Source organism: Helicobacter pylori (assembly GCF_009689985.1).
GTDB lineage: Bacteria > Campylobacterota > Campylobacteria > Campylobacterales > Helicobacteraceae > Helicobacter > Helicobacter pylori_CG.
In genome coordinates, this window is record NZ_QBAW01000001.1 from 1 (window position 1) to 57,671 (window position 57,671).

Here is a 57,671-nt window from a genome sequence, read left to right on the forward strand (position 1 = left end):
TCAAGCGGCTCTTTAAAAGCCCTTGCTGAAACAAGGAAATGAAAGTATAGTCATAGAAAGCTTAAGGTTTGCTTAAATCTAGGGAATGTTTGGGAAAATATTTTGATTTTTTAGAGCGCTTAAAAATTGCACGATCTTTTCTTTAGGGATAATCACCAGACTTTCTTGGTTTTCTAAAGTGCTGCTAGCCATTCCCATAAACTCCCCCACTTCGCTAAAATAGGGCCTCCCTCCCCACAACACGCTCCCCTTTTTAAAAGAACTATCAAGCGAAAGAAGCTTTTTAGATTTCAAAAGTTCAGCCACAGAAATATCCGTTATCTGTATAGAAAAAGAATTTCCCTCATTTAACGCTGGGTAGTAGAGATCAGAATTGGGTGTTTTTTGATTGGTATAAGGATTTGAATGAAAAGTTTGAGCGTATTTGGCATAAATCCTTGCATGATAATAACTCTCTTCTCTTTTATGGCAATAATCGTCTCTAAAATCGGCGGTTTTTAAAAGCGAAAGCCCTTGATCCCTATCCATCGCTTCAAGACGCAAGCTGGCTATACAAATCAGTTCTTTAGCGCTGCTGTCTTGCATTTTGGCTAAAATCATTTTAGGGTATAAGCCATTAGAATAAAGCGTTTCAGAAGAAGCGATATAACGCCCGTTTTTGAGCAAAGTCGCATAGCCTTCTTTATAAGTCCCATCGCTAAAATACACTTTCAATAACGCAACAGAATAAACCCATGCAGGGAGCGTTGGATCAAGGGGCGGATCGTCTCTAACGATTTGGATATTATTAGCGTTATTAGCGTTCATCATGCATGAAAATAAAACGATACAACAACTAACTGCTAATCTTTTATGCCAACGCACCATTATCCAACTTATCGCTTGAATTTCAAAAGCATCCTACGACACTATCGGCTAAAATACCAATTGTTTTAATTTATTGCTATAATAGAGCATTTGAATGACAAAAGCTTATCGCAAAGGTTGATGATGAAACCAATTAAAACTTATGATATCAAAGAAGAAGAGCTTGCAAAAACCGCTTACGCCACGATCAAAACCAATAAAGGCCATATCACCCTAGAGCTTTTTTACAAAGATGCGCCCCAAGCGGTCAGTAATTTTGTAACTTTGGCTAAAGAGGGTTTTTATAACGGGCTTAACTTCCATCGTGTGATCGCCGGCTTTGTGGCTCAAGGAGGTTGCCCTTATGGCACAGGCACAGGCGGGCCAGAGCATCGCATTAAATGCGAAGTGGCCCACAACCCTAACAAGCACAAAAGAGGCTCTATCTCTATGGCGCACGCCGGAAGAGACACAGGAGGGAGTCAATTTTTCTTGTGTTTTGTAGATTTGCCCCATTTAGATGGCGAACACACCGTGTTTGGCAAGATCGCTAGTGCAGAAAGCCTTAGCGTTTTGGATAAAATCAAGCAAGGCGATATAATAGAAAGCGTTGTGTTTAGCTCTTCTCTATAAAGGAACAAAAGATTAGACATGCTCATACTCAGCCGCAAAGTTAATGAAGGGATTGTCATTGATGATAACATCCACATTAAAGTCATTTCCATAGATAGAGGGAGCGTGCGTTTAGGGTTTGAAGCACCTGAAAGCACCCTTATTTTGCGCGCTGAACTCAAAGAGGCCATTGTGAGCGAAAACCAAAAAGCTTCTGCGTCCGTAGATGAAAGCTTGTTAGAGAACATCAAAAAGGTCATTAAGCCTTGACGCATGTTTTTGAAGTTTATCCTAAAGTCAATATTTTTTTAAAAATCCTTCACAAAGAAGGGGCTTACCATAAGCTCATTTCTCGCATGTGTTTAGTCAAAGACAAATTAAAGGATATTATCAGCGTCAAAAGCGCGCTTTCCTTTTCACTAAAAGGGGATTTTGACTGCCCTTTGGAAGAAAACTCGCTCTTTAAAGCCCTCCAAATTTTAAAAAATTTTTTAAAATCAAAAAATTTCTCTCATTCTGCCATCAAATCCCTAGACACCCTAGCGATTGAAGTGGAAAAAAACATCCCCACTCAAGCCGGATTAGGCGGTGGGAGCGCTGATGCTGGGGGGCTATTGTATCATTTAAATCAGATTTTTGACTGGCGTTTGAGTTTAGAAGAACTTTATCGCATGGGATCTTTAGTGGGCACAGACACCAACTTTTTCATCTCGCAACACAAAAGCGCTAACGCTACTTCTTATGGCGAAGTTGTTGAAAATTTTGAAGAAGAGCCTTTAGAAAATCGCCTAGAAATTTATGCGCCAAATCATGTTTTTTGCAGCACCAAAGCCATTTATCAAGCCTATAAGCCTGAAACTTGTTTTTCTCAAGCTAAAGAGTGGCTTAAAAAACCGAGTTTAGAATGCCTAAAGACTTATGATAGAAACGAATTAAACGATCTTTTAAAACCGGCTTTACTCACTAACCAAGCCTTAAGAGATATAGAAAGCGAATTAGGCAAGGAGTGGTTTTTTAGCGGGAGCGGGAGCGCGTTTTTTAGACTAAAGCCTGCGTTAAAAGGGGGCGAATGAAACTCATTGCCAGCAATAAAAAAGCCTATTTTGACTATGAAATTTTGGAAACTTTGGAAGCGGGATTAGTGCTTTTAGGCTCTGAAGTGAAGGCTTTGAGGCAAACTAGGGTGAATTTAAAAGATAATTTTGTTAAAATAATCAAAGGAGAAGCTTTTTTATTTGGTGTTCATATATCATATTTAGATACAATCCACGCGTATTACAAGCCCAATGAAAGGCGAGAGCGTAAGTTGCTTTTACACAAAAAGCAATTATTGAAATGGCAAATTGAAGCGTCTAAAGAACGCTTGAGTATCGTAGGATTGAAATTGTATTTTAACCAAAGGAATAAAGCTAAAATCCAAATTGCTTTAGTGAAAGGAAAAAGATTGCACGACAAAAGACAAAGTCTCAAAGAAAAAGCACTCAATAAAGAAATTCTTGCTGATTTAAAACACCACTTTAAAGGATAATAATGAAAGAAATGGTAGATTATGGGATTATAGGGTTTTTGATCTTTCTCTCTGTTATCGTTATAGCGATCGCAATAGAAAGGTTGTGGTTTTTTGCCACTCTTCGTGTAGATGACTACACAGACAGGCGTAAATTAGAGCTAGCCCTACACAAACGACTGACTTTAGTGGCCACGATTGGCTCAAACGCTCCTTATATCGGTCTTTTAGGAACGGTTATGGGGATCATGCTCACTTTTATGGATTTAGGATCCGCTTCTGGCATTGACACTAAAGCGATCATGACTAATTTAGCCCTTGCTTTAAAAGCGACCGGTATGGGGCTATTGGTAGCGATCCCTGCGATTGTGATTTATAATTTGCTCGTGAGAAAAAGCGAGATTTTAGTCACTAAATGGGATATTTTCCACCACCCGGTTGACACGCAATCCCATGAGATTTATAACAAAGCCTAAGGATTGAGCGGTGAAAAAAGTAGAATCCATGAATGTGGTGCCTTTCATTGACATCATGCTTGTGTTGTTGGTGATCGTGCTTACAACGGCGTCTTTTGTGCAAACTTCAAAGCTCCCTATCAGCATTCCTCAAGTGGATAAAGACAGCACTGATTCTAAAGATGTGTTGGACAAAAAACAAGTTACGATCGCCATTTCTAATAAGGGTTCTTTTTATTTTGACGATAAAGAAATCAGCTTTGAAAATTTAAAGCACAAGGTTTCCACTTTGGCTAAAGACACCCCTATTGTCTTGCAAGGCGATAAGAAAAGCAATTTGGATAACTTTATCAAAGTCGTGGATTTATTGCAAACGAACAATCTGAAACAACTTTACATTCTTGTTGAAGATAAAAAGAATCAAAAAAATTAGTTTTAGTCAATTTTTAGCATTCTTTAGCTAAAATCTGTGTTTATGTTTAATTTTTATCAAGGGAGTTTTAAATGAAACGCACTTACCAACCACACAACACACCAAGAAAGCGAACCCATGGCTTTCTTGTGAGAATGAAAACCAAAAACGGGCGCAAGGTGATTAATGCCAGACGAGCTAAGGGCAGAAAAAAGCTTTCCGTCTAAACCCTATGACTCTTTAAAAAACAAGAGTGAGTTTGATAGGGTTTATCAAAAGGGGTTTAAAAAACATAACCCTTTTTTTTCGCTCTTTGTTTTGGATTTGTCAAAAGAGCCGCCAAAAGGAAAAGAGGGCTTTAAAGATCCGCTCTCTTATAGGCTTAAAGACAAAAAAACGCTTTATTTATTAGGCTTGAGCGTGTCCAAAAAAGTCGGCAACGCCGTGAAACGAAACCTTATCAAACGCCGTTTGCGTTCGCTTACATTAAAGCATGCCGCTCTTTGTCAAGGGCTTGCTTTGGTGTTTGTGCCTAGAAGCGATTGTTACCATTTGGATTTTTGGGCTTTAGAAAAACATTTTTTAGAAATGCTAACTTCCATTAAAAACTATATGAACAAAGCCTTAAAAGACTTGAAAAAAGGAATAACTCATACCTATGCGAAACAATAAAACGCCTTTTTTGAGCGCGATTTTTACGGCATCAATTAGGGGTTACCAACGCTTTTTTTCGGCTTTCACCCCTTCAAGCTGTCGGTTTTACCCCACTTGCTCCAACTACGCTCTATGGTTGCTCTGTTTTGAAAACCCTTTGAGCGCTATGGGTAAGATCGCTATAAGGATACTCTCATGCAACCCTTTTTGCTCTGGAGGCATTGCTTACCCTACTACTCGCTTGAAACGCCCAAGCCTGATCCAATCTCATAAAGATTCTAATCGCAATTTTAAAACCATTACTTTTTGGCTCGTTCCCACCAAAAGCCACGCAACTTACTACATCATTAAGGTTTAATCACAATGGATAAAAACAACAATAATAATCTCCGCTTGATTTTAGCGATCGCTCTGTCTTTCTTGTTTATCGCTCTTTATAGCTATTTTTTCCAAAAACCAAACAAAACAACAACCGAAACCACAAAGCAAGAAACAACCAACAACCACGCAACAACAAGTCCTAACGCGCCCAACGCCCAACATTTTAGCGTTACTCAAACAACCCCACAAGAGAGTTTGTTAAGCACGATTTCTTTTGAGCATGCCAGGATTGAAATTGATTTTTTAGGGCGCATCAAACAGGTTTATCTCAAGGATAAAAAGTATCTAACCCCTAAACAAAAGGGCTTTTTAGAGCATGTGGGCCATCTTTTTAGCTCCAAAGAAAACGCGCAACCCCCCCTAAAAGAGCTCCCCCTTTTAGCAGCCGATAAACTCAAGCCTTTAGAAGTGCGTTTTTTAGACCCCACGCTCAATAATAAAGCGTTCAACACCCCTTATAGCGCTTCAAAAACCACCCTTGGGCCTAACGAACAACTCGTTTTAACCCAAGATTTAGGCGCTCTTACTATCATTAAAACCCTGACTTTCTATGATGATTTGCATTATGATTTACAAATCGCATTCAAATCGCCCAATAACCTTATCCCTAGCTATGTCATCACCAATGGTTACAGGCCGGTGGCTGATTTGGACAGCTACACCTTTTCAGGCGTGCTTTTAGAAAATAACGACAAAAAAATTGAAAAAATTGAAGATAAAGACGCTAAAGAAATCAAACGCTTTTCTAACACCCTCTTTTTATCCAGCGTGGATAGGTATTTCACCACCTTGCTTTTCACTAAAGATTCTCAAGGTTTTGAAGCCTTAATTGATTCAGAAATCGGCACTAAAAACCCCTTAGGCTTCATTTCCCTTAAAAATGAAGCAAATTTGCATGGCTATATTGGCCCTAAAGATTACCGCTCTTTGAAAGCGATTTCACCGATGCTCACTGATGTGATAGAGTATGGCTTAATCACTTTCTTTGCCAAAGGCGTGTTTGTTTTACTGGATTATTTGTATCAATTCGTGGGTAATTGGGGTTGGGCTATCATTTTTTTAACGATTATCGTGCGCATTATCCTCTACCCCTTAAGCTATAAAGGCATGGTGAGCATGCAAAAGCTCAAGGAATTAGCCCCTAAAATGAAAGAACTCCAAGAAAAATACAAGGGCGAACCCCAAAAGTTGCAAGCCCACATGATGCAGCTTTACAAAAAACATGGGGCTAACCCGCTAGGGGGCTGTCTGCCTTTAATCTTACAAATCCCGGTGTTTTTTGCCATTTATAGAGTGCTTTATAACGCTGTGGAATTGAAAAGCTCAGAGTGGATTCTATGGATTCATGATTTATCCATCATGGATCCGTATTTTATTTTACCGCTTCTTATGGGAGCGTCTATGTATTGGCACCAAAGCGTTACGCCAAACACCATGACCGATCCCATGCAAGCAAAGATTTTTAAACTCCTACCCCTATTATTCACAATCTTTTTAATCACTTTCCCTGCAGGGTTAGTCTTGTATTGGACCACGAACAACATCCTTTCGGTGTTGCAACAACTCATCATCAATAAAGTCTTAGAGAACAAAAAACGAGCGCATGCGCAAAACAAAAAGGAACATTGATGCAAAATCCTATTGAAATCAAAGCCAAAACCTTAGAAGAAGCCCTCATTCAAGCTTCTATCGCCTTGAATTGCCCCATTATTAATTTGCAATATGAAGTCATTCAAACGCCCTCTAAAGGTTTTTTAAACATCGGTAAAAAAGAAGCCATTATTTTAGTGGGCGTTAAAGAAAGCGTTAAGGAGGTTAAAGAAGAGAGCGTTAAAGAAATTGACACGAAAGAAATCCATCAAAGCACAGAAGGAAAAAAACAAAACTTAGAAACAGAAACACTGCAAGAAGAAAGAATCACCCCTAAACCCCCTAAAAAAAACCTTAAAGAAGAATCTCATAGTGGAGACAAACTCCATGAAATTAAGCAAGAATTGAAAGACTTATTCTCCCATTTGCCCTATAAAATCAATAAAGTGGAAGTGAGTCTTTATGAACCGGGGGTTTTATTGATCGATATTGATGGCGAAGATTCCGCTCTTTTAATTGGCGAAAAGGGTTATCGTTACAAAGCCCTTTCTTACTTGCTCTTTAATTGGATCCACCCTGCTTATGGCTATAGCATCCGCTTAGAAATTTCCACCTTTTTGCAAAACCAAGAAAAGGTTATGGAAGCGCAACTCCAAAGCACGATCATGACCGTGCATGAAGTGGGTAAGGGGCAGATGAAAGCCCCTGATGGCGTTTTAACCTATATCGCTTTAAAGAAATTACGAAAAGCGTTCCCTAACAAATATGTCTCTATCAAAACCAACTTAAACGATGAAAAATACATCGTTATCAACGACTTTAACAATGAATGACACCATCGCCGCTATCGCTACCCCTTTAGGCAAGGGAGCGATTAGCATCATTAAAATCAGCGGCCATAACGCCCTAAACATCCTCAAACAACTCACCCAAAAACAAGACTTCACCCCCAGATACGCTTACGTGTGCGATATTTTTTCTAATGGTGTTTTATTAGACAAAGCGTTAGTCATTTATTTCAAAGCCCCTTATAGTTTCACCGGTGAAGATGTGTGCGAAATCCAATGCCATGGAAGCCCCCTTTTAGCGCAAAATATCTTACAAGCTTGCTTGAATTTAGGATCCAGGCTTGCTAAAGCGGGGGAATTTAGCAAAAAAGCCTTTTTAAACCATAAAATGGATTTGAGCGAGATTGAAGCGAGCGTTCAGCTCATCCTTTGTGAAGATGAAAGCGTTTTAAACGCTCTAGCCAGGCAGCTTAAGGGCGAGTTAAAAATCTTTATTGAAGAGGCCAGGAACGATCTTTTAAAGCTTTTGGCGAGTTCAGAAGTTTTGATTGATTATAGCGAAGAAGACATTCCTAGCGATTTTTTAAAGGAAGTGTCTTTTAATTTAGAAAAACAAATCGCCTCTTTTAAAGATTTACTGGATTTTTCTAACGCACAAAAACAAAAAAACAAAGGGCATGCCTTAAGCATTGTTGGCAAACCCAATGCCGGCAAAAGCTCCCTGTTAAACGCCATGCTTTTAGAAGAAAGGGCTTTAGTGAGCGATATTAAAGGCACGACAAGAGACACCATAGAAGAAGTCATTGAACTACAATGGCATAAGGTGCGCTTGATTGACACCGCTGGCATTAGAGAGAGCGCGGATAAACTAGAGCGTTTAGGGATTGAAAAAAGCCTTAAAAGTTTAGAAAATTGCGACATTGTTTTAGGCGTGTTTGATCTTTCTAAACCCCTAGAAAAAGAAGATTTTACTATCATTGACGCCCTTAATCGCGCTAAAAAGCCTTGCATTGTTGTTTTGAATAAAAACGATCTAGCCCCCAAACTAGAGCTTGAAATTTTAAAATCTTATCTTAAAATCCCTTATTCTATCCTAGAAACTAACACCCTAAATTCCAAGGCTTGTTTGAAAGATTTGAGCCAAAAAATCAGTGAGTTTTTCCCCAAACTAGACACTCAAAACAAGCTCTTACTCACTTCCCTAGCCCAAAAAACCGCCCTAGAAAACGCCATTATTGAATTGCAAAACGCTAAAAACCATTTAGAAACTTTGGAGCTTTTTTCTTATCATATTTTAAGCGCGATAGAAAACTTGAACTTGCTCACCCGCCCTTATGAAACCAGCCAGATGCTTGATAGCATGTTCAGCGAATTTTGCCTAGGCAAATGAAATCGCTAAAGAATAGATTAAAACCCTTTTTAGCGCTGCTTTTTAAGACTTTTTACCCATTAGTGCCGTTTAATACCCGTATTTGCAAAAAACCATACTGCCATTTTTCAAAAAGGGGTAAAATAAGCTAGTTTAAAACATATACATACTATCAACTACTTTTGAGTAAAAATGTTAAAAAAGACCATTAAGGAGATTTCATGCTAAAACTCGTTAGCAGAACGATTTGTTTGTCCCTAATCGGATCATTCACCGCTGTTGAAGCCTTTCAAAAACACCAAAAAGACGGCTTTTTTATAGAAGCTGGGTTTGAAACCGGGCTATTACAAGGCACACAAACCCAAGAACAAACCATAGCCACCACTCAAGAAAAACCCAAACCCAAACCCAAACCAAAACCCATTACCCCTCAAAGCACCTATGGGAAATACTACATCTCCCAAAGCACCATTTTAAAGAATGCGACTGAGTTGTTTGCAGAGAATAATATCACCAACTTAACCTTTTATTCTTTAACCCCTGTGTACGTAACCGCTTATAACCAAGAAAGCGCTGAAGAAGCAGGCTATGGCAATAACAGCTTGATTATGATACAAAACTTCCTGCCCTATAATTTAAACAACATTGAGCTGAGTTATACGGACGATCAAGGCAATGTAGTCAGTTTAGGCGTGATAGAGACTATCCCTAAACAATCTCAAATCATTCTGCCCGCAAGCTTGTTTAACGATCCGCAGCTTAACGCTGACGGCTTCCAACAGCTCCAAACTGCCACCACACGATTTTCTGATGCCAGCACGCAGAATCTGTTTGATAAGCTCAGCAAGGTTACAACCAATCTTCAAATGACTTATATCAATTACAACCAATTTTCTAGCGGTAACAGCACTGGTTCTAAACCCCCATGCCCTCCATACGAAAACCAAGCAAATTGTGTGGCTAAAGTGCCGCCTTTCACCTCTCAAGACGCTAAAAATTTGACCAATTTAATGCTGAACATGATGGCGGTGTTTGACTCTAAATCTTGGGAAGACGCCGTTAAAAACGCTCCTTTCCAATTTAGCGACAACAACTTATCAGCACCATGTTTTTCTAATTATTCTACATGCGTGAATCCTTACAACGATGGGCTTGTTGATCCTAAATTGATCGCTAAAAATGCTGGAGATGAATACAATATAGAAAACGGGCAAACAGGCTCAGTGATATTAACGCCGCAAGATGTTATCTATAGCTATAGAGTTACGAATAATCTTTATGTGAATCTCTTGCCCCCAAGAGGAGGGGATTTAGGGCTAGGGTCTCAATATGGTGGCCCGAATGGCCCAGGCGATGATGGCACCAATTTTGGCGCTTTGGGGATATTGTCTCCTTTCTTAGACCCTGAAATACTATTTGGCAAAGAATTGAATAAAGTCGCCATCATGCAATTAAGAGACATCATCCATGAATACGGCCATACTTTAGGCTATACGCATAATGGGAACATGACTTATCAAAGAGTGCGCATGTGTGAAGAAAACAATGGACCAGAAGAGCGCTGTCAGGGCGGAAAAATAGAGCAAGTGAACGGGCAAGAAGTGCAAGTGTTTGACAATGGGAAAGAAGTGCGAGACACCGATGGCTCTACCTATGATGTGTGTTCTCGTTTTGGCGGTCAAGGTCAGCCCGCTTTCCCTAGCAGTTACCCCAATTCCATTTATACTGATTGCTCTCAAGTCCCCGCTGGGCTTATAGGGGTTACTACCGCTGTTTGGCAACAACTCATTGATCAAAACGCCCTACCGGTGGATTTTACCAATTTGAGCAGCCAAACCAACTATTTAAACGCTAGTTTGAACACGCAAGATTTTGCGACCACTATGCTTAGCGCGATCAGTCAAAGCCTTTCATCTTCTAAATCTAGCACTACCACCTATCGCACTTCAAAAACCTCACGGCCATTTGGAGCCCCCCTATTAGGCGTTAATCTTAAAATGGGCTATCAAAAATATTTTAATGATTACCTAGGGCTGTCTTCTTATGGCATTATCAAATACAACTACGCTCAAGCCAATAACGAAAAAATCCAACAATTAAGCTATGGTGTGGGAATGGATGTGCTGTTTGATTTTATCACCAATTACACTAACGAAAAGAACCCTAAAAACAATCTAACCAAGAAAGTTTTCACTTCATCTCTTGGGGTGTTTGGGGGGTTAAGGGGCTTATACAACAGCTATTATTTGTTGAACCAATACAAAGGGAGCGGTAATTTAAATGTGACCGGTGGGTTGAATTACCGCTACAAGCATTCTAAATATTCTGTAGGCATTAGCGTTCCTTTAGTCCAGTTGAAATCTAGGGTCGTTTCTAGCGATGGCGTAACCACCAATTCTATCACCCTCAATGAAGGGGGCAGCCATTTTAAAGTGTTTTTTAATTATGGGTGGGTGTTTTAGGGGGTTAAAAATATTCTTTAACTCTCTATTGACTCCTAAGAATTAAGAGCGAATTGCCAAATTTCACTAGCATTTTTAGGTTTAAAGTTTTCAGTCGTATTAGGATTATCAATATCTAATAAATCTTTTTTTAACTCATCATTAGGAATATATTTACTAGCTAAATTCTCATCTTTCTTAGCTTGAGAATATCGCTTTTTAATCTCTTTCATTTGTGTTTTAATTTCTAAAACCTTATTTTGATATTTAGCTAATTGTTTTTCTAATTTGCCAAGCTCTTTATAAAAATTAGCCCCCATTTCTACATTTTTTAACATCTTATCTCCTTAACTCAATCAATCATAATAACCCCATTATATCCAAACTTAACCACAATAAAATGGGTAACCACAAATAACGGCGGCTATAAATACCGCTTATTCTTGCAATGGGGCAATCCCCCTTGACCCACTAAAAATCAAATGAGAAAACAAGTGGATACAAACAAACAAATCATTAAAAGCCTTAGGCTATCTAAAGAACAATGGCAAACTATCCAAACTCAAATGCAAGAAAAAAATTTAAACTTCTCTCAATTAGTTTTAAACTCTCTTTTACACCAAAACTCACAAACTCCAACAAAATTTAAAAAACAAAAAGCGATTGTCAATAAAGAGCTAATTATTGAATTAGCTAAGTGGGGAAACAATTTAAACCCAATCGCTAAATGTCTCAATACTAATCAAGGAGCGTTGTAATCATTTGAAAGCGCGCTAGCGATCAGACGACCCATGCTAGCTTTTTCTGCAATGTAAAGATTAGCCATTGTCGTTTGCTTCCAAAATGATCTCAAAAGTGTCTAATGGAATGTGTTTTTTGCCAAGCTATCTCTTAGAGCCATATGAGAAACTGCTCACGCCTGAAGCTAGGAAACTTTTGGAACAACAGGCTCTAGATTGTTTGAAAAACGCCAAAACTGAAGCCGACAGAAAAGAATGTGTCAAAAATCTCCCCAAAAACTTGAGGAAAGAGATTTTAGATAAAAACAGCTTAGAAGCCTATAAAACGCCCCAAAAGTCAAGGACAAACCCACTTTACAAGGAAACCCCTAAGCTTTTAAGCTTAAGGGAACGCTCTTAGAAAAATCAGCGTTTCACAGAAACGATCACTTTAAGCCCTAAAAAAGCAAACTCAAAGTATAATGATCTCCAAGAGCGTTTGCCATTTTTGTGTTTCATGGCATGCTCCTTTCAAGGTAGTTTGCCCCATATCGCAACTATGGGGCGTGATGAAATCCTACAACAAACCCCCTTAAACTTCATCTAGTCAAACGCTAAAAACAAGGCGTTTTTAAAACATTAAAGAATTAGCGTTATTGAAGCGGTATTTTTTAAATCTAGTGTTTCAAACAATCTTCAAACAAATATTGATGCTCGCAAGGTAAAGCGTCAAATAAGGCTTTGGCTAAATCTTGCATTTCTTTTAAGGCTTTATTACTGCTTCTTAAAGTCAATAAATTTTGCAAGCTCCTAGCGTTAATGCTATACGCTAAATGCGTTTTATAGCTCTCTGGCATGGCGTATTTGGCTAAATCGTTTTTAATGTTATGCTCGCTCAATAAAACTCTGAGATTTTCCAAAGCTAAAACGCTCATTTCATTCACTTTTTCATTATCCACAAACACTAAAAACTCTTTGGCTCTCGCTAAATTTGTTTCATTAAGGGGTAAAAAGCTCTCCACTTCTTTCAATTCCCTTAAAGTGTAACGGCTTGATTTCACGCTCAAGCTCGCTATGCGGTGCCGGCTCAATTCTTGCAACGCTCCCCTGCTCAAACCCTTGATTTCAAAATTGTAATAAAGATGCTCTAAAGTGGAAGAATGCCTAAAAATATTCCCCACCCTGTGGATCAATTCCTTATCTTTAGAGCCTCCATCATCGCTGTATTCAAAGCTCTGCCAGCAAGTGCGGATCGCTTGGCTTGCAATGTCCAAAGGGGTGTAATGCTTACAAATCACTTCCATTATTTGACTCCTAATCGCTTTTATTCCACGGTAACGCTTTTAGCCAAGTTTCTTGGGTGATCCACATCGTGATTTAAACGCATAGCGATTTCTAGGGCTAAAAGTTGCATCGCTAAATTCATGCGGAAAAATTCTTCCATGTAGCTTTCGCTCTCTTCTAATTGGATAAAATCATCAGCGATCTCTAAAATTTCAGAACTTAACACGCAAATCGTAGAATCCCTAGCGCTCAATTCTTCAATATTGCTTTTGGTTTTATCAAACAACAAATGTTTAGACAATAAAGCAATGGTAAAAAGGTTGGAATCCACTAACGCAATAGGCCCATGCTTCATCTCCGCGCTCGCATACCCCTCAGCGTGCAAGTAGCTGATCTCTTTAAGTTTCAACGCTCCTTCTAAAGCGAGTGGGTAAAACACATCGCGCCCGATATAAAAAAAGCCATGCCCATGCAAGTAGCGTTTGGATAAGCGCTTGATTTTTTCATGCAATTTAGACTCTACTTTCATCGCATTCACGCTATTGAGCATGTTTTTAGCCTGGATTTTTTCTTCTTCTTTAGAGATGGTCCCTAGCTGTTTGCCTAGATACACGCTCAAAAGCCATAAAAGCATCACTTGCGAAGAAAACGCCTTAGTGGATGCTACGCTCCTCTCCACCCCCGCTCTAATCAAAAGCACATGATCGCTAATGCGGCTCATCATGCTAAAGGGAGCGTTACACAAGCTAATGGTTTTAAGCCCTTGGGCTTTGGCTAACTTTAACGCCTCTAAAGTGTCAGCGGTTTCGCCGCTTTGAGAAATCGCTATAAAAAGCTCGTTAGGGTTGCTTTTAAAATGAGCGTAGCGGTATTCGCTCGCTAAAATGGCCCTCGCTCTTATTTTGGCTAATCTTTCAAACAAATACACGCTCGCTAAACTCGCATGGTAACTGCTCCCACAAGAACACAGCGTGATTTCACTCACATTTTCTAAAAATTTAGGATCGATCTCGCAATACACATTCAAGGCTTCCAAGCGCCCCTCTAAGCACTCTAACAAACTGCTATGTTGTTCATAAATCTCTTTTTCTAAATAATTCCTAAAATCCCCTTTAGAATAATCTTTATCCTCAAAAGCGTAATCTTTCATGTTTTCAATGTGTTTTAAATCTTTAAAATTTTCTAAAGAAATCTGCCCCACGCTGTTTTCTTCTAAAATGACAAATTGATCCACTTTAGGGGCTAACACGCTCAAACTGGACGCAAAAAACACCCCCTCTCTGCCCTTACCCACGATTAAAGGCGAAGAAGATTTAGCGTAAAACAAGCTCTCTTTAGCCCTTTTATGGAGCATTAAAATCGCATAACTCCCTTTTAAAAGGCTGATGCTTTTTTCAAAAGCTTTCAATAAATCGCTCTCGCTTTTAAGCGTTTCTTCTAATAAATGCGCAATCACTTCCGTATCCGTTTGGCTTAAAAACGCATGCCCTTTATTTTCTAATTCTTTTTTCAAGCTTGCGTAATTTTCAATGATGCCATTATGCACTAAGGCTAAATTTTCTGTAAAATGCGGGTGGGCGTTTGCGCTGCTTGGCTTGCCATGCGTGGCCCATCTAGTATGAGCGATACTCACGCCAAAATTTAAAAACTCTTTATTTTTAAGCTCTGATTTAAGGTTTTCTAATTTCCCTTGAGTTTTAAACACTTCCAAACAATTGCCGCTCAATACGGCTAAGCCCGCGCTGTCATAACCTCTGTATTCCAATTCCTTTAAGCCCTCTAAAAGAATGGATTTTTTCTCACTATCCCCTATATAACCTACAATCCCACACATTTAAAACACCAATAACCCTTTTTTGATCTTATTTAAAGCGTTGATAAGCTCCTTTAGGCGCTCCACTTCTTCGCTTAATTGCGTAAAAAACGCTTCATTCACGCCCTTTGGCATGTCCATGCTCCCTCTTTTAATCTCAATAAAATCCCCCAAACTCAAATTCGCTAATTTTAAAAGCATTTCAATTTCATTTTGCGAATCTTCAATATCCGCTAAAATCTTGCGTATTTTTTCAAACATGTGATCGCCTTTAATTTAGAATGCTCCATGATAGCTAAACTATTAAATTATTAAACTATCAATGATGTTTTCTAAAATCTGTTTGACTTTGGCATGGTTTTCTTTAAATTCTTTATGCGCGTTAAGTCCCACATGGTTACTCACGCAAAAAATCCCCTTAGCCTTCAAAGAAAACGCCTTAGCCACGCTCAAAACGCTAAAAAACTCCATATTTTCTAATAAAACGCCCTTTTGAACCATTTTTTTAGCAAACATTTCGCTGGTGTGGATATAGTTACTGCTATTCACGCCCACCCTTTCAAAAAGAGCTTTCTCTTCAGTTTCTATGTGAATGGAATTATCCAAAGGCGTGTAGCTGTTTAAATGGCTAAAACTCTCTTCAATTTGATAGCCTTGAATGCTTTCAAACACGCTTAAAAGCTCAATTTCTGGGCTATAACTCCCCGCACTCCCTATAAAAATAAGACTTTCTGTATCAGGGTTTTTTAAACACATTCTCGTTAAATTAATCACGCTTCCTATCAAGCCCACACCAATAGGCACCGCCCCTTTTAAAGTTTCATTCCTTCCAGCGCAAAGCAGCATGAAAATCCTTTTTTCGCATCCATTAGCTTATTATAAAGCAAGCATTATAGACAAACCCTTAAAAGAAACACCTTAATTTTAAGGCTTCATTCACATTTCATTCACATGCTATTCCTTTTTCATCCACCACTGATTCACGCTATAATAACGCCATGGATACCAACAACAATATTGAAAAAGAAATCTTGGTGCTAGCCAAACAAAAAGTTAGCCCCATAGAGTATGAAAATTACTTGAGCCAACTCAAATACAACCCTAACGCGAGCAAGAGCGATATTGCCTTTTTTTATGCCCCAAACAAAGTCTTATGCACCACGATTACGGCTAAATACGGCGCGTTGCTTAAAGAAATTTTAAGCCAGAATAAAGTCGGCATGCATTTAGCCCATAGCGTGGATGTGCGTATTGAAGTAGCGCCTAAAATCCAAGTTAGCACCCAATCTAATATCAATTACAAAGCGGTAAAAACGAGCGTCAAAGACTCTTACACTTTTGAAAATTTTGTCGTAGGCTCATGCAATAACACCGTTTATGAAATCGCTAAAAAAGTCGCCCAAAGCGATACGCCCCCTTATAACCCGGTGCTTTTTTATGGCGGCACAGGGTTAGGCAAAACACACATTTTAAACGCTATCGGTAACCATGCCCTAGAAAAGCATAAAAAAGTCGTGTTAGTCACTTCAGAAGATTTTTTGACAGACTTTTTAAAGCATTTAGACAACAAAACCATGGATTCTTTTAAAAAAAAATACCGCCATTGCGACTTTTTCTTGTTAGATGACGCTCAATTTTTGCAAGGAAAACCCAAGCTAGAAGAAGAATTTTTCCACACCTTTAACGAATTGCACGCCAACAGCAAACAAATCGTATTGATTTCAGACCGATCGCCTAAAAACATCGCCGGCTTAGAAGATCGCTTAAAATCGCGCTTTGAATGGGGGATAACCGCTAAAGTCATGCCCCCTGATTTAGAAACCAAACTTTCCATTGTCAAACAAAAATGCCAGCTCAATAAAATCACTTTACCTGAAGAGGTGATGGAATACATCGCCCAACACATCAGCGACAATATCCGCCAAATGGAAGGCGCGATCATTAAAATCAGCGTGAACGCGAACTTAATGAACGCTTCCATTGATTTGAACCTCGCTAAAACCGTTTTAGAAGATTTGCAAAAAGATCATGCCGAAGGCTCAAGCTTAGAAAATATCCTACTCGCTGTCGCGCAAAGCTTGAATCTCAAATCCAGCGAGATCAAAATCTCTTCGCGCCAAAAAAATGTCGCTCTGGCGAGAAAATTAGTCGTGTATTTCGCCAGGCTTTATACCCCTAACCCCACGCTCTCGCTCGCTCAATTTTTGGATTTAAAGGATCATTCAAGCATTTCTAAAATGTATTCTGGCGTTAAAAAAATGCTTGAAGAAGAAAAAAGCCCTTTTATCTCAAGCCTTAGAGAAGAAATCAAAAACCGCTTGAACGAACTAAACGATAAAAAAACTGCTTTCAATTCAAGTGAATGAAAAAAGGCTTATCAAAAAGCGTTTCATTCACTTCTTTTCAAATCCCGCAACCCCCCTAAAAACGCACACCTCTAAAGCTTTTTCATTTTTCATTCCATTCATTCACGCCCCTACTACTGTTACTAATTATTATTAATCAAAATGTTACCTATCTATAACTTATTTATAACTTTTACTAAACCTTTTTTTAAGCTATAATTTAAAATAAAAAGGAATCAACATGAAAAAAACCCTTTGTCTGTCTTTCTTTCTGACTTTCTCTAACCCTCTTCAAGCCCTTGTGATCGAGCTTTTAGAAGAAATCAAAACTTCGCCGCATAAAGGCACTTTTAAGGCTAAAGTCCTTGATTCTAAAGAACCAAGGCAAGTTTTAGGCGTTTATAATATCTCCCCACACAAAAAACTCACGCTCACTATCACCCACATATCCACTGCAATTGTCTATCAACCCCTTGATGAAAAACTTTCTTTAGAAACGATCTTAAACCCTAACCGCCCTACTATCCCTAGAAACACCCAAATTGTTTTTTCTTCAAAAGAGTTGAAAGAGCCACACCCGCACCAAATGCCTTCTTTAAACGCGCCCATACAAAAACCACAAAACAAACCCACTTCATCGCAACAATCTCCTCAAAACTTCTCTTACTCAGAGTCCAAACTAGGCTCTAAAAACCCTAAAAACAGCCTTTTACAACCTTTAGCCACTCCTAATAAAATAAATTCCGCTAATGAAGTTAAAACGCCAACAAACGACACTAAACCCCCTTTAAAGCATTCTTCAGAAGATCAAGAAAACAACCTCTTTGTAGCGCCACCCACTGAAAAAACGCTCCCTAACAACACCCCTAACGCTAATATTAATGAACACAATGAAAGCAATGAAAATAGGGATAGTGTGGAAAAACAAGCGATTAGAGATCCTAATGTTAAAGAATTTGCGTGCGGGAAGTGGGTCTATGATGATGAAAATTTACAAGCCTATCGCCCAAGCATTTTAAAACGCATTGATGAAGACAAACAGACTGCGACAGACATTACCCCTTGCGACTACAGCAACGCTGAAAATAAAAGCGGTAAAATCACTACCCCCTATACTAAAATCTCTGTTCATAAAACAGAGCCTTTAGAAGAGCCACAAACTTTTGAAGCTAAAAACAATTTTACCATTCTCCAAGCCAGAAGCTCTACAGAAAAATGTAAAAGGGCCAGAGCACGAAAAGACGGCACGATTAGGCAATGCTATCTGATAGAAGAGCCTTTAAAACAAGCGTGGGAGAGCGAGTATCAAATCACCACGCAATTAGTGAAAGCCACTTATGAGCGCCCCAAACAAGACGATCAGATAGAGCCGACTTTCTATGAAACCAGCGAATTGGCTTATTCTTCCACACGAAAGAGTGAAGTTAAGCAAAATGAATTGAATTTGAATGATAAGTTCATGGAATTTGTGGAAGTGTATGAGGGGCATTATTTAAACGATATAGTCAAAGAAAGCAGTGAATACAAAGAATGGGTTAAAAACCATGTGCGTTTAAAAGAAGGGGTGTGCATGGTTTTAGAAATAGAAGAGCAACCACGAGCCAAAAGCACGCCTTTGAGCATTGAAAACTCTCGTGTTGTTTGTGTCAAAAAGGGGAATTATTTATTCAACGAAGTTTAAGATGGTGGCTTGAGGCGGAATCGAACCACCGACACGAAGATTTTCAGTCTTCTGCTCTACCGACTGAGCTATCAAGCCAAGCAAAAGACAATTATTACATAAAAAAGGTAAAATAAAGCTTAATTTTTAAAAAATGACTAAAAAATATAATTTGCTCAAAAGGGAACAAGGATTACAATGAAATTGATTTCATGGAATGTGAACGGGTTAAGGGCTTGCATGACTAAGGGCTTTATGGATTTTTTCAATAGCGTTGATGCGGATGTTTTTTGCATTCAAGAATCTAAAATGCAGCAAGAACAAAACACCTTTGAATTTAAAGGGTATTTTGATTTTTGGAATTGCGCGATTAAAAAGGGCTATTCTGGGGTGGTAACTTTCACTAAAAAAGAGCCTTTGAGCGTGAGCTATGGTATCAATATGGAAGAACATGACAAAGAGGGGCGCGTGGTAACTTGCGAATTTGAGTCATTTTATTTAGTGAATGTTTATACCCCTAATTCCCAACAAGCCCTATCTAGGCTTAGTTATCGCATGAGTTGGGAAGTGGAATTTAAAAAATTTTTAAAAGCTTTAGAGTTAAAAAAACCTGTCATTGTGTGCGGGGATTTGAATGTGGCTCACAATGAAATTGATTTAGAAAACCCTAAAACAAACCGAAAAAATGCGGGCTTTAGCGATGAAGAGAGAGGGAAATTCAACGAGCTTTTGAACGCCGGTTTTATTGACACTTTCCGTTATTTTTACCCTAACAAAGAAAAGGCTTACACCTGGTGGAGTTACATGCAACAAGCAAGGGATAAAAACATTGGTTGGCGCATTGATTATTTTTTATGCTCTAACCCTTTAAAAACACGCTTAAAAGACGCTTTAATCTATAAAGATATTTTAGGGAGCGATCATTGCCCGGTAGGGTTGGAATTAGTTTAAAGATAGAAAGTGTGCGAAATAAAGACAGAAAAAAGCCTTACAAAGGCTGAGTTGTATTCAAAAGCAAAGGGCCATTTAACCCCCACTTCAATACTAGCGTCATGGTGGAATAGCACGGTTTGGAATTTAAACCCCACTAAACCCAACATCCTGAAATTGGAAGTTTTGAGCGAAAACCCTTGAATGCTGCGCCAATCGTCAATGATGAAATTCGCACTGTGTTTGGAAATCGTCCATGTGTTTTCGGCAACTTGCATGCCATAAAAAAGGGAAAAAACATACAAGGGGTTTTTATTGTATTCCACAATCAAATCCCCTCCAAAGCCATAAGTGAACATGTTTGCTTGAGCGCCCGTTCTTTTATTGAGTATGACATTCCCATAATCCATAAAAAAATAATAGCGAGAATAAAACCAGTAATTGGTGGGGTTAATCTCCCAGCCTAAAGAAAAGCTCGCCCCTTCAATCGTGCGTTTAAGATCGTTGTATTTTTTCATGATCATTTTGCCTACCTGATATTGAGAAGCCACATAAAAACGGCTTTTAGCTTGCATAATGGTAGGGTTTAAAAAATAAACGCTTAAAAATAAGGGGGTTACTTTTTTAAATACATCCTTTGAAAAAAATTTCAAACTTTAATAGTTCCTGTTGAGTGGGGAGCTGAGATTGTCTTGGTGGTTAGTGGCTCGCTGCAAAACATTGTTCGTTCTTTTTTGTGAAAGATCAGCGTTTTCTTCATTGAGTTCATCAACTTTATTTTCTTCATCGATCAGATCATTCACTTCTTTGGTAGTTTTTTCATCATCTTCTTCATGTTCAATTTTTTTTACATCGTTATTAGCTTGATTATTTTGATTGTTTTGCGTCTTTTTAGTGGTTTGGTGGTTGTTCTGGTGCGATTGGGACGATTTTTTAGGATCGTCCTTGCATGCACTAAACAGGCTTAAAACAAAAGAGATAGCGATAAAATGAGTGATTTTAGATTTCATCAATTAAATTTCCTTAAGTCAATGTATAATTTGATTATCTTATCATAAAAATGATTAAGGATTGGCCAGGGTAAAAACAAATTGCAAGAAACAGATAATTTATTAAAAACATTGAATATGAAATCGCTTTTAGAAGCCTTGCTTGTTTATACGCCTAAAGGCTATAAAGATTTGAATTTATTAAAACATTTTGAACTGGGCTTGAGCGGCGTTTTAGAAGTGGATATTTTAGATAAAAGAAACTACGCCAAAGTTTTAAAGATTTTTGCCTATTCCAAACGATTTTACAAAAATTTAGAGCTTGTTTTTTTCAATTACAGCGCATTCCATCATAACCAGTTTAAAACCGGCGAGAGTTTGTTTATTTATGGTAAATTAGAGCAAAGTTCTTTTAATCAAGCTTATATCATTAACACGCCTAAAATCCTTACCGAATTTGGAAAAATTTCTTTAATTTTTAAAAAAGTTAAAAATCATAAAAAAATACAAGAAAATTTACAAAAACTTATTTCTTTAGAAAATTTAAAAAAGGAAGGCATTAAAGAGAATATCGCGCATCTATTGTTAGAAATCTTTTTCCCCACGCCGCATTTTGTCAAGGATTTTGAAACGAATAAAAATTTCCCTTCACAACATTTAAATGCATTAAAATACATTGAAATGCTTTTTTATATGAAAAATTTAGAGCGCAAAAAATTGCAATTTGGCGCTAAAATCGCATGCCCTAATAACAGCGAGCACTTGAAAGCGTTTATCGCTTCTTTACCTTTTAAACTCACCAACGACCAACAAAACGCCATTAAAGAAATCCAAAGCGATCTCACTAGCTCTATAGCGTGCAAGCGTTTGATTATAGGCGATGTGGGGTGTGGGAAAACAATGGTGATTTTAGCGAGCATGGTATTAGCCTACCCTAATAAAACCCTTTTAATGGCGCCCACTTCCATTCTCGCTAAACAGCTTTATAACGAAGCCTTAAAATTTTTACCCTCTTATTTTGAAGTGGAATTACTGCTCGGCGGGAGCCATAAAAAAAATCATTTGTTTGAAAAAATCACGCATGTGGTTATAGGCACGCAAGCGTTGTTGTTTGATAAGCGCGATTTGAATGAATTTGCTTTAGTGATCACTGATGAACAGCACCGATTTGGCACCAAGCAGCGCTACCAATTAGAAAAAATGGCGAGCAGTAAGGGCAATAAACCCCATTCTTTGCAATTTTCCGCTACCCCCATTCCTCGCACTCTGGCTTTAGCCAAAAGCGCGTTTGTGAAAACGACCATGATTAGAGAAATCCCTTATCCTAAAGAAATTGAAACTCTGGTTTTGCATAAAAGAGATTTTAAAATAGTGATGGAAAAGATTAGCGAAGAAATCGCTAAAAACCATCAAGTCATTGTCGTTTATCCGCTGGTGAATGAGAGCGAAAAAATCCCGTATTTATCGCTCAGTGAGGGGGCAAGTTTTTGGCAAAAACGCTTTAAAAATGTTTATACCACTTCAGGGCAAGATAAAAATAAAGAAGAAGTGATTGAAGAATTTAGAGAGTTTGGGAGTATTCTTTTAGCGACTACGCTCATTGAGGTGGGCATTTCTTTACCACGATTGAGCGTGATGGTGGTTTTAGCACCCGAAAGGTTAGGCTTAGCGACTTTACATCAGTTAAGGGGGCGCGTTTCTCGTAATGGCTTGAAAGGCTATTGTTTTTTATGCACGATCCAAGAAGAAAACGAACGATTGGAAAAGTTTGCTGATGAATTAGACGGATTTAAAATCGCTGAATTGGATTTAGAATACAGAAAAAGCGGGGATTTACTCCAGGGTGGGGAGCAGAGCGGGAATAGTTTTGAATACATTGACTTAGCCAAAGATGAAAACATTATCGCTGAAGTGAAACAAGATTTTTTAAAGGCCGTTAGCGTTTCACATGGAACATTTGAAAATTGAAAATTAAGGCGGAATTGGGTAATTTAAATCATTTAAAATAAAGGATAGAAATGCAAAATAAAGAAATTAGTGAAGAAAAAAGCGTTAATGAAAAAAATGTAGAGGTTTTTAATCGTTATTTTCCCGGTTGCTTGAGTATAGAAAATGATAACAAGCTCACGCTAGACACAAAAAAATTAAAAGCGTTACTAGGGGATTTTAGCGAGGTAAAAGAAGAGGGCTATGGGTTGGATTTTGTGGGTAAGAAAATCGCTTTAAATCAAGCTTTTAAGAAAAATCATAAGATTTTAAAGCCCTTAAATGAATCCACGAGCAAGCACATTCTCATCAAGGGCGACAATTTAGACGCTCTCAAAATCTTAAAACAAAGCTATAGTGAAAAAATCAAAATGATCTACATTGACCCCCCTTACAACACGAAAAACGAGAATTTTATTTATGGCGATGATTTCTCACAATCCAATGAAGAGGTTTTAAAACAATTGGACTATTCTAAAGAAAAGCTGGATTATATCAAGAATCTTTTTGGGTCAAAAAGCCATAGCGGGTGGCTTAGCTTCATGTATCCTAGATTGCTACTCGCTAGAGATTTGCTCAAACAAGACGGCGTGATTTTCATCAGCATTGACGATAACGAAGCCGCCCAACTCAAACTTTTATGCGATGAGATTTTTGGGGAGGGGAATTTTGTAGCTGAAATTGTTAGGAATACTAATAGTTCTAAAAATCAAAGTTTGTTTATTTCTGTTTCGCATGAATATTGTTTAATTTATGCAAAAAATATTTCATTTTTAAGTAAAAAACATGAAAATGATAAATGGCAAATTCCAAAAAATAATGTTAAAGAATATTATTCAAGGGTTAAGACTTTACAAAATAAAAATTTAAGTAATGATGAAATTACAGAAGAATTAAAAGAACTAACAAAATATCCAAGATTTATGGATTTTACAAATTATTGGTATTTTGATGAAAAAGGGCTTTATCGTAAGGATAATTTGGGAGGTGTAAAGAATGGTAATAAGTTTAAGATTATAAACCCCTTGACTAATCAAGAAGACCCTATTCCGCCCGGTGGATTTAGATATTCCAAAGAAAAATTACAAGAGTTAATTAAATACGATCGCATTCATTTCCATACAGATGGGAGTTTGCCTACTCTTAAAAGATATTTAGATGAAAATCATACACAGCGTCCTAAATCTATAATGAGTGATGATCAACGCCCTGACTATGCCCTATTACAAGAATTGTTTAATGGGATTATGGTTTTTGATAATCCTAAGCAAATGGCATTTATGCAGAGAATTATTGGGATCGCTACCGAAAAAGGCGACATCATCTTAGATTTTTTCGCCGGGAGCGGGACAACCGCGCATGCCGTGTTAGAGAGTAATAAGAGCGATTATCAAAAATTAAGTGAGGGGGGGGGGGGTTATTTAATGGCTTGAACGCCGCATTTAAAGAAAGGCGCTTCATTCTCGTCCAGTTAGATGAAAAAATTGATCCCAAGAAAAACAAAAGCGCGCATGATTTTTGTTTGAACACCCTAAAATCCATCTCCCCAAGCATTTTTGACATCACCGAAGAAAGGATTAAAAGAGCGGGGGTTAAAATCAAAGAAGCTTGCCCCGATTTAGATGTGGGGTTTCAAGCGTTTGAAATCATTGATGATGAAACGCATGCTAATGATAAAAATCTCAGTCAAGCCCATCAAAAGGATTTGTTCGCTTATTCTAACCCTGAAAAAAGGGGAACCCAAACGATTTTAATCAAGCTTTTAGGCTGTGAGGGTTTGGATCTCACTACGCCTATAATTTGCTTGATTGAAAACGCCTTGTATCTGGCTCAAAATACGGCTTTCATTGTGGGGGATATAGAAATGAGTGAGGTTTTAGAAAACTTGAAAGATAAAGGGGTGGAAAAAATTAGCATGTATATGCCCGCTATCAGTAACGATAGGCTGTGTTTGGAATTGGGCAGTAATTTGTTTGATTTGAAATTAGAGAGCGGCGATTTAAAGATTAGGGGGTAGAGGTGAAAATCAAATTCAAACGATTGGATTATCAAGAAAAATGCTTGAATCAGATTTTAGGGGTGTTTAAGGGGATTGATTTGAGAGAGCCAGAAAAGGATATTCAAAGGATTGCTAACCCTGTTTTTGAAACAGAAGCGCTCAAAAATGTTTTATTAGAAAATATTGAGGATTTACGATCCGAGCAAAAAATAACCCAGGGAAGCGTGGGGATTAATCAGTCGTTAAACTGCGATATTTTAATGGAAACAGGTACCGGGAAGACCTTTTGCTTTTTGGAATGCGTTTATGCCTTGCACAAAAACTACCATTTGTCAAAATTTATCGTTTTAGTGCCAAGCAACGCCATTAAATTAGGGGTTTTAAAGAGTGTTGAAATCACAAGAGAATTTTTTAAAAGCGAATATTCTACGCATTTAGAAAGCTATGAAGATGTAGAAAGATTCATTCTAGCGAGTAACCATAAATGCTGTGTGTTGGTGATGACTGATGCTGCCTTTAGGAGTGAGAAAAAAAATGTTATCAATAAATCATGCTTAGAAAACACGAATCTATTCAATGGTGCAAAAAGTTACATGCAAGCTTTAGCCAGTATCCGCCCTATCGTGATCTTAGACGAACCGCACCGATTTTTGGGCGATAAAACAAAGAAAAAATTAAAAGAATTCAACGCTTTAATCACGCTCAGGTTTGGGGCGACTTTTAAAGATGATTATAATAATTTGATTTACGCGCTAGACAGCAAAAAAGCGTTTGATAATGGGCTAGTGAAAAGCATTAGCGTGGCGTCTGTGGGGGAGAGTGATGAGTATTTTTTAGAGCTTAAAGAGACTAACAAAAAACAAAATGAAGCGACGATCAACTACACGAATTTAGAAAATAAAACTCAAAGCGTCAAAGTCAAAACGCATGATAATTTAGGCGCGCTAACTCATATCAGCGCTTTAGAAGATTACATTGTAGAAAACATCACTAAAAATGAGGTGTGTTTTTTGAACGGCGTTAATTTGTTACTGGATCAAAAAGAGCCTTTTTCTTATTTTGTAGAGGGCGAACAAGAAGTGATGCTGAAAGAAGCGATAAAAAGCCATTTTGAAAGAGAAGAAGGGCTTTTTAAAAAGGGGATTAAAGCCTTGTGCATGGTTTTTATTAGCGGGGTGAATAGCTATTTAAGCGAAAATGAACAGCCGGCCAAATTAGCCCTTTTATTTGAAAAACTTTACCAACAAGAGCTTGAAGAAGTCTTAAAAAAGCCTTTAGATGAAAATTATAGAGCGTATTTAGAGCGTGCTAGAGAAGACATTAAAAGAGTGCATGGAGGGTATTTCGCTAAAAGCAAGAAAGAGGGCGATAAAGACCAAGTGATCGCACTCATTTTAAAAGAAAAAGAAAAATTGCTGAGTTTTGATTCCGATCTCAGGTTTATTTTTTCGCAATGGGCGTTGCAAGAGGGGTGGGATAACCCTAATGTGATGACGATTTGCAAATTAGCCCCCAGCTCTTCTAATATCACTAAATTGCAACAAATCGGTAGGGGGCTAAGGCTCGCTGTGAATGATAATGGCGAACGCATCACTAAAGAGCATGCTGATTTTGATTTTGTCAATGAATTGGTGGTGATCGTGCCGCAAGTGGAGGGGGATTTTGTGGGAGCGATCCAGCAAGAGATAAGCGAACACAGCTTGATCAAACAAGTATTCAGTGGGGAAGAGCTAGAAAAAAGCGGCATGGTTAAAAAAGGGTATTACGGGGCTTTATTTGAAAAGTTGGAGGGTTTGGGTTTTGGAGAAAAAACAGATGATGAAAACTTTAAACTCACCCTCAATCAAAACGAATTTTTAAAAAAAGAGCCGGAACTAGAAAATTTAAAAAATGAAACATACTTGGATCTTGAAAAATTAAAAGATTTTTTAAAAGATCGCTTAGTTGGCAATCCTAGAGTTAGGAACAAAAACGAGCGAAAAACTGAAAAAATCAAAATCAATAAAGAAAATTTTAAAAAATTTGAAACCTTATGGGCAGGTTTGAACCATCAAGCCCGAATCGCTTATGCCATTGATAGCGAGAGCTTGATTGATGAGATTGTCAAAAATATTAATTCTTCTTTTAATGTCAGTTCAAAAAGCGTTTTGGTTACGACGCATAAAAAAGTAGAAACGATGGGAAATAACGCTACTACAAAGACTTTTGAGCGAGAAAGCGTATGCGTGTGGAGTCTGCATGAATTTATCAGCACCTTGTCTAATAAGGTGAAATTGAGTTTTGAAAGCGTGGCTAAAGTGTTAGAAAACATTGATGAAAACAAGTTTAATGAAATTAAAAAAAACGAACAAGAGAGTTTAAAACGCTTAGAAGATCTGTTTTTGGAAATCATTTATCAAAATATTAAAGATAAAATTTCCTATCAAATGCGCGAAACGACGATTAAAAACAAAAAAAACGATGCGTTTTATGATGAAAAGGGAGAAATTAGAGAGTTTTTAGACGGGAGTTTGGGGACGGATAAATATGAGATTAAAAATGCAAGTGTTCGAGAAAAATGCCTGTATGAAAATTTCATGCAAGTGGAGAGCGAGATTGAAAAAGACACGATTGAAGAATCTAACGACACTAAAATCATTGTTTTTGGCAAGCTCCCTAGGGTTAAAATCCCAATAGGGTTAAATCAAACTTATAGCCCTGATTTTGGGTATGTGGTTGAAAATAACGATAAAAAAGTGTTGTTAGTGGTAGAAACTAAGGGGGTTGATAAAAAAGGCGAATTACGCCCTGAAGAAGAGCGGAAAATCTCAACCGCTAAGAAATTTTTTGAAGCTTTAAAAAAGCAAGGCGTGAATATTGAATACAAAACCAAATTGAATAATGATCAATTGAGTGCGTTGATCAATGAAGTTTTAAATCGTAAAGATTAGAGTTAATAAGCTCAATTACTCTAATGTTTCACATGGAACAATTTCAAAGAAAAGCGTTTTATTTAAAATTCATGGTGCTTTTGTTATAATCGTTTTTATCCAATTTTAAAGCATTGAAAAGCATTACACTTATAAAAGCGTGGCATTAAAAAACGCTTTTATAAACAACGATAAACTTTTAAAGCATGTGTTTTTAAGCGATGTAAGGAATTAACATGGATTATAAAAAATTAGATTTACCCAACACAAACTACCCAAATCAAGAGCAACTGAAAGCTTTTGAAACCGCTTTTAACGCCTTTTTAGAAACCAACCAACAAGAAAATGAAAATCACCACAACGACGCTTTTAATGATTTATTGAAAGGTGTTTTTAAATACAAGGTTAAGCCCACCAAAAAAATAGACAGCGCTATTCTTAATGAAAATAACAAAGTGGAGGTGATCATTGAATTTAAAGCCCTTAAAAACCCCAACGAATTTATTAAAAAGGGCGATTTGAATGTTAAAGCCTTTCATGAAAGCCTTTTGTATTATCTCACAGAAAGAAAAGATGGTAATAACAACCTTAAGCATCTTATCTTAGTCACTATTAAAGAGCTTTATATCATTGATGCAAACGAATTTGAGGTTTTTAATAAAGATAAAGAAATTCAAAAAGCCTTTGAAAATTGCCATGATAAAAAGGGTAACGATCCACGCACAAAAGCGTTTTATGACGCTTGCCAAAAACGCCTTAATGAGCTTGATCGTTCTTTGAAATACTACCATATCTCTCTCAAAAAAGAAAATTTAGCCCTAATCTATCAAGCCCTAAGCCCTAATTTTTTGCTCAAAATTCCAAAATATTCTGACGCTAACACGCTTAACAAAGATTTTTATGAAGAATTGCTTTACATTTTAGGGTTAGAAGAGAAAAATGAAAAGGGGAAAACTTTAATCAAGCCCAGCCGCACCAAAAACTCCCTAAGTTATGCCCTAAAAGAGAAATACAAAAATTTAGACGATGAAGAAGTCATGGCGTTACTGATTGCTTGGAATAACCGTATCTTGTTTTTACGGCTTTTAGAAAGCCTTTTAATTTCTTTCAAGCATTTTGAAAATCCTTTCTTAACCACAGAAAACTTTAAAGATTTCAACGCCCTAAACACCCTCTTTTTTGAAGTCCTAGCCATGAAAAACAGCGAGCGTTCTTTAAATAAAGAAGACAAGATTTTAGAAAAAATCCCTTATTTGAATTCCAGTTTGTTTGATGAAACACCTTTGGAATTAGAGGGGTATAGAATAAGATCACTCGATAACGAGCCTTTAGAGATTTATCCTAAATCCGTTCTCAAAAAACACGAAGAATACCAAGAACAAAAAGATTTGCCGTTGCTAAAATACCTTTTTGAATTTTTGCGCGTTTATGATTTCACCACCACCCCTAAAGACATTAAAGATAATCAAAATAAGAGCGAAAGCCGTTTGATTAACCCTAGCGTTTTAGGGCTTGTTTTTGAAAAACTCAACGGCTATAAAGAGGGGAGCTTTTATACCCCAAGCTTCATCACAAGCTACATGTGCAAAGAGAGTATCACGCCGATTGTGTTGGATAAATTCAACGCCACTTATCAGTGGGACTGCGAAAATCTAAAAGCGTTGCGAGAAAAAATAGACAGAAATTTTTCAAATGAAAAAGCTAAAGAATACCTAAACACGCTTTTAACCTTACGCATTTGCGATCCGGCGGTGGGGAGCGGGCATTTTCTAGTCTCTGCGCTCAATGAAATGGTGCGGGTTGCTTACAAGCTAGGGCTTATTGCTTCCTTGTATCGTTGCGAGCTTAGATTAGAAAACGATGAAATCATCATCCACACGCCAGAGGATAAAGTCTTTAAATATACCATACCGCATAGCGAAAACGATCCCCACCACCAAATCCAAAAAGAACTTTTTAATCTTAAAAAAGACATCATTGAAAACTGCCTTTTTGGCGTGGATATTAACCCCAATTCTTGCGAAATCACCAAGCTTAGGCTATGGATAGAGCTTTTAAAATACAGCTATTATATTTTTGAAGAGGGTAAGAACACTAACAATCTTGAAACCCTCCCCAACATTGACATTAACATCAAGTGCGCTAACAGCTTGATCTCACGCTTTAATTTGAATGATGATCTCAAAAAGATCCCCAATATCAAGAAAAAAATCCAAGAATACAAAGATTTAGTCGCTCAATACAAAGACCCAAACCCTTTCTATCCCTTAAATAAGCAAGATCTTATCAACAAAATCCAAGACTTAAAAAACACTTTTTCCCTCACACTCAAAGACCCTAAAACCAAAGCAGAGCTTGAAAAGGCTATTGAAAAACACATCAAAAAATACAATTTCTTTGCCCTAGACGATAAGAGCTTGCTAGCTGGGTTAGATTACTTTATCCCAAGCCTTTTTGGCACGCCAAAACTAAGCCCTAAGGAAGAGGAAGAGGCTTTTGCTTCTTATGGGCGTATTAGAGCTTTGAGAAAAAAGCTTGATGATGCCTTAAGTGGTGGAGAGTATCACAATGCGTTTGAATGGCGCTTTGAATTCCCTGAAGTGTTGGATGATGAGGGGGATTTTTTAGGCTTTGATTGCATCATTGGCAATCCGCCTTATATCCGCCAAGAACAAATCAAAGAAATAAAGCCTTTATTACAAAAGCAATACCGAGATTTCTACAACAGCACCGCTGACATTTACACCTACTTTTTTGCCCTGTCTTACCACCTTTTAAAAGACAAGGGGTTTAACGCTTTCATCACTTCCAACAAATACGCGCGAGCCAAATACGGCGCTAAATTAAGAGAATGGCTGCTCAAAAAAACCACCCTTGCCAGCTACATGGAGCTAAACGCCTTAAAAGTCTTTGAGAGCGCCACCGTGGATACAAGCATTATGAGTTTCATCAAACAAACGCCCCCCAAAGAGAGCGATTTTAGGTATTACGAACCCACCCCAGACGATAAAAGCGATTTGAAAAGCGCTCGCTCTTTATCCATGAGGCAAAACGCGCTTTTAACAGAAAGCTTTATTTTTGCCAACACCTCTCTTTTAGACTTAAGGGATAAAATGGAGAGTGTTGGCACCCCGCTCAAGGATTGGGATATTCAAATCTATCGTGGCATTTTAACCGGCGCTAACGAAGCCTTTATCATTCCCACTGAAAAAAGAGACGAAATCTTAAAAAACTGCGATGATGCGCAAAAAGATGAAAGGGGAATGAGCGAAAGAGAAAGAACAAAAGAGCTTATCAAGCCCATTTTAAGAGGGAAGGACATTAAAAGGTATCGTTATGAGTGGGCGGATTTGTGGGTGATAGCGACATTCCCAAGCCTTAAGCTTGATATTGATGATTATCCCTCTCTCAAAACTTATCTTTCACAATTCCGCCCTAGAATTGACCAAAGCGGTGAAAAAGGTTGCAGAAAGAAAACAAGCAATCAGTGGTTTGAAACTCAGGATACTATTGCTTATCATGGCGATTTTGAAAAAGAGAAAATTGTGTATGGCGAGATCGTGCAAGAGCCACGATTTTATTTAGATAATGGAGAATGCGAATTAGGGTATTTTTATGCAGAAGCCACGAGCTTCATTCTCACAGGAGAGCATTTGCACTATCTTTTAGGAATGTTGCATTCTAAATTGATTACTTTTGCTTTCAAAACTTTCTATGCAGGCGGAGGACTAGGCGAGAGTGGCTATCGCTATAAAAAGGCTTTTATAGAACGGCTTCCCATTCCTAAAATCACACCAGAAAACCAAAAATTAGCCCACAAAATCACCGATTGCGCAAAAGCAATCCTAGAAGCAAAAGGAAAAGACCCTAAAGCCAACACCCAAAAATTAGAAAAAGAAATTGACGTTTTAGTCTATCAGCTTTACAACCTCACCGATGAAGAAATTAAAATCATTGAAGAGGGGCAAGAAATAAAAAGCTGATTTTCCACTTAAGGATAACCCCCTAATTTAGGGGGCAACTCTTTTTAAGAATTAGCGTTTAATCACTAGATCAAACTTTAAACCCAAAAAACTGATTTTTAGGTATAATTCTTTCCAAGAGTGTTTACTACGATGATTTTTCATAGTAAGCTCCTAAAAGTGGATTTTACCCCCTAATCTCTAGCAAAAAAAACTAGGGGGTAAGCGTTATTTTATCTTAATCTTACAAAAACGCTTTTGATAAAAGCTACAAACCACTCAGTTAAAAGCTTTTTTAGAGATTGAATTTTAGATACCCTTAATTCTTAAACAAAGACTCTAAAGCTTCTACCCCTACTTTTGGCGTTTCTTTTTCGCTTTCGTTTTCTGCGTGTTCTTTGACGCTAGGAATGGTTTCAAACTCTATGTGATAGCCTGTAAGCATGGACGCTAAGCACACATTCACCCCGCCTTTACCGATAGCCTTAGATTTTTCAATATCTAATAAACGCACTTTAGCCTTTTGCAAATGGTTATTGACAATAAAACGCTCTTGAATGGATTCTTTTTCTTCAGCACTCAATTCTTCTATAGGGATTTTTTTAATTTCAACGCTTAAAATTTTGGCTGGAGCGAGCGCGAGGGTGATGTAAATTTCAGGCACATTAGAATACTCTATGCAATCAATATTTTCTTTATTCAATTCGTTACTTATCGCATTAATGCGCACGCCCTTAACCCCCACAGCCGCACCTATGGGGTCAATCCTAGCGTTATGGGAAAAAAAGCTCACTTTCGCTCTGTTGCCTGGGATTCGCGCACAATGGATGATTTCAATTTCTTTATCTTTAATTTCAGGGACTTCTAATTCCAACAAGGCTTCAAGCATTTTAGGGGTGGTGCGACTCATCTCTAATAGTAAACCTTTTTTCGTGCGTTTGACTTGCGTTAAAACCGCTTTAATGCTATCGCCTACTTTAAAACTCTCGCCCTTGATGCGATGGCGCATGGAAAGAACGCCTTGAAATTGCTGCTCAATCTCAATAAAGGTGTTTTGATGGTTATCCACTAAAATCACTTGCCCCATTAAAACGCTGTTAAGACGCTTTTGAAACGCTTCAAAGTGGCTGTCTTCTAACGCTTTTTCTAACTGGTATTGCAAATCTTTAAAAAGGCGGTTGATCGCTCCTTGCTTCATGCTCTCTAAACTCAAGCTGTAAGACAATTCGTCTTTAATCTTAACGCTTGGATCTATTTCTTTGGCTTTAGACAAGCTGATGTATTTAGAAGGGTCGTTAATCAATCTTTCATCATCATCTTCTAAAACTTCTACCAACTGGATAAGCTGGAGCTGCTTGTTTTCTTCAATTACCAAGTAGCGCGCTAGGGGGTCTAACTCATTTTGCGCCATTTTTAGCAAACAGCCTTGAATCACTTTTGAAATCATCTCTTTAGGCAAATTTTTTTCATACGCAATGCATTCTATAAGATCGCTGATTTTTTCCATTCTCAAGTTCCTTTAAATTTATTTTCTATCATTCTCTATTTGTGGGGGATATGGCACGTTTAAAAGAAATTTTATTATAGCGAATTTTCAAGCTTTATTAAGGATTTCTGCTAAAACCAGAGCGATTTTTTCCAAATCTTCTTCATTCAAGCTAAAGACTTCAAAGCACACAAATGCGCATGAAATTCTTGCGATAACGCCTTTTTGGAAAAGCTTTAAATAAAGTTTCTCACTATTTAAAGCGCGGGTGTTTTTGGACTGGATTTTCACGCAAAAGGATTCTAATTCTCTATCGGGAAAATTCCCTATTTTAGAAAAGCTAGAGGCGATGCTCACATTCAATTCTAAAGGCTTTAAAAGGGCGTAGAGTTTGAGAGCTTTTTGCAATAAGGCGTCTTTAGTTTGGTTTAGTAGCGCATGAATGGTGGTTTCTTCTTGGTGATTGACCCATGCGTTTAGGCTGTGAAAAAGCAAGGTAAGCGTGATTTTACCCGCCCTCAAAGCTCTATAAAGGGGGTGGTTTTTTAATATTCCAACCCATTCTTTTTGCCCCATAATAATGCCCGCTTGCGTGCTGTTAAAGCACTTATCCGCACTAAAGCTTAAAAGCGATGGTTTTAGGGCTAAAATTTCTTCTAAAGCCGTTCTGTTTAACAAATCCACATCCCCTAAATTGTAATAATCTATCAAACCATGCTCTTTAGCTAGGGCTTGTAAATCTTTAAAAGGCGTGTCTTTTTTAAAATGGGGGTTGTGGGTTTTAAAGAGCATTTTGCTGTTTTCATTCAAGGCCAAGCGATAATCCCTTAAATAAGCGCGACTGACATTCCCCACTAAATGCAACCTAGCCCCACTACTCAATAAAATATCTTTAAGGTTAAAATCCCCCCCCACTAATTCGCCATAAGAAACAATGATTTCTTTTTCTTGCGCTAAAGCGTTAGCGATGAGAAAAATCGCACTGGTGTTATTATTCACAATCAAAATTTCTTCAGTGCCAAAACACGCCTTAAAGAGTTGTTTTAAAGGGGTTAAGCGGTTCTTTTTTTTAGTGGTGTTGAGATCGCATTCTAAATCAATGGGATGGGTTAAAACTTCTTTTAAATAAGGTTCAATTTTTTCATAAAATTGCGGGCTAAAAAACGATCGCCCATGATTTTCATCAAAAACGCTCGCGCTCGCATTGATGATTTTTTGATAAGGGCTTTTCAAAAGATCCGGGGTTATTTCGGGCGTTTTTTTAGCCATGATGAGCGCGTTTGGTTCCTTTTTTGAGAGTTAAAATAAGCGTTATTTTAAACTAAACCCGCTAAATTTTTGATAAAACTACTTTTTTAAAACCCTCAAGAGCATTTTAATGAGTTTATTGAGCGAGCGGAACTTTTTCCATAGAGTTTGGCGGTTTCTATAAGGCTTTTTCATGTTTGTTTCCATGTTCAAAATTCAAAAAGAAATCCTAGGATTCCTTTCATTTTAGAACTGATAGGATATCTCAAAACGCGCATTAAACCCAGGAGCCGGGAGCGCCATGCGTTTATTTTTAGGGATCATATCGCTTGCTGGAGCGTCCGCACTCGCTTGCCACACCGAAGCCTGGCTGACATATTGCTTGTTTAAGATGTTGTTAAACACGGCTGAAATCCTTAAACCCTGCCATTTTTTAGAAGTAGGAGTCCAATTGATAAAGACATTATGCACGCCATACCCAGGCTTATGGATTTTCATCAAGCCGTATTGAGGGTAGTAGATAGAATAGCCTTCATAGAACATGTTGGTTACAAAGCGTGAGAGCCAAGTTAAAGTAAGCCCCCATTTGTGGATATTGTAATCAGCTTTTAGGATAAACACATTCCCAGTCGTGGCAGCTAAAGCGTAAGTATCGGCTAATAAATGCCCCCTAGCTGTCGGCCAAGAGCGAGCCACTGAAAAAGTCCCTACGAAATTTTTATATTGCACATTCCCTGAAACTTCATAACCATAAATATTAATGGTTTCGGGCAAATTCCCTGACATGTTTTTTGCAGTCGCGTTACCCCCTCCGTTTTTAGAAGTGTCTTGCCCGTAGCTGTTGATGAAGTTATTGATGACTTGATAGAACGCTGCCCCGCGCACATTGAAATACTTGCTGTTGTAATCCACATTGAATTCTACATTTTGACCGATCGCAGGGCGCAAATTCCTTTGATAAATCACCGTAGGATCGCGCATCAAAACGCCATCGCCAGGCAAAGCCCCCTTAGTTACATACGCATAACTCACTTTCAAGCCAATGCTTTCAATGGGGTTATAAAGCACGGTTGCAGAAGGCGAGAAACCAGAAGTTACATGCGTGCGGCCGTTTTTGTCTAGCAAGGTGTAAATATCATAACGAGTTCCCGCACCCACGATCACATTGCTTAAAATATTGTAGTTCGCTTGCATAAACCCTCCGATGATATTCCCGATCGCATGCGAATTTTGGGGCATGTTACGATAGAGCGGGTTGGGCGTGTTTAGATTTTGAGGGTATTGAGAGCTTTGATCGGTGTAGTAATGGCGGTAAGGCAAGCCCGGCCCGTTAGGGTCGTTAGGATCAATATTGTTTTTATAATAGCCGTTTTTGCCTTTATCCAGTCCAGAGAAAACGCTCAGGTTTTGATAAATCATGCCGTATTCAAACACATTCCCGTAATCTTCACTAATGGGGTGGGTTACTTTAAAATTAACGCCCGAGTTGATTAAGAAAATCCTTCTGGCTAAAGTCCCCTCAGCGTCCGCATTCCCTAAAGTCCAATCGTTGGCAGTAGGGTTTTGAGCGTTAGGGGGGGTCATGTCATAATCAGGGTTTTTAGGAACAAGCCCATGGTAAATATTAGATCCTGTAGAAATTGCAGAAGCGCCTTGCCAGTTGATAGCGCCCGGCTGCCCATAGCCTATTTGATAACCCCCATCAGAAGGTCTGATAGCCCCTTGCGTGCATTGACTGATATTGTCCGGATTGTTACACCAATCCTTAACTTCAGGGATGTAATCCGGGTTAGCTGGCTCGTTAGAATTGTAAGCGAAAGGATTCACCACAGGGTTATAATCGCCCCCCCTTACCCCTAAAAAGGCGGTGGATTCAACGCGCGGCTGGTTAAAATTAGGGCCTCCATCATGCTTGTATTTCAGGCTCAAATTGTGGTTGAAATTGATCGTATGGGCTAATTCTTTCCCAAAGTCAATCACAAAGGGGGCTGGCTGGCTTCCTGGGTCATTGGCTTTGGAGAGCGCTGAAGTGGTGTTAGGGCGTAAAAGCCTGGTGGAATTTTCTCTTGTCATGTTATAGCTTAAGCTGATGGTATCCGTGTCGTTGATATAGCCATTGACTTTACCTAAAACGCTATTGACTTCGCTCGGAGTCCCTACGCCAATGTCGCTATTACTCGGATCTTGTAAATCGAAGTTAGGGTGGAAGGGATTCCTAAAAGCGTTGTTTCCGTCTCTATAATAAAAGATATTTTGATGGTTGTAATAAGCGAGTATGTCCCAGTTTTTACCACGATAGGCTGCAGTAGCGTTCATGCGATACCCGAAGTTGGTATAAAAGCCCGCTTCCGCTTTAGCCCCATAAGTTTGATTCTTTCTTAAGAAGTCGTTAGCGTCAATCGTAGTGAAAGACAATTTACCCGCCACCGCACCAGGGCCTGCTGAAGCGTTCGCCGCTCCCTTAATCACTTCCACTTCTTTAATCATGTTAGGATCGATCACGGTGTTAGCGTCATGGTGGAAAATGTTACCATTCTGAGCGACGCCATCTATTGTTACCCTTAAGAGACGGCTCTCAATCCCCCTAACATAGATCTTTTGCGCCATCAAGCCCCCACTGGCCACATTCACATCCGCCCGAGTCCTAAAAATATCACGGATTTGGTTGCTTTGGCGTTGTTGGAGCTCTTTCCTTTCAATATACATTTTATTGTTGTATTCAAAAGTCCTTTCACCCTTAGTGGTTACCTTACCCAAAGTGTGGGTATTTTCTTGAGCTTGCAAACTGCTAGCGACAATACAAGAGACAAACACGATACGAAATTGATTTCTAAGCATTTCTTTTAGCCTTTTTATTTACTCTTTTCTAAAAATTTAGTCAAGTTTTAAACCTAAGGTTATTATTACATTATTCTATTTAATAATACCTTAAATTTGTTTTAGGATTAAGAAAATACCAAGAAAAATGTGATTAAAAAAAGTTTTAGCATTTTATTGAGCGGTTGATTACTGAGTGGTTGAATCAAGCGCTGTTCGTGAAGAAGCGCTGCTAATTCCTCTTAAAAAAGTTTGAGAAGACACATTGATTTCAGCGTTTTGGCGGAAAATATCGCTTGGCTGGTTGCTTTGGCGTTCTTCTAAGTCATGGCGTTTGATAATAATGGTATTCCCCCATTGGAAGGGTCTATAAGCGCGCTTTTTTTTAATGACAAAATGCGGTTCTAAATTTAAAAATTGCACGTAACTTGGGAAATATAGCGGCTCTAATAAAGGGTTTATGGGGTTTGCTTTTAAAACAATAACGAGAAAAAAGAGGCTAAAGATTGGTTTCATAGTAAATTTTCACGCTCGCCCCCACTTGAGAATTGGGAGAAATTTCTAACTTGCTGATTTTCAAATAAAGCTCAGAGATTTCACTATAGCACGTTTTTAAAACATGGCTTAAATCTTTTAGGGCGTCTTCAATGAGTAAGTATTGTTTTTCTTGCATCATCTTTTGAATAAGCTCTTGGATTTCCATGTAGTCTAAATAAGCCTTATTGGGTAATTCCATGTAGAAAAGATCCAAATCCACGCTTATTTTTTGGGGTTTTAAGCGTTCAAACTCTAAAATCCCTAAAATCGTTTCAAACACAAAGTTATGGACATGAACACCTTGTTTAGTTTTCATAAGACTTTCTTTTCCTTACCGGCTAATAAATTAAAAATATTGCCCGCATGTTTGATAAGGGTAAAAATAAAAATAAGCACCATAGGCGTTTGCGTGCCGACTTCTTTAAGGATATTGACGCTATCTGGGATATGCATATAAGGGATAAAAAAGATAAGAACAGTCGCTGTGCCTACCCCTAAAATGCTAGCGAGTGAAGAGATTTTAAGCACCTTACCCACAAAAAACCACACCGTTAAACCGATGAGGCTTTCAATAGGGATGAGCAACACCACAGAGCCCATGATTGTAGAAACGCCCTTACCTCCATTGAAATTCAAAAAAGGCGAATAACAATGCCCTAAAATGCTAGCGATAGCGACCATCCATTGCAAACTATAATCTAACCCAAACAATTTGGTTAAAAAAACCGCAAACATGCCTTTGAAGAGATCCAAAATTAAGACTAATAAGGCCATTTGTTTAGCGTTGCTCACGCCCTTACTTTGTAAAGCGCGCAAGACATTCGTCGCACCAATACCGCCCGATCCGATCTTAGTAATATCCATGCCGTAAAAGATTTTCATTAACGCATAGCCAAAAGGAATCCCCCCAATCAAATAGCCCAAAAGGGTGAAAATCACATTGATATTGGTTAGGAAATTTAAAACGCTTTCCATAAATACCCTTTCAAATAAAATAGTGGTCATTATAACATGTTGCTTTTTAAGTGAAAGCGTTAAGTTGTTAGGGTATAGTGGCTTAAAAATTTTAGGATATTGAGAATGCTTGAAACTTCTAGCCATTTTTTAAAATCGTTTCGCTTGAAGCGTTATATAGGGTTTTTATTGATTTCTTTAGCGTTACTAATCACGCCATTTGTTCGCATTGATGGGGCGCATTTGTTTTTAATCTCCTTTGAGCATAAGCAATTGCATTTTTTAGGCAAGATCTTTAGTGCTGAAGAATTGCATGTCATGCCTTTTATGGTTATTTTGCTTTTTATAGGGATTTTTTTCATCACCACTAGCCTTGGGCGTGTGTGGTGCGGTTGGGCTTGCCCGCAAACCTTTTTAAGGGTGCTTTATAGAGATGTGATTGAAACCAAGATTTTCAAACTCCATAAAAAGATCAGCAACAAGCAAGAAAGTCCTAAAAACACCCCAAGCTATAAGGTGCGTAAAGTATTGAGCGTTTTGTTGTTCGCTCCTGTTGTGGCGGGGCTAATGATGTTATTTTTCTTTTATTTCATCGCCCCTGAAGACTTTTTTATGTATCTTAAAAACCCTAGCGATCACCCTATTGCTATGGGTTTTTGGCTTTTTAGCACGGCTGTGGTGCTGTTTGATATAGTGGTGGTTGCGGAGCGTTTTTGCATTTATTTATGCCCTTATGCTAGGGTGCAATCGGTGTTGTATGACAATGACACTTTAAACCCCATTTACGATGAAAAGCGCGGCGGAGTGCTTTATGACAATCAAGGCCATCTCTTCCCCTTACCCCCCAAAAAACGCAGCCCAGAAAACGAATGCGTGAATTGTTTGCATTGCGTGCAGGTTTGCCCCACGCATATTGATATCAGGAAGGGCTTGCAATTAGAATGCATCAATTGCTTAGAATGCGTGGATGCATGCACGATTACCATGGCTAAATTCAGTCGCCCTTCACTCATCCAATGGTCTTCAACTAACGCCATTAATACGCGCCAAAAAGTGCGCTTAGTGCGTTTAAAAACAATCGCTTACATGGGGGTTATCGCTATTGTGATCGCTCTTTTAGCCATCACTTCGTTTAAAAAAGAACGCATGCTCTTAGACATTAACCGCAACAGCGATCTGTATGAATTGCGCTCTAGCGGGTATGTGGATAACGATTATGTGTTTTTATTCCACAACACGGACAATAAAGACCATGAGTTTTATTTCAAAATTTTAGGGCAAAAAGGCATTCAAATCAAAAAGCCTTTAAATCCTATCGCCATTAAAGCCGGGCAAAAGATTAAAGCGGTAGTGATTTTAAGAAAACCCCTAAAAAATAACGCCACAGAATACAAGAACGCTAAAGACGCTCTCATCCCCATTACAATACAAGCTTATAGCACAGACGATAAGGATATCACGATAGAAAGGGAATCGGTGTTTATCGCACCTAGTGAAGATTGAAGCCTAAAATTAGCGCTCAATCACTTCATAAGGCAAGCCTTGTTTGATCAATTCTTCCATAAAGGGATCGGTGTTTAATTCTTCTATGTTAAACACCCCAGCCCTAAAATGATCCGCGCTCCAAGTGTCATTACAAATCATTTTAGCCGCACACATCGCTGGCACACCGGTGGTGTAGCTTATGGCTTGCGAACCCACTTCTTCATAGCATTTTTTATGATCGCACACGTTGTAAATGTAGAGCGTTTTGTCTTGGTTGTTTTTAATGCCGGTCATATAGCACCCGATGTTGGTTTTACCGGTGGTGTCTTTGGCTAGAGTCGCTGGATCAGGAAGCAAGGTTTTTAAAAATTGTATCGGCACGATTTTTACGCCTTGATGCTCTATTTCTTTAATGCCTAGCATGCCGACATTTTCTAAGCATTTCATGTGGGTTAAATAATTTTGAGAGAAAGTCATAAAAAACCTCGCCCTCCTCAAGCCTTTAATGTTTTTGACTAACGATTCCAATTCCTCATGGTATAAAAGATACGAATCCATTTCGCCAATCTGCGGGTAAGCCCACACTTGCTTGATTTCTAAAGGCTTGGTTTCAATCCATTTGCCATTTTCATAATAACGCCCTTTAGAGCTGACTTCTCTCAAATTGATTTCAGGGTTAAAGTTCGTGGCAAAAGGGCGTTTGTGATCCCCAGCGTTGCAATCTAAAATATCTAAAGTGTGGATAGTGTCAAAATGGTGTTTTTGAGCGTGAGCGACATAAGCGTTAGTAACGCCTGGATCAAACCCAGCCCCTAAAACCCCTAAAATCCTTGCTTCTTTATAGGCCCTATCAAACGCCCACTGCTCTTTGTATTCAAACTTCGCTAAATCCGGATGCTCGTAATTGGCGGTATCAATGTAATGCGTTTTAGTTTCTAAACATGCTTGCATGATCGTTAAATCTTGATAGGGTAAAGCCACATTAACAACGACTTTAGGCTTGTGTTTTTGGATTAAAGCGACTAAGGCTTGCGTATCATCAGCGTCCACTTGCTCAACGCCAATTTCCCCCAAACCCTTTTTGAGCATGCTTTCTTTAATCGCATAGCATTTGTCTAAGCTTCTGCTCGCTAAAATGATATTTTTAAACACATCTCTGTTCATGCCCATTTTGTGTGCTACCACACTGCCTACGCCACCAGCTCCAATTTGTAATACTGTATGCAAGGAACACCTACTTTCTAACTAATCTCGTTCTTTTAGGGGGGTATTATATTATAATAAGATAAATTTGATTAATAAGGATGCAAGCTTGCAAGAAATTAAGTTGGATATTTATGCCACTTTGGTGTGCATGGTTTTAGTGCTGCTTTTGGGGCGTTATGTGATTTCTAAAGTCAAGTTTTTGCGCGATTATGATATTCCAGAGCCTGTTGTGGGCGGGGTTTTAGTCGCTTTTTTCATCATGTTAGCACGTCAGTTTTACAATTTTGGCTTGCAATTTGATTCTTCTTTAAAAGATCCTTTAATGCTGACTTTTTTTATCACCATTGGTTTGAGTGCGGATTTCAAATCTTTGCAAAAAGGCGGGAAAATGCTTGCGGTTTTTTTGCTGGCTGTGGCGGGGTTTGTGGTGTGTCAAAATGCAGTGGGGATTTCTATCGCTAGCCTTTTAGGGGTCAATCCTTTAATGGGGCTTTTAGGGGGGTCTATCGCTTTAGTGGGAGGGCATGGCACTAGCGCGGCATGGGCTAATTTTTTCACCCAAGCGCCTTATAATTTTAGCTCCAGCTTGGAAGTGGGCATGGCGTGCGCGACTTTTGGCTTGGTGAGTGGGGGGATTATTGGAGGGCCTGTCGCTAAATATTTGATCTCAAAATACAAACTAGAACCTAAAGACACTAAAGAAAAAGATACTTTAGAGGGCGTGGTGTCTAAAGGCTTTGAAACCCCTAAAGAGCAGCGCCTAATCACCGCATCCAGTTTTGTAGAAACTTTAGCTTTAATTGCGATCGCTTTATTGGTGGGGACTTTTTTATCGCATTTGATGCCTAAAAGCTTCACTTTACCGACTTTTGTGTGGTGCTTGTTTGTAGGGGTTATTTTAAGAAACACTTTGTCGTTTTTTAAAATCCATAGCGTGTTTGACAGAGAGGTTTCAGTCATAGGGAATGTGAGTTTGAGTCTGTTTTTAGCCTACGCTTTAATGAGCGTGAATTTATTGGAATTGTTAAAACTCGCTGTGCCTCTAGCGGTTATTTTGAGCGTTCAAGTGGCGGTTATGATCCTTTATGTGGTGCTTGTAACCTTTAGGGTGTGTGGGAAGGATTATGATGCGGCGGTGTTGTGCGCGGGGCATTGCGGTTTTGGGCTTGGAGCGACCCCAACGGCTATGGTGAATATGCAAACCATCACCAACCACTACGGGCCATCGCATGTAGCGTTTATCGTCGTGCCTTTAGTGGGAGCGTTTTTTGTTGATATTATTAACGCTTTAGCGATTAAAGGCTTTTTACTCTTGCCTTTTTTCCCATCATGAGACTTTATGAGAGTTTATTAGAAATTTGCTTGAATAAGGCATGGGAGCATCAAACCCTAGCCCTAGAAAACCCAAGCGTGGCTTGCATGGTGTTAGATAAAAACCATGAAATCTTGAGTTTAGAAACCCACAAAAAAGCCAAAACCCCGCATGCAGAAGTCTTAGCCGCTAAGTCAGCGTTAAAGATTTTACGCCCCGGTTTGAAAAACGATTTAGAAAAATTAGAAGACCCTAAAACTTTAAGCGATTTTTTAAAAACGCACCACAACAACGCTTTTAAAGACTGCGTTTTTTTAATCACCTTAGAGCCATGCAATTCTTATGGCAAAACCCCGGCTTGCAGCGGGTTGTTAGAAATTTTAAAACCTAAAAGAGTGGTCATTGCCACAGAAGAAAACGAAGCTAAAAAAGGGGGTTTAGCAAGGCTACAAAAAGCTCGCATTGATGGGGTGGTTTGTGAGAGTTTGGAAAACAAGGCTAAAGACTTGCTCTTGCCTTTTAGGATAATGGAACAAAAGGGGCGTTTTAATTTGTTCAAACTCGCTTTAAGGATGAATGGGGATTATCATCATGGCAAGATCACCGGGCAAAAAAGCGTTGTTTTTACGCACAACCAGCGAGCAATATGCGACACGCTTATTGTTTCTGGGAAAACCATAAGAACGGACAACCCCTTATTAGACGCTCGCTTTTGCGATAGCTTTTATCGCAATAAAAACCCCAATATCGCTATTTTATCCAAGCACTCAATTAGCCCCCATTCAAAAGTTTTTTCTGCGCCCAATCGTTTGGTTAATATTTTCAACAACCCTAAAGATTTACCCCTAGAGAAAGGGTTTAATTTTATTGAAGGGGGGTGGGGATTGTTTGAGAGTTTGAGGGATAAAATAGATGCGCTGCTTTTGCATTCGCATGCGTCTATGATTAGTGAAGCGTTTAATACGCTCGCTTTAAAAACTCCTTTTAAGGGGCGGTTGTTGCATGCGCAAATCTTAGAAAATGAAGCCCTTTTATGGATAGAAAACTCTTAAGATTATACCAGCCCTTAAACGCTTATTCTTACAATAGCGATTCGCTTTTTTTATACGATTTTTCACGCCCTTTTATCAAAAATAGCGGCGCGATTTTAGACATAGGCTCAGGGTGTGGGGTTCTAGGCTTGCTCTGTGCTAGAGACAACCCGCTAGCGAGCGTTCATTTAGTGGAAAAGGATAGCAAAATGGCGTTTTGCTCCCAAAAAAACGCCCTTAAATTCCCTAACGCTCAAGTGTTTGAGGGCGATTTTTTAGATTTCAACCCTCCGATTTTGTATGATGCGATCGTGTGCAACCCTCCTTTTTATGCTTTAGGCTCTATTAAATCTCAAATTAAAGGGCATGCGAAACACCAGAGCGAATTAGACTTCGCTTCTTTAGCGGCTAAAGTGAAAAAATGCCTGAAACCTAAAGGGTATTTTATTTTTTGCTATGAAGCTTTGTCGCTTTGCTTGGTGGTAGAGAGCTTAAAAAGCGTTAAGCTCACGCTAGAGACTTTAAGGTTTGTCCAAAGTTTTAAAGACAAAAACGCCCATTTGATGCTTGGAGCGGCCAGGAATAATTCCAAAAGCGCTCTAAAAGTTCTGCCCTCTTTAATCACGCACAATTCCAAAAATCAAAGCGACAACACCAAAGAAGTTTTAAGCATCTATCAAATTTGTAACACTTATTCTATCAAAGTGCTTCTCAATTAGCGCCCTTAAATTAAGGATTAAAAAATGAAATGTTCGCATTGCCAGTTGGAGTTTAAAGAAAGTGAGCTTTTTAAAGAGGTGATCAACCATAAGGAATTGTATTTTTGCTGCACGGGGTGCGCTAGGGTGTATGCGTTATTATTGGATTTGAATTTAGAGAGTTTTTATGACAAATTAAACGATTCCACTTTAGCCCCCGTAACGCCCCAAGATTCAATGAGCGCTTTGGAATTAGAACAAGCCCTTGAAGAAAACAATAAGGGCGAATTAATCCTTAATCTTTTGCTAGAAAAAACGCATTGCAACGCTTGCTTGTGGCTCAATCAAAAGGTTTTAGAGCGCTTAAAGGGGGTTAAAAAAGTGAGCGTGAATTTCACCACCCACCACTTACAAATCGTGTTTGAGAAGTCCTTAAACCCTAAAGAGATTATTCAAAAGATTGAGAGCTTGGGCTATGGGGCTAAAATCTATAACGCAAAAAATTACGCTCTAAAAGCCCAAAAAGAACAGCGCTCCTACTTGCTCACTTTAAGCGTGGGGTTTTTTGCCACCATGAATTTGATGTTTATCGCCATTGCCAAGTATGCGAGTTATGGTAGTGCAAGTTATGGTGGCGCGAATTATGGCGGTGGCATGGATAAACTCATGCAAAGGAATTTGGATCTCGTGTCGCTCTTTTTAAGCTTGTTGGTGTTGGTGGTGGTGGGGCGTTTTTTCATTAAGGGGGCGTTTTATGGGCTAAAAAATGGCGTTTTGGGCATGGATTTGAGCGTGTCTTTTGGAGCGTTATCGGCGTTTGTTTATTCCCTTTATGCCATGTTGGTGTCTCAAGAAACTTACTTTGAAGCGAGCAGCACGATTTTAACGCTTGTTTTTGGCTCTAAGTTTTTGGAATTAAAGGCCAGGCTGTTTGCGAATGAAAAATGTCTGGCCCTAGAATCGCATGAAATCCATAGCGTGATTATTGTAGAAAAGGACAAGCAGATAGAAAAACACCCTAAAGATGTGGCGATAGGCTCTGTTGTTTGGGTGCCAAGCGGGGCTAAAATCGCTTTAGATGGCGTGCTTTTAAATAGCGCGAGCGTGGATGCGTCTTTGATCAGCGGGGAGTTTAAGCCTTTGGAATTGGGGGTTAATGATCCAATCTTAGGGGGTTATGTGAATGTGGGCGTGCCTTTTAGCTATCAAGTGAGCGCGACTTTTCAAAACTCACGCCTTTCTAGTTTGTTAGAAACTTTAAAAAAAAGTTTTTTAGAAAAGCCCTTAATTGAGAGCAGTGCGAATCAAATTGCGGATATTTTTTCTAAAGCGGTGTTGTTTTTAGCCTTTGTGAGCTTTCTATTATGGCAATTTGGTTTGGGGGGTAATTTTGAAAAAGCCTTAATGGTGTGTATTAGCGTGTTAGTCATAAGCTGCCCTTGCGCGTTCGCTTTAGCTACGCCCATTGCGTTAGTGATAGGGGTGTTTAAAAACCCTTTGATCGTGTTTAAAGAAGCGTTGTTTTTAGAAACCTTGGCTAAAGTGAAAAAAATCTTTATAGACAAAACCGGCACCCTCACGCAAAAAGAAGTCCTTTTAAAAGAAAAAATCATTTATGAAGAATTTGATGAAAGGCTTTTAAAGAGCCTTTTAAAAACTAGGGAGCATTTAGCCCATAGTGCGATTCTTAAATTATTACATGGCGATGAGGTTAATCTAGAAAAGATAGAGTTTTTCGCTCATGGCTTAAAAGCGAGCTATCAAAACGAAACTTTGCTAGTGGGGAGCTTGAAATTTTTAAACGCTATGGGGGTTGGTATAAAGGCTAAAGAGAGCACTAATATCATGGTAGGCTTTGCGAAAAACAAGACCTTATGCGCGTTATTCATTTTAGAAGAGCGTTTGAAAGCTAACGCTAAAGAAGTTATTCAGGCTTTACAAAATAAAGGCTTAGAATTAGAAATTTTAAGCGGGGATAATGAAAGCTCGGTTAAGGAGTGCGCGAAAAAATTAGGGATTTCTAAATATCATGCCAATCTGACCCCTGAAGATAAGGCTCAAATCGTCAGCTCTTATCAGGGCGTGTGCGCGATGGTAGGCGATGGCAATAATGACGCGCTAGCCTTAAAACAAGCGAGCGTTTCTTTAGGGTTTGAAAAAAGCGCTTTGAGTAAAAGCGCATGCGATATTTTGCTTTTAGAAGAGGATTTGAGTTTGCTAGAAAAAGCGTTTCATAACGCTCAAAAAGTCTATCAAGTGGTGTTGCAAAACATTGTTTTGAGCTTAATCTATAACGCTATTTTAATCCCAGTCGCTATGTTAGGATACATCAACCCTCTAATAGCGAGTTTGAGCATGAGTGCTAGCTCGCTCTTAGTGGTTTTAAATTCTTTGAGATTGAAACGCTCTTAAACAAACCACATCGTTTTGGCTAAAATGGCGATTAAAAAGCCAAAAGTTAGAGTGATAGGGTGGATATATTTACCAATAGGGTTTTTCTTACCCAAAAACTTACACGACAAAGAAAAAAGCACCAAAAGAAAAATGCTTAACGCTAAGATCACTTTAAGCATGAGTATCTTTTGAAAAGGGGTTTCACACCAGCCTTTATCGCCCCCCATGTATTGACTAAGCATCATGCCCCCTGTTAAAACAAGCCCTAAAACGCATAAGGGCATGATTTTGATCGCTCTTTGAGTGATTCCTGTATTCGCTTTATTGGCAAACTCTTCGCCAAACATTTTCTTCACATTAGGGAAAATTACCCCATCAAAAAACAAGTAGCCAATAAAAATAATGGCGCACAATAAATGAACAACCAACACATAAGGATAAATCGCATCCATTTAAAATCCTTTATTCATGGGAAAATTAAAGAGTTTTTAATCTACTATAAAAGGGTTTTATTGTCAAGTATCCCACTATTATGGGAATTTTAGGGGTGGTTTTTGTTTGACTTTTAAGATTGCAATTAGCTATAATAAAATAATTAAAAAAGTAACACTTAAGCGGAGACCCTAGAGAGTGATGCTCAATTTTATGACAAAGAAGAAAAATAGAATGCAAGGTTGCAAAATGGCTTGTAAAAATTTTAATCGTAAGGAATCTGTTTTGATAGCTCAATCTTTAGATATTTCTAAAAAAGGCTCGGTAATTTTAGGCACTCTTTTGAGTTCGTTATGGCTGACAAACCCCTTAAATGCTCATGAAAAGAATGGCGCGTTTGTGGGGATTAGCTTGGAAGTGGGTAGGGCTGATCAAAAGACCAACGCTTATAAAAACGGCGAGTTGTTTCAAGTGCCTTTTGGCGATGTTTCGGCTAATGATGATGGCAAAGTTCCTGACGGGCAGACCGGTGGCTGTCAGCCAGCTTCAGGGACGCCAGGAACGCCAGGCTATACTAAAGCTAACTGCGTGGTCAATTGGACTTCTCGCACCATGCTAAGCACCAATAAAAACATTCCTGGCCGTAACCAGCCGATGTATGGGCTAGGCGTGATGACAGGTTACAAGCATTTTATCGGCAAAAAAAGGTGGTTTGGGTTGCGCTATTATGGCTTTTTTGATTATGGGCATACCAATTTCTCTAACTCCAGAGCCGCTAACGCTATATCGCCTTTTTATTTGAGCGATCAAAAAGCGGACATGTATACTTATGGTTTTGGCACAGACATGCTTTTTAACATTATAGACAAGCCTAAAGCCACAGCCGGGTTTTTTCTAGGCGTGAATTTTGCGGGTAACACTTGGACTAACAATCGTGTGGGGTATTTTAAGGACGGGTATGTTTATGGCGTCAATACGGACGCTGACGCTTACATGACTAACGCTGATGGCACAATCACATGCGGGGACACGACGCCGGCGAGTTGTAATGTGGGGATTAACCCTAATAGCGTCTATACCACAGGAAAATTAAACGCTAAAGTGAATAACACGATTTTCCAATTTTTAGTGAATGTGGGCATTAGAACTAATATCTTTGAACACCATGGCATTGAATTTGGTATCAAAATCCCCACGCTCCCTAATTACTTTTTCAAAGGTTCTACCACTATCAAAGAGCAAAGCCAAGGCCCGCTAAAAGATGGCAAGCCAACCACTATCACCGGATCAGAAACCAATTTCAGCTTGACCCAAACCTTACGCCGTCAGTATTCTATGTATTTGCGCTACGTTTATACTTTTTAAGTTTGGTAGGGTTTTTAGGCAAGACTTATAGCTTAGAGATGAAAGCTTGACGCTTTAAGCTTTCAAATGGTCATTGATCTGTAACCATTCTATGCTGTTTTCTACTTTTTTGATAAAATCATTAATAGCATAACAACATATATTAATATTGTCTTTGAATTGGGCAAATTCCGCATATTCTTTGGCATCATCATGGATATTTGGAGCTACAAAAACACTAAATTTTTCTCTAATATCGGTGCTATTTTTAATCAATTCTTTTAAATGTCTGGCAATAGGTATCATTTCCAAGGTACTTTGACTTCTGTCTCTAATCAAGCTCACTTCTATATAACTTTGGGCTTTTGTGTCCATAGCTACAATATCAGGTTTATTACCGCTTGCTGTGTATACGGGCAAGCCTTCATCATCGCTTTTATAATTGGGTATCACGCTTAAATTTTCAAAATGTTGTTTCAAGAAAATAGCGCTTAAAAATTCTAAGCGTAAAGGTTTATCAATGAGTCTTAAAAAACTATCTTTTGATTCTTGCTTGTTACAAGTAATGAGTAATTCTTGCTTGATAAAATCTTTAGTATAAGTGTTTGCTAGTTCATTCAATTTGCTTGATTTAACGCTCTCATTAGCGCTGATTGGAGTAACACTAACAAGAAAGCTATCCACGATCGCCATGTAGTTAAAAAAGGCGAGTTTGTTAGCTTGAGTGTCGTTTAAATAATCCCCTTTAAAAGCCTTATGGGTTTGTAAAATGTAATCTATTTTATTATTTTCATTAGTATTAATATCAATAAACCTACCATTACCACGCAATGAAATAAGTCCTGTAATACGCATTTTTCTAATGTATTCATCAACGGCTTCGTTAGTGATTTGGCTCATTTTAAATCGTGTTTTATTAACACTTTCTAAAAGTTTTAGGCATTTTTCATAGATAAATTCATCTGAGTAGCTGAATTCTGTTTTATTGATAGTAACGATTTCTTGTCTTAAACGAATAATGTAGTCATAAAGCCCATTAGCGTTATCGTCTTTCCAACAAAGTAAAATAGGGATTTCTTTGACAGATAGGGGGGTTAGATGGGCATTTTTGAGTCGTTTTAAAAGCGAGAGCAATAGTTTGAAAGGGTTGTTATGGTTTAAATTCTTTTTGTAAGGGTTTCCTACTTCATATTTAGACAGAGCGTTTAAAAATATAGCCCCAACTACGCTTTCATCAACGCTTTCTTTAAAAGCATCGTTTTCTTTATTGTAATAAGCAAGAATAAGCATCTTAGCGCTATCGCTGATGAGTATTTTCTCATATTTTGCATAGTAGCAAAAACCAAACTCACACATAAGCTTATACCAAGTGTCAAACCGGCTTTCCCATCCATGCTCAAAGCCCATTTCTTTATGATTTTGTGGGGATATTTCTATAATGCGTTCTAACTCTTCATCGCTAAAGACATATTCATTGGAGTCAAATTTTTCTTTCAATTCTTTATTTTGATTGAGAGAAGTAGGTCTATAAAGCCTATGAGCCAAAACGGATTTGATAATTTGCATGATTATTGAAGATTTAAGGATTTGATTTTCAAACTTTCCTAAAACAGCTAAAAATTGTCCTATTCTTTTAGGGTTTCGCATGGTGGTTGAAAAGCTTAAAATTTTTCGTGCCGGTTTTTTAGTCATAATTAATCACCTATAATTAGTTACAAAGATTTCTTGACTATCTTCTTTAATAGTATTGTCATTATAACTGATATAATTACTTTTGATATTAAAAATATAATATTTTTTAGCCCATTCTTTTAAAATAAAATTAGTCTCTCCCTTGTGATAAATAAGATTAGTTATACCAAATAAAACTCCCTTTTTATCTAGGCTATCTAAAACACCATATAAGGCTATCTCATTATCGCTATCCCATAACTTGTTGTATTCACTATTGGAGATTAAATAAGGGGGGTCAAAATAAACATAATCATCTTTTAAATAAGTGGTGTGGTTAAGAAAATCAATATAATCATCATTGTGAAAAATAATGGTGTTTTGCTGTATAAAATCTATGTAGTTTTTTAGGGCATTATAAACATTTTCATTGAAATCCACATTACCCACAGGTAAATTAAAAAGCCCTTTAGAATTAAATCTAATCATGTGATTAAATCCATAAATTAAAAGCAAATACAAATAAAGCATGTTGTTTTGATTGGAGTTAAAATCAGCCCTTAGTTTTTCATAAGCTATTTTATTGTATTTGGCGTAGTAAGTTTTTATATATTGTTTTTTTAATTCATCAGGGGCCATAATCCCCTTAAAAGAGAAAGACAAGCCATAATGAATGATAATTTTAGACAATTCATCAAAAAGCTCACAAGCATTGAACTTGCTTAAAGTTTTATGTAAATTGATAATATTAGTATCTATGTCATTAGCTAAGTATCTCTTAGCCTTAGTGTTTAAAAACACGCTACCCCCACCCACAAAAGGCTCAATAAATTGATTAATGTTATTTGGGAATAGCTTATTGAGTTGTGGCATGAGTTTATATTTATCCCCTACATAGAAAAAGGGAGAACGAATGCCTTTTTTCAAGGTTTCACTTCCACTATAAATAAAAATTCTTTATGCTCTTTAAAATCAGTTTTTCCTGAATTAAAAAAACTATGAGCCTTTTCTTTAACGCTTAATTTTCCTTTTTGACTCAAAATTTCCACTAAATCTTTAAAGCCTATTTTATTTTGCGAAGAGCTAGACTTAGAGTTATAGGTATTATTATAAGTTAAAGCAATCCTTTTACAATCTAGTTTTTCAATTAAATCGCTCAATTCTTTCTTGGCATTAGAGCGGCAATATTCGCTCATGTTCTCGCATGATGGCTTTAAAGCTGTTCCATAGAGTTTGGGTTTTTTCCACTGCACTAGGTTTTCATAGAGATGATAAAACCGGCTGTATTGCCTTGAATTGTATGGAGGATCAATAAAGACTAAGTCTATTTTTAAGGTTTTAGCCAATTCGTTAGCGTTTTTTCTCTCTATCATGATATTTTTATCATGTTTTATAGGGCTAATAAGCTCAAAAATAAATCTATCTTGCAAAATCTCTTTTTTCCTATAAGCTTCATAATGCCCTACCGTGTTAGCTATCTTATCCATTGAATAAATCAGGCTTGTTAATAAAATATCTTTATTTAATTTATCTAAGTTTAAGCTTTCTATATGCTCTCTAATGCTACCGATTTTGACACAATCTTTATAGCTGAAAAACTTGTTGCTAAAATGTTGGCTAAAATAATTTTCTTCTAGCTTTAAAGCTTGATTAAAGTATTCTTTCAGTTCTTCAAGCGCTTTAAAATCAGCGTCTTGCCCCATAAAAAAAGCATGATAAATGACTTCATTAGAAAATAAAATATCATTTATAATAATGTTTTTAACATTAGGAATAGTGGCAAATTGACCAGCCACTACCCCACTTCCGGCAAAAATATCACACACGCTTTTGATATTGTTTAATTTTAAATTCCCAAATACCCACTCTATAAGCTTGGTTTTTGAGCCGATATACCGGCGGTTTTTTAGATTAAATTTTTCCACTAGCCACCTTTAAACCAGGAGAATAAAACCACTTAGTAACATATAAGATTAAAAAATCACAATCTCTTATTAAGCTTTTTAAAATACCAAAGACTGAGGGCTAAGAATACGAAAAAGGGCGAGAGCACGCCTATTTCAGGAATGAGTATCCCTGAAATGCTGAACTTCCCTAAAGCAAAGAATAGCCCCCAAACAACGAGCGTGATAATGATAAACTTTAGTCCTAAAAGAGCCAGGTTTTCATAGCGGGCGAGACTGGGCGAAAAATAAGCGATTAAAACGCTTAAAAACGGCACAAAAAAGGGCAAAATCGCAAACACATACAAAAACGAGCGCACTTTTTTCGTGTCGGCGTTTTGGCGCATTAGAGCATGCAAGGAAAAAAGAGCGTCTGTGATAGAAACCGCAGGCTTGTTTTGATAAATGGTGTCTAAAACTTTAGGGCGGAAATTTTTGAGCGTTTTAAAGGTTTCTAAACGCGTGGCGTTTAAAGCGTTTGCACCCAGTTCAAAACTTAAGGGCATCTCATAGATAGTAGTGTCATGCAAAATCCAATATTTGTCTTCAAAAAAAGCTTCTTTAGCTTCAGCATAAGATTCCAAAGTCTTATCTTTCAGGCGAAAAACCTTGATGTTTTGGGCTTTTTGCAATAAGGGGTTAATCTTATCAAAATACACATAATCATCGTTGTATTTCACTAACAAATGCTCTGAAACGCTCAAAGAATTGTCTTTGTAGATTAAATTTTGCGTTTTTTCTTCCATATACACAAAAGGAGTGGCGTTCAACCCCACATAAACAGCCGTGAAAAACAAGCTAATCAAAAAAATAGGGCTTAAAATCTGGCATTTGGAAAAGCCAATGGAGAGCAGGGCGGTGTATTGGTTGGATTTAATGAAGGTGATATAAAATAAAACCATCGCCAAAAGTAAGGAAATGGGTAAGGTGTAATTGAGCGCGAATAAAATATCATAGGTGAAAAATAAGATAATCATGTTCGCAGAATCGGGCATTTTATCGGCGTATTTCAGGCTGTCAATGCCTACAAAAAACAATTCCAAAGCTAAAAGCACGATTAAAAAGTATTTGAAATAATACCACCCCACAAATCTAAATAAACGCACTTTAAACCCCTAACTTTCTATTTTTAAAGGTTTTTTAAGCGTGAAACGATTTTGCATGGCGTTAAAATCATGGCTTTCTATAAAAAATTTTAGGGCGTTTTTGGCATGTTCAAACGCAGCGTTTTTTAAAGGCTCTTCGTTTTTGTGGAATTTTGAAAGCACATGCTCAATCACACCAATCCCTTTAGAAATCCCCACCCTCAAGCGGTAATAAGAATTTGAACACAATAAATCAATGGATTTTAAGCCATTATGCCCCCCATTCCCCCCACCCTTTTTAAACCTCACAACGCCTAAAGGTAGATCCAAGTCGTCATGGACGATTAAAAGCTCTTTGGGTTTGTAAAAATTTTTAGCGTTTAAAACGCTCTCGCCGCTTAAATTCATGTAAGTTTGGGGCTTGAGTAAGATAAAATCCTTATAAACGCACAAATAAGCGTTGTGTTTGGAAGAAAAAGTGAAAGAAAGATCCAACTCGCTAACGAGCGAATCTAAAATATCAAAACCAGCGTTGTGTCTGGTGTGGGCGTAACGCAAAGTAGGGTTGCCTAAACCCACTAAAAGCGTCATAACTTCAAATCACTTCGCTTTAATCACACCGATCACAGCGATAGAATCATGATCTAAGATCTTCACATTTTCGTGTTTTTCTAAATCGCGCACCAAAATAGACTCATTCACGTCTAAAGGGGCTACATCCACTAAATAGTGATCGGGCAAATGCTCTGGAGCGCATTCCACGCTGATACGCTTTTTAGAGAGCATCAAAATCCCTTTATTTTTCAAGCCCACCGGAGTGCCTTGGTGTTTGACAGGGACTTTAAACTTAGACTTCACGCCTTTAGTAACAGCGAGCAAATCCACATGGATAAGCTCGTTAGTAACAGGGTTTTTTTGGTATTCTTGAACCACGACTTCAAAAGTCTTATCCCCTAATTTCACCGGAAAAATCAAATGCTTTTTTTCCTTAAGGTATTTGATGAAAGGGTTTAATTTGAACGCGCAATTCACGTTTTCAACACCCTTTCCATAAACATTTGCGATTAGATAGCCATCTTTTTTTAAAGCTTTAGCGTTAGCTTTAGTAATACTCTCTCTAATAACGCCTTCTAACATGTCAATCCTTTAAAATAAAATAAGGGCTTATCTTATCCAAAAAACCCTTAAAAATCAAAAACTGCTTAAAAGCTTTTCAAAGGATTGTTTGAACGCTATCAAGCCTTCTTTAAGGAGTTTTTGAGCGGTGTTTTCTAAATCAATGTTGTGCGTTTTTAATTCTTTTTTAAACGCTTCAATTTCTGTAATCTTTAAAGGGGTTTGATACTCGGTGTTTGGGTCAAGCAAATAAGCGTTTAAAGCCTCTAATGGGGCTGTGTTGATAGAGTTTTTAAAACACAGTGCTTTAATGTAATAATCTTTAGCTAAAGCGCTAGACTTAACGCCGGTGGATGCAAAAAGGGTGCTTATTAGCGTATTAGCATGCTGACTGATTTGATAATAGCACTCGGTAGCGTTCATAATCCCGCTTTGAGCTTGCAAATTTTGCGCCACTAATGGGTCTATTTCTTTGTCAAATCGTGAGACAAACACGCTAATGACCGCTCTTTTTTGCGTTTCTTTGGCTAAGATTTGAGCGATTTCACCGGCAATTTTAGGCGAAAAAACTAAAGTTACATTAACAGGAATAGAGGCTTTAGTCAAAGCGCTAATGACTTCAAGCCCGCTCTCGCTCGCCGGGACTTTAATCATCACATTAGGGCGGTTTAATGTTTTGAATAAGCGCTTGGCTTCATCAATGCTTTTAGGGGCATCATCTTCTAAAAAAGGGTCAATTTCTAGGCTAATGTAGCCATTGTTAGGGTCTTTTTCATATAAAGGCATCAACGCGCTAGAGGCTTGTAAAATATCCTTTAGCGCTAAAGTTTCATAAATTTCTTTAGCTTTCTTGCCTTTGAGTTTAGCGATTTCATCTTTATAAAACGCGCTTTTTGTGATCGCTTCGCAAAACAAACTAGGGTTACTCGTCGCCCCGCAAATAGCCCCCTTATTAATGAGCTTTAAAAAGCCGTTTTCTAAAAAATCCCTTTCTATAAAATCGCACCACAAACTGAATTCTTGCATGTTTTATCCTTGTTTTAAATGTTGGTAATAGCTTTTAACGACTTCCTGGTCGCTAAAAAAAATCGTTTTGTCTTTAAAGATTTGAGTGCTTTCATCACCCTTGCCTAAGATCAATAACACCTCATCGTCTTTTAAATTTTCTAAAGCGTTTAAAATGGCTTTTTTTCGGTCTTTTTCTACAACCACTTTAGAAGAATCGCTGATGCCTTTTAAAATATCCTTAATAATGTCTTCTTCGTTTTCACTTCTGGGGTTGTCTGAAGTCAAGACGATTTTATGAGCGTAATAACTCGCTACCTCTCCCATTTTAGGGCGCTTGGTCTTGTCCCTATCGCCCCCTGCTCCAAAAAGAGCGGTGATTTTTTGGTTTTTAAAGCTTTCAAAAACTTGTTGCATGCCGTCTATGGTGTGGGCAAAATCCACGATCACTAAAGGTTTAGAATGCAAAATTTCCAAACGCCCCTTAACCCCATAAAAGTTTTCTAATAATGGCGCAATCGCTTCTAGCGGTAATTGGGTGAGTAATTTGACCCCTAAAACGCCCGCTAAGATATTATAAAGGTTGTAACGCCCTAAAAGGGGGGAATGCATAAGGGCGATTTCTTTGAGATTAGGATTTCTTAAATCTTGTTGGTAGCATAAAGACGCGCTAATGGAGGGGGTGAGCGAAAAGGCTTGAATGTTTAAATGCGCTTTTTTATCCAGCCCGTAAGTGTGCGCATTAATGGGGTTAAAAAGGGCGTTTGTTTCATCTCTGTTAATCACTTTCAAGCCCTCATCTTTAAAAAAGCTGTTTTTAGCGTCTTTGTAATTTTCTATGCTTTTGTGGAAATCTAAATGATCGCTTGTGATATTGGTGAGGATTTTAAGGGCAAAATCAAGCCCGGCAATGCGCTTTTGGACAATCGCATGGGAGCTCACTTCCATAATAAAGTATTCACACTTTAAACGCATCGCTTCTTCTAAATCGCTATAAAGCTCTAAAAGAGTGGGCGTGGTCAAGCCCTTTTCTTTGATTCGTTTGTCGTTGATAAAAAACCCTCTTGTGCCTAAAAGAGCGGTCTTTTTATTCAAATCTAAGAGCAAGGAATACATCAAGCTCGCTGTGGTCGTTTTACCATTAGTGCCAGTAATCCCTACAATTTTAATCTTAAAATCAAAGTAGTTTTTAAGCTCGTTAAAATCTAAAATAGCTAGGTTTTTTTCTGCAATTAAAGGAGAGTATTTTTCATTTAAAGGCGTTTTGACAAAAAGGATTTCTTTGGGGTTTTCTAAAACTTCATTCGTGTTATCGCTTAAAAAAGAATAGGTGTGGTTGCGATAAGTCAGGGTTTTTTTAAGCTTCATTCTTTAAGCCTTATTGGATTTTAAGGCGTCTTCTAAAAGAGAACGCAAAAATTTATCGTAAATAAAAGAATCTTCATGCATGTTTTCAATGTAATTTACCGCTAATTCATAATAGCCATAGTGGTTCAATTCTTTCAAAAATTCATAAAAATCCTCTTTATTGTCAAAAATCACCCTAGAGCTGAACATCAAATCTTCAAACGCTTCCTTAAAACCGCGCTCCAGGCTCAAGCGTTTGAAATCCGCATACAAAATGCCGTTCAACTCCTCGCCTTTTTGAGAAATTTGCGCATCAATCTTTTCAGCCATTTGGTTCAATCCCTCATCAAAAGAAGCGATCAAATTGATGATTTGCTCTTCAGCCTGGTTTTTTAAACTCCGTTTTTGCATAGCGATCAAGCTTTGATACAATTCATAAAAGCTATGGGCTTCTTTAGGGAAATCCTTAGCGATGTCGCTTAATAACGCCCCCACTTTGGCTTTTTGGTTGTCTTTATCCAAAAACAAAACTTCAGAAAAAAGGCGTAACGCTTCAGCGTAATGGGCTTGCTTGAACGCTAAAAAGCCATCTTTAATCAACGCGCGCTTTTTAAATTCATAATCAAACTTTTGCATGCCTATAATCCTTAAAGCTTATCAAACTCCTTAGCGTTTTCTAAGCACACCACTTCTAAATTGGGGTGAATATCCATTTTAAGCTGCCTTTCAATGACATTTTTTAAAGTGATCTTACTGCTAGAGCAAGTCTTACACGCTCCCTCTAAAGCCACATAAATTTTCATGCTTTTCACCCCTAGCACTTCAATATTACCGCCATCTTTGAGCAAGTAAGGGCGGATCTTTTCTATCACAATACGCACCGGTTTTTGTAAATCTTCATCGCTAAAT

General features: G+C 38.1%; 54 protein-coding genes, 1 tRNA gene and 1 pseudogene (1 of these 56 running past the window's edge). 29 read left to right on the forward strand and 27 right to left on the reverse strand.

What is annotated here, in order from left to right; all coding sequences use genetic code 11:
- Positions 1 to 78: 78 nt before the first annotated feature.
- Positions 79 to 867, reverse strand: coding sequence for a hypothetical protein (locus tag DBU79_RS00005; protein ID WP_154411139.1), 789 nt, complete (start codon positions 865 to 867; stop codon positions 79 to 81).
- Between the two features lie 123 nt (positions 868 to 990).
- On the opposite strand from DBU79_RS00005, the gene DBU79_RS00010 reads away from it, so the two are divergent.
- The 13 genes from DBU79_RS00010 to DBU79_RS00070 all read left to right on the forward strand — a co-directional run bounded on the left by DBU79_RS00010 (position 991) and on the right by DBU79_RS00070 (position 11,076).
- Positions 991 to 1,479, forward strand: coding sequence for a peptidylprolyl isomerase (locus tag DBU79_RS00010; protein ID WP_167599552.1), 489 nt, complete (start codon positions 991 to 993; stop codon positions 1,477 to 1,479).
- An 18-nt stretch (positions 1,480 to 1,497) separates the two neighbouring features.
- Complete coding sequence (locus DBU79_RS00015) at positions 1,498 to 1,728, forward strand: carbon storage regulator (RefSeq protein WP_000906444.1); 231 nt, start codon at positions 1,498 to 1,500, stop codon at positions 1,726 to 1,728.
- Positions 1,725 to 2,531, forward strand: coding sequence for a 4-(cytidine 5'-diphospho)-2-C-methyl-D-erythritol kinase (locus DBU79_RS00020; RefSeq protein ID WP_154411140.1), 807 nt, complete (start codon positions 1,725 to 1,727; stop codon positions 2,529 to 2,531). The genes DBU79_RS00015 and DBU79_RS00020 overlap by 4 nt, the downstream gene beginning before the upstream one ends.
- The gene (gene smpB / locus DBU79_RS00025) at positions 2,528 to 2,986 is read left to right on the forward strand and encodes an SsrA-binding protein (RefSeq protein ID WP_000766498.1); all 459 of its coding nucleotides are present in this window, start codon (positions 2,528 to 2,530) and stop codon (positions 2,984 to 2,986) included. Before DBU79_RS00020 ends, smpB begins: the two co-directional genes overlap by 4 nt.
- A gap of 2 nt (positions 2,987 to 2,988) precedes the next feature.
- Positions 2,989 to 3,441: a TonB-system energizer ExbB gene (exbB, locus tag DBU79_RS00030; protein ID WP_000661837.1), complete on the forward strand. Its 453-nt coding sequence runs from the start codon at positions 2,989 to 2,991 to the stop codon at positions 3,439 to 3,441.
- A 10-nt stretch (positions 3,442 to 3,451) separates the two neighbouring features.
- Complete coding sequence (locus tag DBU79_RS00035) at positions 3,452 to 3,853, forward strand: ExbD/TolR family protein (RefSeq protein ID WP_000755082.1); 402 nt, start codon at positions 3,452 to 3,454, stop codon at positions 3,851 to 3,853.
- A 71-nt stretch (positions 3,854 to 3,924) separates the two neighbouring features.
- Positions 3,925 to 4,059 (forward strand): 50S ribosomal protein L34, encoded by a 135-nt coding sequence (rpmH, locus tag DBU79_RS00040; RefSeq protein WP_001847286.1) that lies wholly within the window; start codon positions 3,925 to 3,927, stop codon positions 4,057 to 4,059.
- Positions 4,019 to 4,504, forward strand: coding sequence for a ribonuclease P protein component (gene rnpA, locus DBU79_RS00045; RefSeq protein WP_134889750.1), 486 nt, complete (start codon positions 4,019 to 4,021; stop codon positions 4,502 to 4,504). The genes rpmH and rnpA overlap by 41 nt, the downstream gene beginning before the upstream one ends.
- Complete coding sequence (gene yidD, locus DBU79_RS00050; RefSeq protein WP_120909932.1) at positions 4,491 to 4,844, forward strand: membrane protein insertion efficiency factor YidD; 354 nt, start codon at positions 4,491 to 4,493, stop codon at positions 4,842 to 4,844. The genes rnpA and yidD overlap by 14 nt, the downstream gene beginning before the upstream one ends.
- A 5-nt stretch (positions 4,845 to 4,849) precedes the next feature.
- A complete protein-coding gene (gene yidC, locus DBU79_RS00055) occupies positions 4,850 to 6,496 on the forward strand; it encodes a membrane protein insertase YidC (protein WP_134889751.1) in 1,647 nt (548 codons plus the stop codon).
- Entirely contained in the window at positions 6,496 to 7,290 is a 795-nt protein-coding gene (locus DBU79_RS00060) for a Jag N-terminal domain-containing protein (RefSeq protein ID WP_154411141.1), read from the forward strand. The genes yidC and DBU79_RS00060 overlap by 1 nt, the downstream gene beginning before the upstream one ends.
- Complete coding sequence (mnmE, locus tag DBU79_RS00065; RefSeq protein WP_195834197.1) at positions 7,283 to 8,635, forward strand: tRNA uridine-5-carboxymethylaminomethyl(34) synthesis GTPase MnmE; 1,353 nt, start codon at positions 7,283 to 7,285, stop codon at positions 8,633 to 8,635. Before DBU79_RS00060 ends, mnmE begins: the two co-directional genes overlap by 8 nt.
- Positions 8,636 to 8,835: 200 nt before the next feature.
- Positions 8,836 to 11,076 (forward strand): outer membrane beta-barrel protein, encoded by a 2,241-nt coding sequence (locus DBU79_RS00070; protein ID WP_154411143.1) that lies wholly within the window; start codon positions 8,836 to 8,838, stop codon positions 11,074 to 11,076.
- A gap of 35 nt (positions 11,077 to 11,111) precedes the next feature.
- Here DBU79_RS00070 and DBU79_RS00075 read toward each other — a convergent pair whose 3' ends face one another.
- Positions 11,112 to 11,393: a jhp0828 family protein gene (locus DBU79_RS00075; protein WP_128063415.1), complete on the reverse strand. Its 282-nt coding sequence runs from the start codon at positions 11,391 to 11,393 to the stop codon at positions 11,112 to 11,114.
- A 144-nt stretch (positions 11,394 to 11,537) separates the two neighbouring features.
- Here DBU79_RS00075 and DBU79_RS00080 point away from each other — a divergent pair.
- Together DBU79_RS00080 and DBU79_RS08020 are read left to right on the forward strand one after the other, a co-directional pair.
- Positions 11,538 to 11,804, forward strand: a pseudogene (locus tag DBU79_RS00080) (plasmid mobilization protein); the annotation flags it as partial.
- Positions 11,805 to 11,922: 118 nt separating this feature from the next.
- Positions 11,923 to 12,195, forward strand: coding sequence for a CagY family CD-EC repeat-containing protein (locus tag DBU79_RS08020; RefSeq protein ID WP_154411144.1), 273 nt, complete (start codon positions 11,923 to 11,925; stop codon positions 12,193 to 12,195).
- A 256-nt stretch (positions 12,196 to 12,451) separates the two neighbouring features.
- Here DBU79_RS08020 and thyX read toward each other — a convergent pair whose 3' ends face one another.
- Genes thyX through DBU79_RS00105 form a run of 4 tightly spaced genes read right to left on the reverse strand, consistent with a single transcriptional unit; the run spans position 12,452 to position 15,717 of the window.
- The gene (gene thyX / locus DBU79_RS00090; RefSeq protein WP_021309381.1) at positions 12,452 to 13,078 is read right to left on the reverse strand and encodes an FAD-dependent thymidylate synthase; all 627 of its coding nucleotides are present in this window, start codon (positions 13,076 to 13,078) and stop codon (positions 12,452 to 12,454) included.
- Positions 13,079 to 13,098: 20 nt separating this feature from the next.
- Positions 13,099 to 14,892 (reverse strand): glutamine--fructose-6-phosphate transaminase (isomerizing), encoded by a 1,794-nt coding sequence (gene glmS, locus DBU79_RS00095; protein WP_154411145.1) that lies wholly within the window; start codon positions 14,890 to 14,892, stop codon positions 13,099 to 13,101.
- Complete coding sequence (locus DBU79_RS00100; RefSeq protein ID WP_000461837.1) at positions 14,893 to 15,132, reverse strand: DUF2443 domain-containing protein; 240 nt, start codon at positions 15,130 to 15,132, stop codon at positions 14,893 to 14,895.
- Between the two features lie 42 nt (positions 15,133 to 15,174).
- The gene (locus DBU79_RS00105) at positions 15,175 to 15,717 is read right to left on the reverse strand and encodes a nucleoside phosphorylase-I family protein (RefSeq protein ID WP_154411146.1); all 543 of its coding nucleotides are present in this window, start codon (positions 15,715 to 15,717) and stop codon (positions 15,175 to 15,177) included.
- Positions 15,718 to 15,869: 152 nt separating this feature from the next.
- Between DBU79_RS00105 and dnaA the strand changes: the two genes are divergently transcribed.
- Entirely contained in the window at positions 15,870 to 17,237 is a 1,368-nt protein-coding gene (gene dnaA / locus DBU79_RS00110; RefSeq protein ID WP_154411147.1) for a chromosomal replication initiator protein DnaA, read from the forward strand.
- A gap of 220 nt (positions 17,238 to 17,457) precedes the next feature.
- A complete protein-coding gene (locus DBU79_RS00115) occupies positions 17,458 to 18,897 on the forward strand; it encodes a competence protein (protein WP_154411148.1) in 1,440 nt (479 codons plus the stop codon).
- Positions 18,898 to 18,899: 2 nt separating this feature from the next.
- On the opposite strand, the gene DBU79_RS00120 is transcribed toward DBU79_RS00115, so the two are convergent.
- Positions 18,900 to 18,975 (reverse strand) — tRNA-Phe (locus tag DBU79_RS00120).
- Between the two features lie 99 nt (positions 18,976 to 19,074).
- Between DBU79_RS00120 and DBU79_RS00125 the strand changes: the two genes are divergently transcribed.
- Positions 19,075 to 19,827 carry an exodeoxyribonuclease III gene (locus tag DBU79_RS00125; RefSeq protein WP_000767562.1) on the forward strand — a complete coding sequence of 251 codons (753 nt, stop codon included), beginning with the start codon at positions 19,075 to 19,077 and terminating at the stop codon, positions 19,825 to 19,827.
- Here the strand turns inward: DBU79_RS00125 and DBU79_RS00130 are convergent.
- Together DBU79_RS00130 and DBU79_RS00135 are read right to left on the reverse strand one after the other, a co-directional pair.
- Entirely contained in the window at positions 19,824 to 20,459 is a 636-nt protein-coding gene (locus DBU79_RS00130) for an outer membrane protein (RefSeq protein WP_121296598.1), read from the reverse strand. The genes DBU79_RS00125 and DBU79_RS00130 overlap by 4 nt on opposite strands.
- A 3-nt stretch (positions 20,460 to 20,462) precedes the next feature.
- Entirely contained in the window at positions 20,463 to 20,816 is a 354-nt protein-coding gene (locus DBU79_RS00135; RefSeq protein ID WP_000837005.1) for a hypothetical protein, read from the reverse strand.
- Between the two features lie 81 nt (positions 20,817 to 20,897).
- Between DBU79_RS00135 and recG the strand changes: the two genes are divergently transcribed.
- From recG to DBU79_RS00160, 5 genes are all read left to right on the forward strand, one after another.
- Positions 20,898 to 22,763 carry an ATP-dependent DNA helicase RecG gene (gene recG, locus DBU79_RS00140; RefSeq protein WP_154411149.1) on the forward strand — a complete coding sequence of 622 codons (1,866 nt, stop codon included), beginning with the start codon at positions 20,898 to 20,900 and terminating at the stop codon, positions 22,761 to 22,763.
- Between the two features lie 50 nt (positions 22,764 to 22,813).
- A complete protein-coding gene (locus DBU79_RS00145; protein WP_154411150.1) occupies positions 22,814 to 24,214 on the forward strand; it encodes a site-specific DNA-methyltransferase in 1,401 nt (466 codons plus the stop codon).
- Complete coding sequence (locus DBU79_RS00150; protein WP_154411151.1) at positions 24,211 to 24,798, forward strand: site-specific DNA-methyltransferase; 588 nt, start codon at positions 24,211 to 24,213, stop codon at positions 24,796 to 24,798. Before DBU79_RS00145 ends, DBU79_RS00150 begins: the two co-directional genes overlap by 4 nt.
- Before the next feature lie 2 nt (positions 24,799 to 24,800).
- Positions 24,801 to 27,710: a type III restriction-modification system endonuclease gene (locus DBU79_RS00155; protein ID WP_154411152.1), complete on the forward strand. Its 2,910-nt coding sequence runs from the start codon at positions 24,801 to 24,803 to the stop codon at positions 27,708 to 27,710.
- Positions 27,711 to 27,925: 215 nt separating this feature from the next.
- Positions 27,926 to 31,672: a class I SAM-dependent DNA methyltransferase gene (locus tag DBU79_RS00160; RefSeq protein ID WP_154411153.1), complete on the forward strand. Its 3,747-nt coding sequence runs from the start codon at positions 27,926 to 27,928 to the stop codon at positions 31,670 to 31,672.
- Positions 31,673 to 31,970: 298 nt separating this feature from the next.
- On the opposite strand, the gene nusA is transcribed toward DBU79_RS00160, so the two are convergent.
- From nusA to plsY, 6 genes are all read right to left on the reverse strand, one after another.
- Complete coding sequence (gene nusA / locus DBU79_RS00165) at positions 31,971 to 33,158, reverse strand: transcription termination factor NusA (protein ID WP_154411154.1); 1,188 nt, start codon at positions 33,156 to 33,158, stop codon at positions 31,971 to 31,973.
- An 87-nt stretch (positions 33,159 to 33,245) separates the two neighbouring features.
- Positions 33,246 to 34,406: an aminotransferase class V-fold PLP-dependent enzyme gene (locus DBU79_RS00170; protein WP_154411155.1), complete on the reverse strand. Its 1,161-nt coding sequence runs from the start codon at positions 34,404 to 34,406 to the stop codon at positions 33,246 to 33,248.
- Positions 34,407 to 34,631: 225 nt separating this feature from the next.
- Positions 34,632 to 37,223: a TonB-dependent receptor gene (locus DBU79_RS00175; RefSeq protein WP_154411156.1), complete on the reverse strand. Its 2,592-nt coding sequence runs from the start codon at positions 37,221 to 37,223 to the stop codon at positions 34,632 to 34,634.
- A 168-nt stretch (positions 37,224 to 37,391) separates the two neighbouring features.
- The gene (locus tag DBU79_RS00180) at positions 37,392 to 37,718 is read right to left on the reverse strand and encodes a Plug domain-containing protein (RefSeq protein ID WP_154411157.1); all 327 of its coding nucleotides are present in this window, start codon (positions 37,716 to 37,718) and stop codon (positions 37,392 to 37,394) included.
- The gene (locus DBU79_RS00185; protein WP_154411158.1) at positions 37,702 to 38,055 is read right to left on the reverse strand and encodes a FolB domain-containing protein; all 354 of its coding nucleotides are present in this window, start codon (positions 38,053 to 38,055) and stop codon (positions 37,702 to 37,704) included. Before DBU79_RS00185 ends, DBU79_RS00180 begins: the two co-directional genes overlap by 17 nt.
- Positions 38,052 to 38,714, reverse strand: coding sequence for a glycerol-3-phosphate 1-O-acyltransferase PlsY (gene plsY / locus DBU79_RS00190; protein WP_229763987.1), 663 nt, complete (start codon positions 38,712 to 38,714; stop codon positions 38,052 to 38,054). Before plsY ends, DBU79_RS00185 begins: the two co-directional genes overlap by 4 nt.
- Before the next feature lie 105 nt (positions 38,715 to 38,819).
- Between plsY and ccoG the strand changes: the two genes are divergently transcribed.
- The gene (gene ccoG, locus DBU79_RS00195; protein WP_154411160.1) at positions 38,820 to 40,196 is read left to right on the forward strand and encodes a cytochrome c oxidase accessory protein CcoG; all 1,377 of its coding nucleotides are present in this window, start codon (positions 38,820 to 38,822) and stop codon (positions 40,194 to 40,196) included.
- A 9-nt stretch (positions 40,197 to 40,205) separates the two neighbouring features.
- Here ccoG and DBU79_RS00200 read toward each other — a convergent pair whose 3' ends face one another.
- Positions 40,206 to 41,405 (reverse strand): saccharopine dehydrogenase family protein, encoded by a 1,200-nt coding sequence (locus DBU79_RS00200; protein ID WP_154411161.1) that lies wholly within the window; start codon positions 41,403 to 41,405, stop codon positions 40,206 to 40,208.
- 85 nt (positions 41,406 to 41,490) lie between these two features.
- Here DBU79_RS00200 and gltS point away from each other — a divergent pair, with 85 nt between their 5' ends.
- Genes gltS through DBU79_RS00220 form a run of 4 tightly spaced genes read left to right on the forward strand, consistent with a single transcriptional unit; the run spans position 41,491 to position 46,837 of the window.
- Positions 41,491 to 42,717: a sodium/glutamate symporter gene (gene gltS / locus DBU79_RS00205; protein WP_154411162.1), complete on the forward strand. Its 1,227-nt coding sequence runs from the start codon at positions 41,491 to 41,493 to the stop codon at positions 42,715 to 42,717.
- On the forward strand, positions 42,714 to 43,748 hold the full coding sequence (locus DBU79_RS00210; protein ID WP_154411163.1) for a dihydrofolate reductase family protein: 1,035 nt from the start codon (positions 42,714 to 42,716) through the stop codon (positions 43,746 to 43,748). The genes gltS and DBU79_RS00210 overlap by 4 nt, the downstream gene beginning before the upstream one ends.
- Positions 43,730 to 44,446 (forward strand): tRNA1(Val) (adenine(37)-N6)-methyltransferase, encoded by a 717-nt coding sequence (locus DBU79_RS00215; RefSeq protein WP_154411164.1) that lies wholly within the window; start codon positions 43,730 to 43,732, stop codon positions 44,444 to 44,446. Before DBU79_RS00210 ends, DBU79_RS00215 begins: the two co-directional genes overlap by 19 nt.
- A 24-nt stretch (positions 44,447 to 44,470) precedes the next feature.
- A complete protein-coding gene (locus tag DBU79_RS00220) occupies positions 44,471 to 46,837 on the forward strand; it encodes a heavy metal translocating P-type ATPase (protein ID WP_154411165.1) in 2,367 nt (788 codons plus the stop codon).
- Here the strand turns inward: DBU79_RS00220 and DBU79_RS00225 are convergent.
- A complete protein-coding gene (locus DBU79_RS00225; protein ID WP_154411166.1) occupies positions 46,834 to 47,271 on the reverse strand; it encodes a CopD family copper resistance protein in 438 nt (145 codons plus the stop codon). The two genes, DBU79_RS00220 and DBU79_RS00225, sit on opposite strands and share 4 nt — an antisense overlap.
- A gap of 181 nt (positions 47,272 to 47,452) precedes the next feature.
- Here DBU79_RS00225 and DBU79_RS00230 point away from each other — a divergent pair, with 181 nt between their 5' ends.
- Positions 47,453 to 48,616: an outer membrane protein gene (locus DBU79_RS00230; RefSeq protein WP_195834206.1), complete on the forward strand. Its 1,164-nt coding sequence runs from the start codon at positions 47,453 to 47,455 to the stop codon at positions 48,614 to 48,616.
- A 54-nt stretch (positions 48,617 to 48,670) separates the two neighbouring features.
- Here DBU79_RS00230 and DBU79_RS00235 read toward each other — a convergent pair whose 3' ends face one another.
- The 10 genes in view from DBU79_RS00235 to DBU79_RS00280 are tightly spaced (at most 56 nt apart) and all read right to left on the reverse strand, a layout consistent with a single transcriptional unit that may run on beyond the window.
- A complete protein-coding gene (locus DBU79_RS00235) occupies positions 48,671 to 50,287 on the reverse strand; it encodes an AlwI family type II restriction endonuclease (protein ID WP_154411168.1) in 1,617 nt (538 codons plus the stop codon).
- A gap of 6 nt (positions 50,288 to 50,293) precedes the next feature.
- Positions 50,294 to 51,193, reverse strand: coding sequence for a Dam family site-specific DNA-(adenine-N6)-methyltransferase (locus tag DBU79_RS00240; RefSeq protein ID WP_154411169.1), 900 nt, complete (start codon positions 51,191 to 51,193; stop codon positions 50,294 to 50,296).
- Positions 51,190 to 52,191, reverse strand: coding sequence for a DNA adenine methylase (locus DBU79_RS00245; RefSeq protein ID WP_154411170.1), 1,002 nt, complete (start codon positions 52,189 to 52,191; stop codon positions 51,190 to 51,192). The genes DBU79_RS00240 and DBU79_RS00245 overlap by 4 nt, the downstream gene beginning before the upstream one ends.
- Before the next feature lie 56 nt (positions 52,192 to 52,247).
- Complete coding sequence (locus DBU79_RS00250) at positions 52,248 to 53,315, reverse strand: LptF/LptG family permease (RefSeq protein ID WP_154411171.1); 1,068 nt, start codon at positions 53,313 to 53,315, stop codon at positions 52,248 to 52,250.
- Between the two features lie 9 nt (positions 53,316 to 53,324).
- Positions 53,325 to 53,885: an aminoacyl-tRNA hydrolase gene (gene pth / locus DBU79_RS00255; protein ID WP_154411172.1), complete on the reverse strand. Its 561-nt coding sequence runs from the start codon at positions 53,883 to 53,885 to the stop codon at positions 53,325 to 53,327.
- Between the two features lie 9 nt (positions 53,886 to 53,894).
- Positions 53,895 to 54,431: a 50S ribosomal protein L25/general stress protein Ctc gene (locus DBU79_RS00260; RefSeq protein ID WP_000889347.1), complete on the reverse strand. Its 537-nt coding sequence runs from the start codon at positions 54,429 to 54,431 to the stop codon at positions 53,895 to 53,897.
- Positions 54,432 to 54,485: 54 nt separating this feature from the next.
- Complete coding sequence (tal, locus tag DBU79_RS00265) at positions 54,486 to 55,436, reverse strand: transaldolase (protein ID WP_154411173.1); 951 nt, start codon at positions 55,434 to 55,436, stop codon at positions 54,486 to 54,488.
- Between the two features lie 3 nt (positions 55,437 to 55,439).
- A complete protein-coding gene (locus tag DBU79_RS00270; protein WP_154411174.1) occupies positions 55,440 to 56,783 on the reverse strand; it encodes a UDP-N-acetylmuramoyl-L-alanyl-D-glutamate--2,6-diaminopimelate ligase in 1,344 nt (447 codons plus the stop codon).
- A gap of 3 nt (positions 56,784 to 56,786) precedes the next feature.
- Positions 56,787 to 57,398: a histidine kinase gene (locus DBU79_RS00275; RefSeq protein ID WP_079368476.1), complete on the reverse strand. Its 612-nt coding sequence runs from the start codon at positions 57,396 to 57,398 to the stop codon at positions 56,787 to 56,789.
- 11 nt (positions 57,399 to 57,409) lie between these two features.
- Positions 57,410 to 57,671, reverse strand: the 3' portion of a protein-coding gene (locus DBU79_RS00280; protein ID WP_000569296.1) for a NifU family protein. Its footprint extends 8 nt past the window's final position; the window shows 262 of its 270 coding nt (coding positions 9–270); its start codon lies off the right edge, out of view — the gene reads right to left on this strand; it ends in the stop codon at positions 57,410 to 57,412.

Bases quoted from the DNA above. Each gene is read 5' to 3' on its own strand.
- DBU79_RS00160 (WP_154411153.1), top strand. From the start codon at position 27,926: ATGGATTATAAAAAATTAGATTTACCCAACACAAACTACCCAAATCAA.
- DBU79_RS00275 (WP_079368476.1), bottom strand. From the start codon at position 57,398: ATGCAAAAGTTTGATTATGAATTTAAAAAGCGCGCGTTGATTAAAGAT.
- DBU79_RS00100 (WP_000461837.1), bottom strand. From the start codon at position 15,132: ATGTTTGAAAAAATACGCAAGATTTTAGCGGATATTGAAGATTCGCAA.
- DBU79_RS00220 (WP_154411165.1), top strand. From the start codon at position 44,471: ATGAAATGTTCGCATTGCCAGTTGGAGTTTAAAGAAAGTGAGCTTTTT.
- DBU79_RS00070 (WP_154411143.1), top strand. From the start codon at position 8,836: ATGCTAAAACTCGTTAGCAGAACGATTTGTTTGTCCCTAATCGGATCA.
- DBU79_RS00010 (WP_167599552.1), top strand. From the start codon at position 991: ATGAAACCAATTAAAACTTATGATATCAAAGAAGAAGAGCTTGCAAAA.
- DBU79_RS00230 (WP_195834206.1), top strand. From the start codon at position 47,453: ATGCTCAATTTTATGACAAAGAAGAAAAATAGAATGCAAGGTTGCAAA.
- DBU79_RS00170 (WP_154411155.1), bottom strand. From the start codon at position 34,406: ATGGCTAAAAAAACGCCCGAAATAACCCCGGATCTTTTGAAAAGCCCT.
- DBU79_RS00105 (WP_154411146.1), bottom strand. From the start codon at position 15,717: ATGCTGCTTTGCGCTGGAAGGAATGAAACTTTAAAAGGGGCGGTGCCT.
- rpmH (WP_001847286.1), top strand. From the start codon at position 3,925: ATGAAACGCACTTACCAACCACACAACACACCAAGAAAGCGAACCCAT.
- yidC (WP_134889751.1), top strand. From the start codon at position 4,850: ATGGATAAAAACAACAATAATAATCTCCGCTTGATTTTAGCGATCGCT.
- glmS (WP_154411145.1), bottom strand. From the start codon at position 14,892: ATGTGTGGGATTGTAGGTTATATAGGGGATAGTGAGAAAAAATCCATT.
- DBU79_RS00260 (WP_000889347.1), bottom strand. From the start codon at position 54,431: ATGTTAGAAGGCGTTATTAGAGAGAGTATTACTAAAGCTAACGCTAAA.
- DBU79_RS00180 (WP_154411157.1), bottom strand. From the start codon at position 37,718: ATGAAACCAATCTTTAGCCTCTTTTTTCTCGTTATTGTTTTAAAAGCA.
- DBU79_RS00185 (WP_154411158.1), bottom strand. From the start codon at position 38,055: ATGAAAACTAAACAAGGTGTTCATGTCCATAACTTTGTGTTTGAAACG.
- dnaA (WP_154411147.1), top strand. From the start codon at position 15,870: ATGGATACCAACAACAATATTGAAAAAGAAATCTTGGTGCTAGCCAAA.
- DBU79_RS00145 (WP_154411150.1), top strand. From the start codon at position 22,814: ATGCAAAATAAAGAAATTAGTGAAGAAAAAAGCGTTAATGAAAAAAAT.
- yidD (WP_120909932.1), top strand. From the start codon at position 4,491: ATGCGAAACAATAAAACGCCTTTTTTGAGCGCGATTTTTACGGCATCA.
- plsY (WP_229763987.1), bottom strand. From the start codon at position 38,714: ATGGAAAGCGTTTTAAATTTCCTAACCAATATCAATGTGATTTTCACC.
- DBU79_RS00075 (WP_128063415.1), bottom strand. From the start codon at position 11,393: ATGTTAAAAAATGTAGAAATGGGGGCTAATTTTTATAAAGAGCTTGGC.
- DBU79_RS00270 (WP_154411174.1), bottom strand. From the start codon at position 56,783: ATGAAGCTTAAAAAAACCCTGACTTATCGCAACCACACCTATTCTTTT.
- DBU79_RS00125 (WP_000767562.1), top strand. From the start codon at position 19,075: ATGAAATTGATTTCATGGAATGTGAACGGGTTAAGGGCTTGCATGACT.
- tal (WP_154411173.1), bottom strand. From the start codon at position 55,436: ATGCAAGAATTCAGTTTGTGGTGCGATTTTATAGAAAGGGATTTTTTA.
- nusA (WP_154411154.1), bottom strand. From the start codon at position 33,158: ATGGAAAAAATCAGCGATCTTATAGAATGCATTGCGTATGAAAAAAAT.
- DBU79_RS00210 (WP_154411163.1), top strand. From the start codon at position 42,714: ATGAGACTTTATGAGAGTTTATTAGAAATTTGCTTGAATAAGGCATGG.
- DBU79_RS00135 (WP_000837005.1), bottom strand. From the start codon at position 20,816: ATGAAATCTAAAATCACTCATTTTATCGCTATCTCTTTTGTTTTAAGC.
- DBU79_RS00060 (WP_154411141.1), top strand. From the start codon at position 6,496: ATGCAAAATCCTATTGAAATCAAAGCCAAAACCTTAGAAGAAGCCCTC.
- DBU79_RS00005 (WP_154411139.1), bottom strand. From the start codon at position 867: ATGGTGCGTTGGCATAAAAGATTAGCAGTTAGTTGTTGTATCGTTTTA.
- DBU79_RS00175 (WP_154411156.1), bottom strand. From the start codon at position 37,223: ATGCTTAGAAATCAATTTCGTATCGTGTTTGTCTCTTGTATTGTCGCT.
- thyX (WP_021309381.1), bottom strand. From the start codon at position 13,078: ATGGAAGTGATTTGTAAGCATTACACCCCTTTGGACATTGCAAGCCAA.
- ccoG (WP_154411160.1), top strand. From the start codon at position 38,820: ATGCTTGAAACTTCTAGCCATTTTTTAAAATCGTTTCGCTTGAAGCGT.
- rnpA (WP_134889750.1), top strand. From the start codon at position 4,019: ATGCCAGACGAGCTAAGGGCAGAAAAAAGCTTTCCGTCTAAACCCTAT.
- DBU79_RS00235 (WP_154411168.1), bottom strand. From the start codon at position 50,287: ATGACTAAAAAACCGGCACGAAAAATTTTAAGCTTTTCAACCACCATG.
- exbB (WP_000661837.1), top strand. From the start codon at position 2,989: ATGAAAGAAATGGTAGATTATGGGATTATAGGGTTTTTGATCTTTCTC.
- DBU79_RS00115 (WP_154411148.1), top strand. From the start codon at position 17,458: ATGAAAAAAACCCTTTGTCTGTCTTTCTTTCTGACTTTCTCTAACCCT.
- DBU79_RS00015 (WP_000906444.1), top strand. From the start codon at position 1,498: ATGCTCATACTCAGCCGCAAAGTTAATGAAGGGATTGTCATTGATGAT.
- pth (WP_154411172.1), bottom strand. From the start codon at position 53,885: ATGACGCTTTTAGTGGGTTTAGGCAACCCTACTTTGCGTTACGCCCAC.
- mnmE (WP_195834197.1), top strand. From the start codon at position 7,283: ATGAATGACACCATCGCCGCTATCGCTACCCCTTTAGGCAAGGGAGCG.
- DBU79_RS00215 (WP_154411164.1), top strand. From the start codon at position 43,730: ATGGATAGAAAACTCTTAAGATTATACCAGCCCTTAAACGCTTATTCT.
- DBU79_RS00225 (WP_154411166.1), bottom strand. From the start codon at position 47,271: ATGGATGCGATTTATCCTTATGTGTTGGTTGTTCATTTATTGTGCGCC.
- DBU79_RS08020 (WP_154411144.1), top strand. From the start codon at position 11,923: ATGTGTTTTTTGCCAAGCTATCTCTTAGAGCCATATGAGAAACTGCTC.
- smpB (WP_000766498.1), top strand. From the start codon at position 2,528: ATGAAACTCATTGCCAGCAATAAAAAAGCCTATTTTGACTATGAAATT.